Here is a 55,640-nt window from a genome sequence, read left to right as displayed (position 1 = left end):
GCCGAAGTCGCGGCGGGCCGATTTCTGCTTGCCCTGGGCGCGCGGGTGCAAGGGGATCTCGTGGTCCTGCAGGAAGGCCTGCACATCCGCCGGAGCCCAATCGGCCAGGGCGTCGACGCGGAAAAGGCGACCGTCCAGATCGACCCGCTGACGGCTGCGGGTCTGGTCCGGGCTGTCCGCATAAACGGCACTCAGCCAGCAGTCATAGGGGGCCAGCACCTCGTTCAGATGAACGCACTCGTGGATCAGACCGCCGCCATCCGGGTCTTCCGCCCACAGGCATTCGAAGTGATCGGAATCTTTGGCATCCGGCGCGCCACGGTCGCCATGGCTCTCACGCACGTTGGTCAGGCCCAGATGGGTGACCAGTTTGTCCCGATAGGCCCGGCTTTCCTCGTAAAGGTCCTGGGCATGGCAGAAAACGACCGGCGTATCGGGGGCGATTTCGGCGACCATCGCCAGCAGGACCACGCTTTTGGCCTTCAGAGAGGCGGTGATTACCGTCTTGCCGGGAAACTTCTCCTTGAGCAGGCATTCCAGAAGTTCGAAGGCATCCTTGCTTTCCGCATAGGCCCTGATGTCTTGCAGCGTGCTCATCGCGCGGGTCCTCCTCATAAGGGTCGTCCCTAAACGCCGACCCGCCCATGTGTGATTCAATGGTCTATAACACCTGCCGCCGGTGAACAAAAGGACTGCCTTGTTCAAAGCAGGTGTTTCCCTTCCGCCGCAAGGTTGTTAGACTCCGTTTGAAGGCGACAGGATGGAGCCGTGGAGAAAAAAGTAATCGCGCAATCGGCCGTGGTGCCTTTTCGCAAGGGGCAGAACGGGGCGGAAGTTTTGCTGGTGACCTCAAGGGACACCGGGCGCTGGGTGCTGCCCAAGGGCAATATCAAAAACGGCATGTCGCCAGCCCTTTCGGCAGCCGAAGAAGCCTTCGAGGAAGCCGGTGTGCTGGGCAAGGTCCATAGCCCCTCGGTCGGGACCTATAAATATGTCAAACAGGACGTGGGCGGCGGCACGCCTTGTTTGGTGAAGGTCTTTCTGATGACCGTCGAACAGATCAAGAGCAATTGGCCGGAAAAATCCCAGCGGCGGCGCAAATGGGTCTCCGCGTCCAAGGCGGCGCGTCTGGTCAACGAACGCAAGCTGGGTTTGTTGATTCGAAAAGTCTCGACCAAGTTCGTTTCCTAGCGCGGCGGGCGGCAATCGCCCTACAATGAACAGTGTCCCATGATCCTCAACGGAGACCGCTTTTCATGTCAGACGGGGATTTCGAAGATAAATTCAAGGGAATGTTCGACCGCTTCGGTCGGAAAGTGGCGGAGGGCGGTCTTGATGAGCGCATTCTTCAGGAACTGATGATTCCCGGCGGCTCCGATTACACTGAAAGCTGGATCGACGGCGGGGACAGCGCCGGAGGCGACAGGGGTGCCAGCCAGGGATTTGCCGATGAGGACTGGGTCCGCTTCGTCGAGCGCGAAGAAGCCGGTGAGGAAGACTCGCCGAGCGACAGCAAAAACAACGAACCCGATAACGTGACCGATGCGGTGGATGCCGCGCCGAAGAAAAAAGGCTGGCGGGCGCGACTGCGCGGCATGTGACATGCCCGATCCTTGGTCAGGAGGCCGGGCCGCGATTCGGCCATGGCAATCCCAGGTGGCGGCTCTTCGCCGTCCCGTATCCTGAATATACTCTCCTCCAAGCTTTCCTTGAAATTCCAAAACATAGACGTAAGTGCCAATTAATAGTGAATCGCAGGCACAAAACAAATACTTTGGTATTGATTTTTGTCATGGCACCAAGGTATGATTTTCACACTTAAGAATCGGAGATAGGGATCGGGGGGAAATGTCCAACCCAGCCTCCAGACGAGATTTGTTGTTCGGGCGTGCGCGGGGTCGGCATCGGCTGCCGATCCGCCCCCCCTGGGCCGTTCCCGAGGCGCGATTTACCGATCAGTGCGACCGTTGCGGCGACTGTTTGTCGGCATGCGATGAGGGTCTTCTTGTCCAGGGGAGTGGCGGCTTTCCGGTGGTCGATTTCAGGCGCGGCGAATGTACGTTCTGCGGCGACTGTCTCTCCGCTTGCAAGCCTCAGGCCCTGCTGCGCGCCGAAGGGAAGACCCCGTGGGAAGCTCATGGGGATCTGACCCTCCAGATCACCGAAAAATGTCTCTCGACCCGTGGCGTCACCTGTCGGGTCTGTGGCGATCAATGCGATACCCGCGCCCTGCGGTTTCGCTTGGTGGTCGGCGGTCATGCCCTGCCCGAAATCGACCAGAATGCCTGCACCGGATGCGGGGCCTGTATCGGGCCTTGTCCAGTTGGTGCCATCGAATTGATCCCCGACCAAGGGGCCGTGGAGAATAACGAACAGGGAGCGCAAGAACCATGAAGGTATCGCGATTCATTGACGAGGAGGTGGCCGCTCAGGCTCCTCACGTGACAGGCAGGGACTACGGCCCGGAGGGGCCGGTGGTCAATGTCTGTGGCGTGCTCCTCCACGCGGCAGCGGGACAATCCGTCGCCGTGACTCAGATGCTCAAAGACCTGCCGGGGGTGGAGATTCATGTGGCCAGCCCCGACGACCGTTTCGTTCTCACCGTCGAGGACACCGAAGACTGCATGGCCAGTGAATGTCTGGCCGCATTGGCGGAAATGCCCGGCGTGATGAACGCCTCACTCGTCTATCACCATTTTGAATCCAAAGACTCCATGGAACGGGAGGAGACCCCCTCATGAAACTGACCAGGCGTGATTTTGTTAAAGCCAATGCCGCCGCTGCGACCGCAGCCGTGGCCGGACTTACATTGAATTCTCAAGCTGTCGAAGCGGCCATGCAAAAGCGTGCAAAAATCCGTTGGGACAAGGGCGTTTGCCGGTTCTGCGGCACCGGCTGCGGCGTGCTGGTGGGCACCGAGGATGGCCGTGTGGTGGCGACCCAGGGAGATCCGGACGCGCCGGTGAACAAGGGGCTCAACTGCATCAAGGGCTACTTCCTGTCCAAGATCATGTATGGCAAGGATCGCCTGACCACCCCGTTGCTGCGCAAGAAAAACGGCCAGTTCGACAAGAACGGCGATTTCGAGCCGGTGTCCTGGGATGAAGCCTTCGACGTCATGGCCGAAAAGTGGAAAGCGGCCCTGAAGGCGAAAGGCCCGACTGCGGTGTCCATGTTCGGGTCCGGCCAATGGACCATTTTCGAGGGCTATACGGCGGCCAAGTTCATGAAGGCCGGTCTGCGCTCCAACAACATCGACCCCAATGCCCGTCATTGCATGGCGTCCGCCGTGGGCGCGTTCATGCGCGCCTTTGGCATCGACGAACCGATGGGCTGCTACGACGATCTGGAACATGCCGATGTGTTCGTGCTCTGGGGCGCCAACATGGCCGAGATGCACCCGATCTTGTGGTCGCGTCTCACCGATACCCGGCTGACCAAGGAAGGCTGCGAAGTGCATGTGCTCTCGACGTTCGAGAACCGCTGCTTCGAACTGGCCGACAACGGCATGGTGTTCACACCGCAGACCGATCTGGCGATTCTCAACTACATCGCCAACTACATCATCGAAAACAAGGCCTACAACGAGGACTTCATCGGCAAGCACGTCAACTTCACCAAGACGGCGACCGATATCGGCTATGGCTTGCGTCCGGATCATCCGTTGGAAAAAGCGGCGGCCAATGCCGGCAAGGGTGCGTTGACCCCGATGACCTTCGAGGAATATGCGGCGGCGGTGAAACCCTACACCTTGGAATATACCTCCAAGCTCTCCGGGGTGCCGGAAGCCCAACTGCTCAAGCTGGCTCAGGCCTATGCCGATCCCAAGCGCAAGGTGGCATCTTACTGGACCATGGGGTTCAACCAGCATGTGCGCGGCGTCTGGGTCAATGGCCTGCTGTATAACGTGCATCTGTTGATGGGCAAAATCTCCGAACCGGGCAACAGCCCGTTCTCACTGACCGGTCAGCCGTCGGCTTGCGGCACGGCCCGCGAGGTCGGCACCTTCGCCCATCGTCTGCCGGCCGATCTGGTGGTGATGAACGACGATCACCGCAAGTTCGCCGAGCAGGTCTGGAAACTGCCCGAAGGCACCATTGCACCCAAGCCCGGTTTCCACGCCGTGCTGATGCATCGGATGTTGAAGGACAGTGTGTTGAATTGCCATTGGGTCCAATGCAACAACAACATGCAGGCCGCGGCCAACCTCAACGAGGAAAGCTATCCCGGCTATCGCAATCCGGACAACTTTATTACCGTGTCCGATCCTTATCCGACGGTAACCGCTCTGGCTGCCGATCTCATTCTGCCCACCGCCATGTGGATGGAAAAGGAAGGGGCCTACGGCAACGCCGAGCGGCGCACCCAGTTCTGGCGTCAGCAGGTGAAGGCCATCGACGGAGCCAAGTCGGATTCCTGGCAAGTGATGGAATTCGCCAAGCGCTTCACCATGGAAGAAGTCTGGCCCGCCGAGTTGCTGGACAAGATGCCCGAATACCGGGGCAAGACCGTCTATCAGGTGCTTTACGAAAACGGTCAGGTCAACAAGTTCCCGGTCGAGGAAGTCAAGGACGGCTCGGGCAATGTCTATGACAATGAAGACTCGGCGCATTTTGGCTACTACGTCCAAAAGGGGTTGTTCGAGGAATACCGGATGTTCAATTCAGCCTCCAACATCATCAAGAAGGGCCACGAACTGGCTACCTTCGAGGCCTATCACAAGGCCCGTGGGTTGCGCTGGCCGGTGATCGACGACAAGGAAACCCTGTGGCGCTTCCGCGAAGGATACGATCCGCATGTGAAAGAGGGTGAGGGCGTCAAATTCTACGGTCAGAAGGATGGTCGTGCGAAGATCATCTTTGCCCCCTACGAACCCGCGGCCGAAGTCCCCGATGCGGAATACGATCTGTGGCTGTCCACCGGTCGCGTGCTGGAGCACTGGCATTCCGGATCGATGACCCGCCGGGTACCGGAACTGCACAAGGCCTTCCCCAACGCAGTGGTCTTCATGCATCCCGAGGATGCGGCGAAGCGCGGTCTGCGGCGGGGCCAGGAGGTGAAGGTCCAGTCGCGGCGCGGCGAGATCGTCACCCGGGTTGAAACCCGGGGCCGCAACAAGCCGCCCTTGGGGTTGGTATTCGTGCCCTGGTTCGATGAAGGCCAGTTGGTCAACAAGCTGACCCTGGACGCCACCGACCCGCTGTCCAAGGAAACCGACTACAAGAAATGCGCGGTCAAGATCGTCAAGGTCTGACAGGCGTTCCACTCCCCCGTTGCCGCGTCTTTGGGCGTGGCAACGGGCTCTACCTCTAAACAATCGAGCGAATCATGGCGTCCAAGGCATCAGAAAACGGCACTCAGAAGTCACGTAGGGGGTTTCTCGGCAATACGCTGAAAGCCGTCTGTGGGACGGCCTTATTCGGGTTTGGGCTGACGGTCGCCAATCGTCAAGCGGCCTCATTGCCGACTGAAGCCTTGCGTCCACCCGGGGCGTTGCCGGAGGAGGACTTCCTGGCCGCCTGCACGCGCTGTGGACTCTGCGTTCGTGACTGTCCGTACCAAATTTTGGGGCTGGCCGATTTGGGTGAGCCGGTGCCGGTGGGCACACCCTATTTCACCGCGCGCACCGGGCCGTGCGAGATGTGCGACGACATTCCCTGCATCCCGGTCTGTCCGACCGGGGCTCTGAGCCATGACCTGACCGATATCACCAAGGCCCGGATGGGGGTCGCGGTATTGGTGGATCAGGAAAACTGCCTGAATTTTCTTGGCCTGCGCTGCGATGTCTGCCATCGGGTCTGCCCGATGATTGGCGAGGCCATCACCCTGGAGCGCCTGCACAACCCGCGCACCGGGAAACACGCCATTTTCATTCCGACCGTGCACGCCGACAAATGTACCGGCTGTGGCATTTGCGAACAGAAATGCATTCTGCCCGAGGCAGCGATCAAGGTGTTCCCTGAACGTCTGGCGCGCGGCAAGTTGGGCGAACATTATCGTCTGGGCTGGGAAGAAAAGCGGGCCCATGGCGAGGCGCTGATTCAGGGCATTGTCGATCTGCCTGATCGTGGCTATGCCCCGGCGACCACAGATGAGTTCAAGCCGACCTTTGATATGAAGGGGTTCAAGCCATGAGCGGGACTCCTCGCGATATCAAGCGTCTCGCCGGGCAGTCGGCGATTGAGCAAAACGGCTGGTGGACGGCCCACAAGTGGCTGGTCTGGCGGCGTCTGTCGCAATTCGGGGTGCTGGCGATTTTCCTGCTCGGACCACTGACCGGGTTCTGGTTGATCAAGGGGACCCTGGTGTCGAGTCTGATCCTGGATACGGTGCCGCTGGCCGATCCCCTGGTCACCTTGCAGGCGTTCGTGGCCGGTCATGCCCTGGAGATTGAGGCACTCATCGGCACCGCCATCGTGGTGGCGGTCTATGGGCTGATCGGCGGGCGCATGTATTGTTCCTGGGTCTGTCCTGTCAATATTCTCAGCGATGCCGCCCATTGGCTGCGGGTGCGGCTCAACTGGACCCGTTCCGGCGTCCATGTGGGACGTTCTGCGCGGCTGTGGATGTTGGGCGGTCTGCTGGTGGTGTCGGCCTTTAGCGGGGTCATCGCCTGGGAGGCGGTGAATCCGATCAGCCTGATTTTCCGTGGCATCGTTTTTGGGGGGTTGTTCACCGGTGGCTTGGTCTGGATGGTGGTGCTCGGGATCTTCCTGGTTGAACTGGTTGGCGGCAATCGACTTTGGTGCAGCCATCTGTGCCCGGTCGGGGCCTTTTATGGACTGATCGGATCAAAAAGTTTGCTGCGGGTCAGCGCCCCCCGCCGCGAGGCTTGCGACGACTGTTTGGATTGTTTTGCGGTCTGTCCAGAGGGACAGGTTATCACTCCGGCGCTCAAAGGTGCCAAGACCGGGGTCGGGCCGGTCATCCTATCCACCGATTGTACCAATTGCGGGCGCTGCATTGATGTCTGTCCGCAACAGGTTTTCGAATTTAGCAACCGGTTCAAAAACCGTCTTGAAGACGTGGTGTCCATTGAAACCACGCCGCCCAATCGAGAAGCGGCCTAAACCGCAAGGAGACTTCATCCATGATTACGATATCTAAAAGGGGAGATCTGGCAGTGAAAAAATTGATGACCATTGGCATGGTGGCCGGTGCCCTGATTCTGGGTCTGGTGACCGGAGTTCAGGCAGCCGACGTCAAGACCTTACGCGGTGAGCAGGTGGATACCCACAGCTTGTCTTCGCCCGTCCCAATGCTGGTGACCGGCCAAAAGTTCGAGCGCTCCTTCCGGCAGCAGCCGCCGCTGGTGTCCCATGAGGTGGACAAGTACCAAATCAACCTCAAGGCCAACGAATGCCTCAAGTGCCATGACTGGCGCTATGCGGCCAAGGAAAAGGCGCCCGAAATGACCAAGGCCCATTACAAGGACCGTAATGGTGAAGAATGGGACGAGGTGACCCGGGGGCGCTGGTTCTGCACCCAGTGTCATGCCCCGCAAACCAATGTGGCACCGCTGGTGGAAAACACGTTCTCGGCCAAGTGATGCGGCTGTTGAAGACTCAAGGATAAGGAACGCGGTATGTGGAAATTCCTGACCCGCCCCAGCGGGACGTTGTCGGCCGGTTTGTTGTTGTTGGTCGGCCTGATTCTGGGTGTGGTGTTCTGGGGCGGATTCAACTGGTCCCTGGAACTGACCAATACGGAGACCTTCTGTCTCACCTGCCATGAGATGGAACGGAATGTGTATCGGGAATATTCCGGCTCGGTGCATGATACCAATGCCAGCGGGGTTCGCGCGACCTGTCCCGACTGCCATGTGCCGCGTCCGTGGATTCACAAGATCGCCCGCAAGATCAAGGCGAGCAACGAGCTGTACCATCATTTCATGGGCACGGTGGATACGGCCGAGAAGTTCGATGCCAATCGCCTGACCATGGCCAAGCGGGTTTGGACGGTGATGAAGGAAACCGACTCGCGAGAGTGCCGTAACTGTCATGACTTCATGGCCATGGATGTGACCAAGCAGGAATCCCGGGGCCGTGCCCGCCACCTGGAAGCTCAGGATCAGGGTATGACCTGTATTGACTGTCACAAGGGGATCGCCCACGATCTGCCGCACGGTGCCCTGGAGGCGGCGGATCAGATGAACGAGACCTGGAATTCGGTGCAATCCAAAAAGGCCCAATAAGCCCGCGCCGGTCACTCATTTGGCCCGCCCCGGATCTTGCGGGGCGGGTTTTTCTTTTACATGGAGAGACGTCCATGGCGGATTCCTATTCTCCCCTGATACCCCTGGAAACGGCGTTGGCGCGGGTGCTGGGCGGACTGAAATGTGTCTGCCCGACAGAACTTGCCCCCATTTCCACGGCGTTGGGTCGGATACTGGCCAAAGACATGCGCGCCACCCGCGACGTCCCGCCCCAGGACAATTCGGCGATGGATGGATTCGCTTTCCGGAAAGCCGATTTTCCCGACGACCGGGACGTTACGGCCCCGGTGGTCGGCGAGTCCCTGGCCGGAAACCCCTTTGCCGGTGATATTCCATCCGGCGCGCTGGTCCGGATCGCCACCGGAGCCTTGATACCGGCAGGAGCCGATACGGTGCTCATGCAGGAATATTGCCGCTTCACCGAAGAGTCGGGAACCGTCGAGATTTCCGCCAAAGGGCTGAGTCAGAGCCCGCTTGCGGCCCATATCCGGCGGCGCGGCGAGGATGTAACGGCCGGGGATATCCTGTTGCAGGCCGGGACTCTGTTGCGACCGCAGGAACTGGGTGTGCTGGCCGCCCAGGGGGTGGCAGACGTGCCGGTGCGTCGGCGCTTGCGGGTCGCCGTTTTCAGTACTGGGGATGAACTTCACGAACCCTGGGCGCGTGATATCGGCGACGGCATTTACGATTCCAACCGCTTCATGTTGATGGGGTTGTTGACGGCCCTGGGTTGCGAGGTGCGGGATCTGGGCATTCTGGCCGATGATTTAACGCACATTTCAGCGGCGCTGGATGCCGCAGCGCCGCTCAACGACATGCTGATCACCACCGGCGGAGTCTCGGTGGGCAAGGCGGATTTCGTCAAACCGGCAGTGGAAGCCCTGGGTGAAATTGATCTTTGGCGGCTGGCCATGAAACCGGGCAAGCCGGTGATGAAGGGTCGAATCGGGGACTGTCTGGTGCTCGGGCTGCCCGGTAATCCGGTGGCGGTGATGGTCAGTTTTCTGCAATTTGCCCGGCCTTTGTTGCTGCATATGATGGGAGCTGTTGCCCGACCGACGGTATCGCTCAAGGTCACGGCGGGGTTCAGCTTTCAGCGCAAACCGGGGCGGCGGGAATGGTTGCGCGCCCGGTTGATCCAGGAAACCGGTGGGATAGGCAAGGCAGAAATCTATCCGATCAACAGTTCCGGTGCCCTGACCTCCCTGTCCTGGGCCGAGGGGCTGGTGGAACTGCCAGAGGACTGCTCTGAAGTCATTGAGGGGGAGTCTGTCTTGTATCTTCCCTTGACCGGTTTCGCGCTGTTCTAATAATTGCAGGCTTCGGCGATTCACGATTTTCTGATACTAAGAGAGTCTTGGAGCGGAAGGGAGTCCTGGAAATATGATGGAGAATTGGAGCCTCGGCCCCCTCGAAGTCGAGGCCCTTCGTCTCAGCGTCAAAGTTGCCGGGGTGGCGGTGGTGATGAGCCTGATCCCGGCTATGCTCTGCGCCTGGATTCTGTCGCGGCGTGATTTTTGGGGCAAGTCCCTGCTGGATAGTTTCATTCACCTGCCTTTGGTGTTGCCGCCGGTGGTGGTCGGCTATGGCCTGTGGTTGCTGTTGGGGCCGCAAGGGAGCATCGGGAGCTGGCTGCAAAACAGCTTCGGGATTCAGGTACCGTTCAGTTGGCTGGGGGCCGCCCTGGCCTCGGCGGTGATGGCCTTTCCCCTGTTCGTGCGCGCCCTGCGATCCTCCATGGAAGCCCTAGATCCGCAGTTGGAGGGCGTGGCCCGCACTCTGGGAGCGACCCGCTGGCGGGTCTTCTGGCGGGTCACCCTGCCCTTGATATCCCCCGGAATCTGGGCCGGAATGCTGCTCGCATTCGCCCGGGCGGTGGGCGAGTTCGGGGCCACCCTGACTTTTGTCACCGCCCTGCAAGGCGCGACTCTGACCCTGCCTTTGGCACTGCGCCAATTGATCGGCACGGCGGAAGGGGCCTCGGCCGCCGGGCATCTGTGTCTGCTCTATGTGGGGCTGGCTCTGGGGGCTTTGCTGCTCTCCGAGGTCCTGGCTCGGCGCGTCCGACGTCATCGGGAGGCTGAGTCATGATATCGGTCGAGCTGCATCTGAGCCGGGGCGTTGGCGACATCGAAGCCGATTTTCGGGTGCCGGAAACGGGACTGACTGCGCTTGTCGGTCCAGACGACTCCGATAACCTATTGCTTCTTAAAATGATCGCCGGGTTGGTGCGACCGGATCACGGGCGGATATCCATCGGCGAGCGCGTATTGTTCGATTCGAAGGTGCCCATAAACTTGAGCCCGGAGCAGCGACGGCTCGCGTTTGTGCCCAGGGGTGGGGCGCTGTTTCCCCACCTTTCGGTGCGCGGAAACCTGCTGTTCGGTCGGGATATGGGACGTCACGTCGTCACTGACTATGGCCTCGGCTATGCCGACGTGATCGAGATTCTGGCCCTTGATCAAATTCTTGATCATCGAGTCCATAAATTAACTTCGGCTCAGAAAGCCGCTGTTTCCTTGGGCCGAGCCTTGTTGATGCAGCCGCAAGGGCTGCTGTTGGATCATCCGAGTGAGGAGATTCTTGAAAAGGTCCGAAAAATTATCCAATCGTTCAATATTCCGGTGTTGTTTCATGCGCCGAATGCCGAGGCGGCCCGCGCCCGGGCCAGTTTGCTGATTGGCGGGTCGGCGGGGCGGTTTGCGCCATTGCCGCCTCCGAAGCCTGCGGTTCCGAAACCGGTTGTTGAGCCGAAACCCCTGCCCAAAAAGGCACCGCCTGCATATAAGTCTGCTCCGTCCGAACGCCATTCATTGTTGACCGGGCGGGTCTGGGGGTACGATTCCAATTTGCGCCTGACCCGATTGGAATATGCGCCGGGTCGGGTGGTCAGCGTGGCGCGGGAGGATCTGATGCCGGGCGAAGAGCTGCTGATCCGCATTCCGGCCAGCGAGGTGGGGCTGTCCCTGACGGTTCCCGAACAGACCAGCTATCAGAACATCCTGGAAGCCCAGGTGGTCGAGATCGCCCCGCGCAAGGGCGTCGTCGTCGAGGTGCTGCTTGATGTGGGCGCGCCGCTACGGGCCACGGTGACCAAGGCGGCGGTGCGGCAGATGGGGCTGACCGAAGGCAAGGCGGTCTATGCCCTGTTCAATGTCGGCCATTTAGACTGACAGGTCAACAACCGTACAGAGTCTCTTCAATCAGAAAATCGACCACCTGATTGAGGGCGTCTTGTTTCTCCGCGCCGTCGTCGAGCGCCTGTTGATAGACCGCCAACTGCCGGTCGGCGCTGGTTCCTTCACTGACGATGCGGCGCACATGCTCCAGTTCTCTTTGGCAGCCCAGGGCTGCGGCGTCCTCGGCGGTCAGCTCGAACAGTTCCTCCATCAATTGTTGAGAGGCGACCAGTCGGCCGCGTCCGAAATCCACCAGCCCCTGATCGAAGCCGTAGCGTTGCGCCCGCCAGCGGTTTTCCTGGATCAGCATGTCGGCATAGATGCGCCAACGCTGGTTGTTGCGCGCCAGCCGAAAGAGCATGCGCAGCACGCAGCTATAGAGCGCGGCGATGGCGAGGGTATCGTCGAGCCGGGTGCAGACATCGGTGATGCGCATTTCCAGAGTCGGGAACTTGTGCGACGGTCGCACGTCCCACCAGATCATGGTCGGGTCCTCGAACAGCCCGGCCTTGGCCAGCACCTGCCAATGGCGCTGGTATTCGGCCCAGGAATCGAAGCGTTCCGGCAGCCCGGTGCGCGGCAGTTCGTCGAACACCGCCAGCCGATAGGATTTAAGCCCGGTGCGATGACCGCGCCAGAACGGCGAGGAGGTGCTCAGCGCCAACAGGTGCGGCAGGAAGTAGGACACCTGATTCATCAAGTCGATTCGCAGTTCGTCGTCCTCGATTCCCACATGCACATGCATGCCGCAGATCAGCAGCCGTTGCGCCACCGTCTGCATGTCCTCGGCCAGGATGTGGTAGCGCGCCTTGTCGGTGTGTTTCTGCTCCATCCACTGGGCGAAGGGGTGGGTGGAGGCGGCGATCATCCGGTAGCCATGGCGCTGCGTCACCTCGGCCAAACGCGAGCGCAGCCGCTTGAGATCGGCGCGGGCGGCGGTGATGTCGCCACAGACCGAGGTACCCACCTCGATTTGCGAGCGCATGAATTCGGGCCGTACCAGATTCCCGACCGCTTGTTCACAATCTGTGAACAGGGCATCGGGCGGGTCGCTGACCAGATCCCGGGTCTGCGGGTCGATCAGCAGGTATTCTTCCTCGATGCCGATGGTGAAGCTGGGTTCCGCGTAGGGCATCGTCCGACTCCCCTAGAAATGTTCGACCCGGTGCAGACCGTCGCGGGCCAGGATGGGTCCAAGCGCTGTAGCCAGCCGGTCCGCCCAACGGGCTGCGCCTTCGGCGGTTTCCACCAGATCCTGCCGAATCTCCACCGCTACATTGGGCAACCCGGCTGACCCGGCGTGCAAGTCGATGGTATAGGCACTTTCGGTCCCTGAATAGGGCTCGTTGTCCCCCACATGCAGGCCCGATTCCTGGCGCAGGGCGGCGATTAACGGCATGGCCAAACGCGGATCGCGATTCCATAACACCCCGATGTGCCAATAGCGATCCTGGCCGTTAAGCGACGGGGTGAAGGTATGGATGGACAACAGGGCCGGGGGCTGTTCGGTGCTGCGCCACAGATGGGCGACGGCGTTGGCGATGGCGTGGTGATAGGGGTGATAGAAGGTCTCGGCACGGCGCAGCATGTCGGACTCGCTGAGTCCCTGGTTGCCGGGAATGGGGGTGCGGTCGCTGATCTCGGGGATGCAGGTCGGATCGCCGAACGGGCGGTTGTTGTCGATCAACAGCCGCGAATATCCGGCCAGCACGGCCACGGCATCAAGCCGTTCGGCCAGCCCTCGCGCCACCCCGTCGGCCCCGATATCGTACGCGATATGGCGCTGAAGGTCGGTGGGTGACAGTCCCAACTGACCGAAGGCGGCGGGAATGGCATTGGAATTGTGGTCGCTGACCAGCAACAGCGGCGCGCGTCCCTTTGGGTTCACCACATGAAACAGCGGCGGGTCGCCGGGACCGAGCCGGTCGAGGGCGTCGGGGTAGGGGGAGGGGTTTCGCAGGGCGTCGTTCATGCTATCACTATAGCGCGACTCAACGGGCGAGGGACAGTATGCGCGGGATCATTTTGGGGATTGCTCTGTGTGTATGTCTCGGGGCGACCGCCGCCCGGGCCGCCGACAGTCGCGCCTGGGTGGTGCGGGCGCTGAATGCCGAACTGGACAAGCCGGGGCCGGACTTTAACCGTCTGGCCTCGCTGACCTTTCCTCTGGCGGAAGGCTTTCAACCCGAACAGGCGGCGGTGGCACGGGTGCTCGACCGGGTGATGGCATTCCTACAGCGGCAGGAGCCCGCCTGCGGCCAATTGCCCGATGTGTTGCTGATGGCCGGGTTCCTGGCCCCAACGGGGCGGACCCTGGAGATCGGCCCGCTCGAAGCGGCGTTCCGCGATTGCGGCACCGGCACCGCCCCCTTTGATACCGCCAACGCCCTGCTTTTTTTCTGTCGTTATACCTCGGAGGATCATCGTCAGCGGGTGCCCGACGGGGTGGCGCGGCTGTTGAAACGGCAACGGCAAGACGGAGCCTTCACCGGCGAAAACGGCAAGCTGGATTTCTATCTGACCACCCATGCGGTGCTGGCCTTACACGACTGCGACGCGGCCCCCGAGGCCCTGCAACGGGGGCAACACTGGATGGTCCAGGCACTTCCCCATTTGGCGCGGGTGGGATTCCTCGACGGTCTGGCCGAAAACCTGATTTTCCTCGATTGGATGCAGGTGCAGGTCCGCGACCGACGGCAAATCCTCGGCTGGCTGGCCCGTCAGGCCAACCCCGACGGCGGCCTGTGCTTCGAGCTTGCAAAGGACTGCCCCTCCCACTGGCACGCCACCAGCCTGTGGCTGTATCTGCGGGATCGCTCGGCGGCTCCCCCTCGATAGTCCCCGGCAGCCAAGGCAGGCGCATTCTCATTAAGCCAGACAGCGGCTCCCAGGGGAAAAAAGGATGCACATCATCCCGGGTCCGTCGCGTGCGGATCCAGCCTTATGTGGAGGTCGTCCCATCGGTCAGACCGAAACCCGGGTCAGCGTTGCTGCCACATGATATCCGGCCTCAATCAGTGCCGTGATCGGGCGATTGGCAGCCTTCGGGACATAGCCCGGTTTCAGCTCTTCCAAATTCAGAGCATCCGTAGAAAAGAAAATGACGAAGGATACTGGGTCAGAGGAATCACGCCCGGTTGACGAACGTCAAAGACCAAGCAGAGGTCCACTCCCCAAACTCCTCCCTGGACAAGCCAAACCATGTTTAACTCAGGGGAGATTTTCTATGAAGTTGCTTAATTCCATATCAGGTCTGGTGGGGGTGATGACCATCGCTGCCGCCGCCTTGTCCGGGGGCGTTGCCCTGGCCGAGGATTTACCGAAACTCACCGATGCCCAACTCAAGCAGGCCAACACCATTTTTTTCCAACGTTGCGCGGGCTGTCACGGCGTATTGCGCAAGGGGGCGACCGGCAAGCCGCTGACCACCGATATTACCCGCGAGCGCGGCGTGGAGGCCTTGGCGGATTTCATTACCTACGGTTCTCCGGCGGGCATGCCCAACTGGGGCACCTCCGGGGAATTGTCTGAAGAGCAGATCAAGTTGATGGCCAACTATCTGCAACTGGAGCCGCAGGTTCCGCCCGAATGGGGCGAAAAGGAAATGCGCGAGAGCTGGAAGCTCCTGGTGGCTCCCAAGGACCGTCCGACCAAACAGATGAATGCGCTCAACCTCAAAAACCTGTTCTCGGTCACCCTGCGCGATTCCGGCCAGGTGGCCCTGATCGACGGCGACACCCATGAAATCGTCACCACCATCAAGACCGGCTATGCGGTACATATCTCCCGCCTGTCGGCTTCTGGGCGCTATCTGTTCGTCATCGGTCGCGATGCCCAGGTCAACATGATCGACCTTTGGATGAAGACTCCGGCCAACGTGGCGCAGATCAAGTTGGGCCTGGAAGCCCGCTCGGTCGAAACATCGAAGATGAAAGGCTGGGAAGACAAATACGCCATCGCGGGGACCTATTGGCCGCCGCAATTCACCCTCATGGATGGCGATACGCTTGAACCGCTGAAGATCGTCTCCACCCGTGGCTACACCGTTGACAGCCCTTCAGAATACCACCCGGAACCGCGTGTGGCGGCCATCGTGGCGTCGCACCACCATCCGGAATTCATCGTCAACGTCAAGGAAACCGGCAAGGTTCTGTTCGTCAACTATGAAGACATCAACAACCTCAAGGTGACGACCGTTTCCACCGAACGCTTCCTTCATGACGGCGGATTCGACTCCACGAAGCGGTATTTCCTGACTGCCGCCAACGCCCGCAACACCATCGTCGTGCTCGATACCCAGGAAGACAAACTGGTCACCATGATCACCGAAGGCGTCGGCGCGACCCCCCATCCGGGACGCGGGGCCAATCTGGTGCACCCGAAATTCGGGCCGGTTTGGGTGACCTCACACCTGGGCGATGAATCTGTGATCCTGATTGGTACGGACCCGGTGAACCATCCGGAATATGCCTGGAAGGTCGTGCAGAAGCTGGAAGGGGCTGGTGGCGGCTCACTGTTCGTCAAGAGCCACCCCAAGTCAAAGAACCTCTGGGTTGATGCGCCGCTGAACTCGGACGAGGAGATCTATCATTCCATCGCCGTCTTCGACACCGACAACCTGGATAAGGGTTTCGTTTCGTTGCCCATCGCTGAATGGGCCGATCTTGGCGAAGGTGCCAAGCGCGTCGTGCAAGGGGAATACAACATGGCCGGTGACGAAGTCTGGTTCTCCGTCTGGAATGGCAAGGAACAGACATCGGCCGTGGTCGTCATCGACGACAAGACCCGCAAGCTGAAAAAGGTGATCAAGGACAAACGTCTGATCACCCCGACCGGCAAGTTCAATGTCTACAACACCATGAATGATATCTACTAAGCAGGCAATTCGGGCGGGGGGCTCCGGTGTCCCCCGCCCTTTCTTCCCCTGTCCAATACGGAGACGATGCCATGAACAGTCTCGGCAAGGTATATCTGGTGGGTGGTGGACCGGGTGACCCGGAACTGTTGACCCGCAAGGCTTACCGCTTGTTGAGCGAAGCAGACGCTGTGGTTTATGATCGCTTGGTCTCGCCGGTGATCGTCGATCTCGTCCCGGAGGGCTGCACCCGGATCTTCGTTGGCAAGGCGTCGGGCCAACACACGTTACAGCAGGACAAAATCAACGAATTATTGGTCACACTGGCGCAGAGCAATCGTCGGGTGGTCCGGCTCAAGGGCGGCGATCCATATATATTTGGGCGCGGCAGTGAAGAGGCGCTGCATCTGGCGCGCCACGGCATTCCCTTCGAAATCGTTCCCGGCATTACCGCCGCTGCCGGAATCAGCGCCGCCACTGGTATTCCGTTGACCCATCGGCGTCTGGCCAGCGGTGTCAAATTCGTCACCGGTCACTGCCGGGATGACGAGGAACTGGATCTGGACTGGAAGTCCCTGGCCGATCCGCAAACCACCATCGTCATCTACATGGGTCTGAGCAAACTCGAAACCCTGAGCCGCGAACTCATCGCTGCCGGGTTGTCGCCCCGAACCCCGGCCGTCGCCGTCGCCAATGGCACCCTGAGGGATCAACGCCAATGTGTTTCAACGCTTGAGGACCTGCCCAACGCCGTAACGGCTGTCGGTCTGATATCGCCGGTGCTCTGTTTGATCGGAGATGTGGTCTCCCTGGCTCATGAATTGAACTGGCAGGGATTGTTTTATGAAACCCGTGACATGCTCAAGGTCAGCGCCTGAAATGCGGACCCTGGTCATTCTTTTGTTGATCCTTGCGGCGGTTCCGGCCCGGGCGGAAATGGTGACGCCACGTCAAGGCGAACTGCTCTATGTGCTGGAACAGGACTGCGGCTCCTGCCATGGCTTGACTCTGCGCGGCGGCCTGGGACCGGCCCTGATGCCGGAACGCTTGCAAGACCGCAGCGCCGGGGATCTGGCCGAAGTGATTTTGGAGGGCGTCCCCGGTACCCCCATGCCGCCTTGGCGACCTTTCTTCAGCCAGCAGGAAGCCCTGTGGCTGGCCCACGTCCTAAAATCAGGAGACATGGTGAAATGAAACCTTGGGCACGTTGGGGCGCGACACTGGTGATGATCGGGCTGGCCTGGACGGCCCAGGCGGACGATTTGCGCGGCACCGGTGATATGGGTCTGATCATTGAGCGGGCAGCGGGTTCGGTGCTGGTGGTCGAAAACACCCACATGACGCAGTTGGGTCGCGTCGAGGGGCTGGGCGACCTCAGCCATGCCTCGGCTGTCTATTCCCGAGACGCCCGTTATGCCTACATTTTCGGGCGTGACGGTGGGCTATCCAAAGTCGATCTTTTGACCCGCACTTTGGTGAATCGGGTGGTGCAGGCGGGCAATGCCATCGGCGGGGCCATTTCCCAGGACGGACGGCTGGTCGCCGTCTCCAACTACGAGCCGGGCGGCGTCAAGGTGTTCGACGCCGACACCTTGGCCCTGGTCGCCGATATCCCGACCGGCTCCAAGGTGGTTGGTCTGGTCGACGCGCCGGGTCAACGCTTCGTCTTTTCGCTGTATAACGAGGGGGCGATCTGGGTCGCCGATCTGAGCGATCCGGCCCAGCCCATTCTGACCAAATTTGAAGATATTGGCGTCCAGCCCTATGACGCGCTGATCACTCCTGATGGGCGCACGTACATCGCCGGCCTGTTCGGTGAAGACGGCATGGCCATGCTTGATCTGTGGCACCTGGAGCAGGGCGTGACGCGCATTCTCGACGGCTATGGCCGGGGCGAGGAACCGCTGCCGGTTTACAAGATGCCGCATTTGGAAGGCTGGGCCATTGCCGGTCGCCGGGCTTTCGTGCCCGCTGTTGGCCGCCACGAGGTCCTGGTCATCGACACGGACACCTGGAAAGAAGTCGGCCGCCTTCCCGTGCATGGTCAACCGGTGTTCGTCATGGCGCAACCCGATGGCCGTCAGGTCTGGGTGAATTTCGCCATGCCCCTGAACGATACGGTCCAGGTTATCGACACGGAGAGTCTGGACATCGTCAAGACCCTCACCCCGGGCAAGGGTGTGCTGCATATGGAATTCACCCCTCGCGGCGAGGCCGTATGGATGAGTGTCCGTGACATGGATCTGGTGCGCGTGCTGGATACGCAGACATTTGACGAATTGAAGCAACTTCCGGCGCAAAAGCCGAGCGGCATCTTCTTCACCTGGCGCGCCGGGCGCATCGGATTGTGAGGGAGCGGCGGCCATGAACGAGAGCGACAAAAGATTGCTTGATGCATTCCAGCACGGCTTTCCGCTCAGCCCACGTCCCTATGCCGTGGTGGCCGAGCAACTGGGGATGAGTGAAGATGATGTGCTCGCCGCATACCGGCGACTGTGCGACGACGGCTATATCAGCCGCATCGGCGCGGTCATTAAGCCCCATACGGTAGGGGCCAGCACCCTGGCCGCCATGTATGTCCCCGAAGATCGCCTCGCCGAAGTCGCGGCCTATGTTTCGGCATTGGATGAGGTCAATCACAATTACCAGCGGGAACATACGTTCAATCTGTGGTTCGTCATCACCGCGCCGAACGAACGGCGAATGGCCCAGGTGCTGACCAGCATTGCCCAGGAAACCGGGCTTTCCGTCATGAGCCTGCCGATGATTGAGGATTATCACTTGGACCTGGGATTTCCCATCATATGGAACTGAACGACACCGATTTGGCGCTCATCGAAGCGCTTTCCGACGGGTTGGAGCTTATCCCCCAACCCTACCGGGCATTGGGAGCACGGGTGGGATTGTCGGAAGCTGAAACCTTGCGGCGGATCGAATCCCTGATCACAAGCGGGGTGATTCGTCGGTTCGGAGTCGTGGTGCACCATCATCGCTTGGGATTGCGGGCCAACGGCATGAGCGTCTGGGACATCGACGATACGGAGGTCGCCGAGATCGGACGGCGCATGGGGGCCTTTCCCTTCGTCACCCTGTGTTACCGGCGTCCACGCCGATTGCCCGACTGGCCCTATAACCTGTTCGCCATGGTCCATGGCTCGAAACGTCAGACGGTCCTGGATCAGGTTGAACAGATGGCCGGGCAATTGGGTCTGAGCGCCCATCCCCATGAGGTTCTATTCAGTGGCCGTCAGTTCAAGCAGCGGGGGGCTCATTACAATTGCCGCCCTCGATCTGGGATGAACCGGGAGGCCGCCGATTGAGCCGCCCACCGCCGCCCCCCTTGGATGCCACTGACCGGGCCATCATCAATGCCCTGCAAGGCGGCTTTCCGCTTTCGGAAACGCCCTATGCCGATGCGGCCCAGGACCTTGGTTTGACGGAAGAAGATCTGATTCGTCGCCTGCGCCATCTTTTGGACAATGGAGCCTTGTCGAGGTTCGGACCCCTCTACCATGCCGAACGACTGGGGGGCGGACTGACCCTTGCGGCCATGCAGGTGCCGCCCGAAGATTTCGACCGGGTCGCGGAACTGGTCAACGCCCGGCCTGAGGTGGCCCACAACTATGCCCGCCACCATGCTTTTAACATGTGGTTCGTGCTGGCCACCGAGACCCCTGAACGGATCGGGGAAGTTTGCCGGGAGATTGAGGCCGCCACCGGATTGGCGGTCCGCAACATGCCCAAGCAGCGCGAATTTTTTATCGGCCTGAGGCTCGACCTGTGAGCGCCCCTCTCGACGATTTGGACCGGGCCATCATCCACGCCACCCAGGACGGCCTGCCGCTGGTCTCGCGCCCCTATGATCGAGTGGGAGCGAGTGTCGGCACGACGGGGGCGGAGGTGCGTGCCCGCCTGACCCGAATGCTCGAAAGCGGCATCATCCGCCGTATCGGGGCTGTCCCCAATCACTATGCCCTTGGCTTCACTGCCAATGGTATGACCGTCTGGGATGTGGACGATGCCCGGGTGCAGGACTTGGGCGAACGGGTCGGGGCGTTGGATTTCGTCTCACACGCCTACCTGCGTCCGCGTCATTTGCCCGACTGGCCGTACAACCTGTTCGCCATGGCCCACGGTCGCGACAAGGCAGAGGTGGAGGACAAGGCGGCCCTGATCCGTAAGCTGCTCGGCGCGGCCTGCCGGGGCGGCGAGGTGCTCTATAGCACCAAAATCCTCAAAAAAACCGGCCTCCGGTTGGTCTCGTAGGGGAACGACGATGTTTCGTATCACCAACATGCTCAAGGAACTCCAAGCCCCGACGGCGGTCGGGCCGCGCCGCGACCCACCGGGGCCGGTGGTGATCTGGAACCTGACCCGGCGCTGCAACCTGACCTGCAAGCACTGCTATGCCCTGGCGGTAGACAAGGATTTTCCGGGCGAATTGACGACCGAGGAGGCCCTGCGCCTGCTCGATGATTTCAAGGCGTTTCGGGTCCCGGCGGTCATCCTGTCCGGCGGCGAACCTTTGCTGCGTCCCGATATTCATCTGATCGCCCGCCGGGCAAAGGCGTTGGGGCTGTATTGCGCGCTGTCCACCAACGGCACCCTGATCGGGCCGGCGGAGATGGACGAGATCGCCGATGTGGGCTACGACTATATCGGTATTTCAATCGACGGCTCACAGGAAACCCACGACAGATTCCGCCGCCTGGATGGGGCTTATGAGTCCTCCATGCAGGCGGTGCGGCAAAGTGTGGCGCGGGGGCTCAAGGTCGGCCTGCGCTTCACCCTGACCCGCGACAATGCCCACGAACTGGATGACATGCTGGCCCTGATGGATGCCGAAGGAATCGAGCGGTTCTATCTATCGCACCTCAATTACGCCGGACGCGGCAACACCAACCGCCGCGACGATGCGGTCTTCAAGATGACCCGCAGCGCCATGGACCGACTGTTCCAATACGGCTGGGACAAACTGCAAGCCGGGACGCCGAAGGAAATCGTCACCGGCAACAACGATGCGGACGGAGTCTACCTGCTGCATTGGGTGGCGCAACGGTTTCCCGAGCGGTTGGACCATCTCAGGCAAAAGCTGGTGCAATGGGGCGGCAATGCTTCCGGTGTCAATGTGGCCAACGTGGACAATGAGGGCAATGTTCATCCAGATACCATGTGGTGGCACAAAACCCTCGGCAACGTGAAAAAGCGTTCGTTTGGGGACATATGGCGTGACACCTCGGACCCCCTGATGGCCGGTCTCAAGGCGCGTCCCCGCAAGGTGCACGGACGCTGTGCCGCCTGCATCCATTTTGACATTTGCGGTGGCAATACCCGGGTGCGGGCCGAGCAGGTGACCGGCGACCCGTGGGCAGAAGATCCCGGATGTTATTTGACCGACGGGGAAATCGGTATCGAAGATAGCACCAGGGAGCGGGTGGCGCTCACACCCTATTCCGCCAGACGCAAGGCAATCGCATGAAAAACATCTCCTGGATTTTAGGTCTTCTTCTCCTTTCAACGGCGGCGCAAGCCGAAGACGCCCCGGCGTTGTTTCAGCAGCATTGCTCCGAATGCCATGGCCCGGGTCGGCTGGGGGCCATCGGCCCGGCCCTGTTGCCGGAAAACCTGGGTCGTTTGAAAAAAGGCGAGGCCGTGCAAGTGATCACGTCCGGGAGGCCCTCAACCCAGATGGCGGGGTTTGGCGACAAGCTGACGTCCGAGGACATCGCTGCCCTCGCCGAGTGGATCTTCACCCCGCTGCCTGAAATGCCCGCCTGGGGATTGGCCGAAATTACCGCCAGCCGAGTGCAGCATGCCGACCCCGCCACTCTGCCCGACAAACCGCAATATCAGGCCGATCCGCTGAACCTGTTCACGGTGGTGGAAGCGGGTGACCATCATGTCACCATCCTCGACGGCGACTCATTCGAACCGCTGTGGCGTTTTCAGAGCCGCTTCGCCCTGCATGGGGGAGCCAAATATTCGCCCGACGGCCGGTTTGTCTATTTGGGATCACGCGACGGCTGGGTCAGCAAATACGACTTGTACAGCCTGCAACCGGTGGCCGAAATCCGCGCCGGGATCAATATGCGCAACATCGCGGTTTCGGCGGATGGACGCTATATTATGGCGGCCAATTACCTGCCCCATTCCCTGGTGCTGCTGAAGGCAGAGGGCCTGACGCCAATCAAGCTGTTTGACGTCAAATCCATGGCCGGGATCAGTTCCCGGGCCAGTGCCGTTTACACCGCCCCGCCGCGTGAGAGTTTCGTCATCGCCCTGAAGGACATCCCCGAAATCTGGGAAATCCAGTATTCCGACCACCCGGAGCCGGTGCCGCTGGGCCTGATTCATAACTACATGCCGCACATGACCGAGGGCGAATTCGATCATGGGCCGTTTCCGGTGCGCCACATTCTGTTGGACGACTACCTGGACGACTTCTTTTTCGATCAGAGTTACCGCCTTCTGGTGGGGGCCGCGCGCAACGGCAAGAATGGGCAGGTGGTGCATCTGGGTGTGGGACGAAAGATTGCCGACATTGATCTTTCCGGCCTGCCGCACCTGGGATCGGGTATCACCTTCGACTATGAAGGGCGCACCGTGCTGGCCACGCCGCATTTGAACGCCGGGACGGTCAGCGTCATCGACATGAAGACCTGGAAGACTCTCAAGCAGATCGAGACCCTCGGCCCCGGCTTCTTCATGCGCAGCCACAAGAATACGCCCTTTGCCTGGGTCGATGTCTTCTTTGGCCCACACAAGGACGTGCTGCATGTGATTGACAAACGGACCCTGGAAATCGTCAAGACCCTGCGCCCCGCACCCGGAAAGACGGCGGCCCATGTGGAGTTTGACCGTAGCGGCACCCATGCGCTGGTGAGCATCTGGGAGACCGACGGCGCCCTGGTCGTCTATGACGCCCAAACCCTCGAGGAGGTCAAGCGCATCCCCATGAACAAGCCGGTGGGCAAGTACAACGTCTTCAACAAGATCACCTACGAAGAAGGCACCAGTCATTGAACGAAAGTCACATTGCGAGAGCAAATTCCGTTGTGGCGACACATGCTTCGACAAGTTCGGTATGAGGACATTCAATTTTTCAATGAGTTAGCCTCACCCTGAGCCTGTCGAAGGGCGAGGCGGGACACTGAAAAACGGCTGTTTCAGCAAGCTGCTAGAGCTTGAAGCCGATCACCGACACGTCGTCGCGGCGGATCTGCGTTCCCTGATAGTCGGCCAGGGCTTGCATCATCGGTTCCATTTGCTGATGGACGGGGCGATCCTGGAGATCCAGCAGCAATTGCTTGAACCGCCGTTTGCCGAACATCTGGTTCTTTTCCCCGCCGACCTGATCCAGGAAGCCGTCGGAGGTCATGTAATAGGTGGCCTCGTCTTCCAGTGACAACTCGATCTGGTCGTAGGTCTGTTGATGCGGGATCTGGCGATATCCGATGCCTTTTTTTGTGCCCTTGTATTCCACTACTTCGCCGTCGCGGACCACGAACAACGGGAAGCGCGCGCCGGAAAAGCTCATCTGGGAGAGTGATTCATTGATATAGCAGGCTCCCAATTCGAGACCGTCGTCGCTGTCGCCTTGGGCACCGTGCTGGCCCAGGGTGACCTGGATGATTTGGTGCATGCGCTGAATCAGGGTGGCGACTTGTCCCGGCGGCACATCGCCCATGGCCTGATCGAGCGCGCCTGAGGCAATAAGCGTCATGAACGCGCCGGGGACGCCATGTCCGGTGCAATCGCCAAGGATGACCAACAGTCCGTTGCCCCAGATATGGCACCAATAGATGTCGCCCCCCACCACGTCGCGCGGTTTCCAGAGCACCAGATGCTCTCGCGTGGTTGCCGCCAGAAGCTCGTCGCCGGTCAGCACGGCCCGTTGAATGTTGGCCGCATAGTCGATGGAACTGGAAATGATGGCGTAGGCCTCGGCCAGTTTGGCCTGGGCCTCCTTGCGTTCGCTGATGTCGCGGAAGGCGACCACCGAGCCGATGGTCTCACCTTCCCGCATCATCGGCGAGGCACTGTATTCGACGGCGAAGGAGGAGCCGTCCTTGCGCCACAGCACCTCATCGTCGATATGCGAGGCCTCGCCTTTGGAATAGGCATGCCACATGGGGCATTCCTCCACCGGATAGGGGCTCCCGTCGAGGTGGCTGTGATGGATGATTTCATGCACCCGGTGGCCCATCAGGGATTCGCGGTCATAGCCCAAAAGATCGAGCGCCCGACCATTGACGAAGATGACTTTGCCGTTCTCGTCGGTCCCGAAAATGCCGTCGCCCACGGATTCCAGCAGCAGGCGGTTTTGCTCCTCGGTCCGCGCCAGTTCCGCCTCGGCCCGCTTGCGTTTGGTGATGTCCAGCAGCCACCCCAGGATGCCCTCTTCACCCCCGAAGGTGATCGGCTGATAGGTGATCAGCAGATCGCGGATCTGTTTGTGGCGGTCATACATGCGAATTTCGCGGTTGCTGACGATGCCGTCGCGGGTCAGCGCTTCCACGAGTCCTTCGCGCACGCCCGGGTCCACATAAAGGTTGGGGGACTCGTCGCCGGGACCGGCCCCGAAGGTTTCAATAAACAGCGGGTTGGCAAAATGGACACGGCCCTTTGTCGAAAAGGCGATGCTCACCGGGCTTTGATCGAGGATATTCTGCAAACGCGCCTTTTCCTCGGCCAGTTCCTGCTCGGCCCGCTTGCGTTCGGTGATGTCGCGCACCATGCCGGTGAAGATCCACTCATCGGCCAGTTGCGCTTCGCCGATTGCCAGATCAATGGGGAAAGTCGAGCCATCCTTGCGCTGTCCGATGACTTCGCGGTTGCTGCCGACGATGCCCGCGGATTTGCCGCTCATGTAGCGCTGCAAATAGCTGTCGTGTTCACCCTTGAACGGTTCCGGCATAAGCATCGTGACGTTCTGCCCCATGACTTCGTCCGCCGTATAGCCAAACATCTTCTCGGCGGCGGGGCTGAAGCTTTCGATGAGGCCCGTCTGGTTGATCACAATGACGCCGTCGACCGCCGTGTCGATGATGCTGCGCAGGCGCGACGTGCGTTCCTCCACCAGATCTTCCAGTTGGTCTTTGTATTCCGCCAACTCCGCCCGGGCGAACTCGGCATCCTCGGCAAGATTCATCGCGGCGACCCGTTCCCGGCGGATGACCTCGCCGGATTTCTCGGCCTTCAGGCGTTCGATGGAGAGCGAGCCGATGAGCCGCGAGAACCCGGCCAGAAAGCCCAGAATGTTCGGCAGCTTTGCCTCCGTCACCACCGGCACGTCCCCGATGGCGGAGAGATAGTCCTGCTCATCAAAGCCGAAGGTTCGCGCCTGTTCGGCAAAAAAGCTCCGGTCCGGCTCCTGGAGCAGGAATTGCCCAATGAACACGTTCGCCACGTGCTCGCCTTCAATGATGATCGGTGAGGCCGCGTCGGTCAGCCCGTTCTTGCAGCGATAGACGGCGAAATCCTTTCCCTTCTGCAGATGGAGCGCCAGATCAGTGTCGCTTTCGATGCAGCGGGCACAGGACTCCTCATGGACCCGATGGAAATCCGTGCAGGCCCGTTGCCAACGGGCGGCGGCCAGCACGTTCCCTTTCAGGTCGATAATCGCCGAGGCGATACCGACGGCGGCGCAAAAGTTCTCCAGCAACTCCTGAAGATGCTTCAGATCCATGATTTCGGCGATGGAAAGCGCTGTTTCAGGGGACTCGTCCTCTTCAAGCGGCGGCTCATCCGAGCCATCCAGAACCTGGAACGGGGTCTCCTGACCCGCCACGAGGCTCAATTGATTGATCTGCCCCTTGAGTTCGATGATCCGCTGTTCCCGCCCCATGGCCAATCGGTTGAAGCGTTCGATTTCCGCCACGTTTTTGCGCAGCAGTTCCTCCGCCGCCTCGGCCTCGGCGCGCGCCTCTTCGGCCCGCAGTCGGGCCTCGTTGGCGGCGTCCCGGGACTTGGTTAGAGAGCGGGTGGCGCTTTGCCCGATCCATACGGACAGCCCGCCCAGACCCAGCGCAGTCAAAACGGTCGCCGCCAGAACAATCATCATGGTGCGGCGCAGATTCCAGAAGGAACCCAGGGCTTCCGCTTCGTCGATTTCAGTCGCCAGCCCGATCCTTAAATCGGCATCCCAGACCCACGCGCCGAGCACCCGGACGCCGCGATAATCCCGATAGCCCTCTATATTCAGTCCCGCACGACCCTCCTTGATGCCCTGTGCCGCGAGGGTCGGCGGCAAGGAGTCCGGATCCATATGGCCCTCTTGGCCCCCTGTCAGATCCCGCCCCGGATCGCGTATCTTGACATGCAACAAAGCCGCTTCCTGTTCCCCGATGAGGCCGATTTTCTGTAAATCCGCGTCAAACCGGCTGGCCGAATTCAGAATGCCATCCTGGTCGAGGGCGTAGGTTTCTCCGGTGAGCCCCAACCGCCCCAGCCGGGTGATGCGGGTGAAATCCTCGGCCGGGTCCCGGGCCACCGCCAGAACGGCAATCACCGATCCTGTGTCGTCGCGGATGGGTGCGGCAAAGAACAACAACGCCTTTTCACCGGCTTTCGGACTGTTCGAGGGGATGAGAAGCGGCGGAATGAATTTGGTTTGGCCCTTGAATACCTGATCAAGCAGGGCCTTATGCCGTGCCGCGATGGGGTTGCCGGTCGCCAGTTCGAAATCCTGGAGGCTGCCAATGCTTATGCCGTCCGGGGCAATGACATGGAATCCCTTGCCGCTGTCCTTGAAGAAACGTCTTTCCATCCACAGACGCAAAAAATTCAGTTCCATGCTGTTTCTCAGAGCCTTGGCGTCCCGGGGCACGAGAAGCAGTTCCTCGGTCATGCGGACCAGTTCCGGGTCCTGGACCATCTTGTCAATGGCGTTCATTTCGCCCGCGGCCCAGATTTTCAGAGCCTCATGGCTCATTTGCAGAACAGTTTTGAGGTTGCTTCCCATTTCCCGGCGGACGTCGCGCTCTGAACTGGCCGTCATCAGCCAGGCCGCCACCACTACGGCCAGCAGATAGATGCCGACCAGCAGCGCACCGGTCCGCTTGATCTCCTCGCCTTCGAAAAACTTCGAGGCGTCCTTGGTCACCCAGCGCCGGATCACCCACTGCAACAGGGCCAACAGCAAAATGAGGCCGACCACGGCGGCCAGGGTGACAAACACCAGCTTGGAGGTTTCGGTTTGCTGATCTTCCGCCGGCTGGGTGACGGCTTCGGCGGACATCCATCGTTCCCGCAGCGGGCGCAGATCATCCTCGCTCACCGAAGCAATGGCTTTTTCCAGGATGTCGCGAAGCTCCGGCCAGTCTTGGCGCACCCCGATGCGCAATTGGTTGAACAAGTCGGGATCGTCAATCCCTCCGGCGACCTTGAGATTACTGAGGAACAACTTGGCGATCAGGTGGGCCTGAATGGCGACACCGGCGATGGTCGCTTCGGCCCGTCCGTCCGACACCATGCGCAGGCAGGCCACCTGATCGGTCGCCAGAACCAGAGGAATTTCCTGGTACTTGCGCTGTAGGATTTCCTGATAGAAGAAACCTTCCGGGATACATACGGACTGACCGTTCAAGTCTTCCAAGGCAGCCAGATCGCTGCTCAGGCGGGTAATGATGACTGGCGGGTTGTCCACGTAAGGGGGTGTGAACAGGATAAATTTCTCCCGGTCCTCGGTCTTCACGATATTGAGCATGACATCGAGGCGCTTGCCGCGAATCATGTCCATGAACTCGTTCCATGTGGGGCCGGTGACGTATTCGACCTTGATCCCCAGGCGTTCGGCCAGCAGGTTCATATAGTCGATGGAATAGCCCTTGGGGGTCCCATTCTCACTGAAATTGAACGGCGCCCAGGTGGTTTCGTTATGGACCCGGACCACCGGATGGGCTTTCAGCCATTGCCGTTCTTCGTTCGTCAGGGGCAGGGTGCTTTGCTTCTCGCTCTCGCTTTGCATGAGAGCGGCCCGCAAAATGGCCCGGCGCTCGGTTTCAGTCAGGGCGTTCAGGGCCTTTTGCAGGATGTCGCGCAAAATCGGCCAGTCCTTGCGCACCCCGATGGTCAGCACCGACGCCGGTTTATCGACCCGTCCGTGAACGGCCAGATTGCCGATCAGTTCCTCCTCGATGATATGCATCGCCACCGCCCGGTTGCCGGCGTAGGCGACGGCCTCGCCGCGCGACACCGCGCCGAGGGCGGTGCTGGTATCGTCATATTCCTGGACGATGATCTCGGGATGGTTCTCGCGGAACCATTTGACATTGCCGAAGCCGCGTTCCAGGGCCAGGATCTTGCCGTTCAGGCTCCCTTCGTCGGCGATATACTCGACATCCTTTCTGGCCACGAATACGTGCGGAATGGAAAGATAGGGTGTAGTAAAATTGTAGGACGCCTCGCGGGCCGGATTGGGGGTGATGTCGAGGAGAGCGGGAAGTCGTTTTTCAGCCACCGCCGCCAGATTTTCCTTCCATGGCCCGGGGCGCAGGCGCAGCACGCCGCCCAGTTTGGTGTTGAGGGCTTCGACCAGGGCAACGCTGACCCCCTGCGGCCGTCCCAGGGAATCCACGTAGCTGACCGGCGGCCAGGAATCCATCATGGCCAGATCGACCACCGGATGGGTCCGCAGCCAGTCGGTTTCCGCGTCGCTCAATAAAACGGCACCCGGATCGCCTTTCGGAGCCAGCCACCTGTCGCGCAATGTCCTGAGTTCGTCCTCGGTCAGCGCATTCAGAGCCTTTTCGAGAATGTTAAACAGCAGGGGCTTGCTGTTATGGACGGCAAGGCGGAGCGATCCGCCCTCTGTGTTGCGGCTCCCGGCCACTTTCAATCCTGGGACAAACTGCCTTTTCTGGGCGCTATTGAACAAGATCAGTGACGTAACATGAGCATCCACGTCCTCCGCCGCCACCTTGGCCAGACCCTCCCCATCGTCGGCGACGATGACCAATTCGCCGTCCCCGATATCCGCCTTGATCTCATCAATCCAGGCCAGCCCTTCAACCGCAGTCACCCGCTTGCCGCGCAGGTCGTTGCGGGCCGAGATGTCCTCCCGACTGTTGCGCGTAATGATGACCACCGGGTCATAGGCGTAGGGTTTGGTGAACTGCACATGCGCCTGGCGTTCCGGGGTGATGGAAAAGCTCAGCGCGCCATCCACCTTCCCCGTCAGCGTGCTGTCGACCAAGTCCGACCATTTGGAAAAAAACTCTGGTTTGATTTCAAGGCCGGTCTTTTGTCCAAGCAGCACCATCAATTGGGGGTTCAGGCCCGAGTATCCGCCGTTCTGATCGAAGATATCCACCGGCTCGATGAAGGTGGTGACGGCCAGCCGGATCGAGGGATTGGCGGAGATCCAGGCCTGTTCCTCGGTGCTGAGAGCAATACGGTTTTTGTCCTGAACATAGAAGTGATCGGCCGGATTGGGCAGCCAGCGGCTTTCAATTTCCGCCATGGTGGCGACCGGGATGGACTGTAGCCCTTCGTTGATCTGTTTGAGCAGGGCCTGATTGCCCTTGGCGACACCTGCATGGACGGCTTTTGCATACAACACCACATCCGAGCGCTGCAAAGCCCCTCCCAGTCCCAAGCGGGCCAGCGACGACTGAATGGAAACGCTTTCGCTTAGAATGGCATCGACTTTCCCCAGCAGCAGGGCATTGATCGTCTGTTGATTATCGTCAAAGGCCTGACGCAGGATGGTCGGATGCTGCTCGGTCAGGAAGCGGTCGTGGACGGTGTCCTTGACCACGCCAACTTTCTTACCGACCAGATTTTCCAGTGTCACCGGCGCGTCCGTGTTGAAGGTAAAGAGCGTGGAACGGGATTCATAGATGGGTTCGGAAAAATCCAGAAACGTCGCGCGCTCCTCGGTCCAATTGAGGCCCGAATGAATATCCGCTTCGCCGTTCTTGAGGGCCTCCAGGGTCCAACTCCAGCCCCCCGAGACGAAGGTGATGGGCCGTCCCGTCGCTTTGCTCCAGGCCCGCCAGATATCGACAAGCAGACCAAACGGCCCGCCGCTCTGATTGACGATGGAAAAGGGAGGATAGTCGTCGGAGATGGCGATGCGCAGGGGCACCGGATCATCGGCAGCCCGAACGACCGGTGCCAGGAGGGCCATCCCGAGCAGGCACCCCACCAGCAATGAAAGAATCCCCCGCACTCTGCCACACCTCGCGCATCAAAATCATGGGGCATTGTGGAGTCCAATATACGCCCGCAAGGGGGCCGTCGTTCAAGGATTATCGTCCCTTCTTCATATTTTTCGGCTGGTTAATCCGGCTAAATTTGCATAATACTGGGGCAGGCATATGATTCATGAGTCTGAATGAGGCGACGTTTATGCTGGCACAAGACATGATCAACCTGCGGAACACCCTGGATGCCAATGACGTCCTGTTTTGCTACAGCGGGCTGGTGACGGAGGATGTGCTGACCGGTATCGGCCTGGGACTCAAGCTGAAGCTGGAGCGCGAGGATACATCGAAGAAAGTGGCCCGTGCCCTGTTTTCCATTTTTGTCGAACAGGTACAGAATATCATCCGCTATTCCATTGAGCGCGACGAGCCGCCGCCCGAATCCGACAAGGAAATCGGTTATGGTGTGCTGGCCGTAGGCAACCGGGAGGATCGATATTTTGTTTCCTGCGCCAACATGATCGCTTTACAAGACGTGCAACGCCTGAGCAGAGCCCTGAAAAACATCCAGTCCATGAGTCACGATGAAATCAAGGCGGCCTATAAAAAAACCCTCAAGGGGGAAGTTCCTGAGGGGTCCAAGGGGGCCGGGGTCGGATTTCTGGACATTGCCATGCGGGCCACTCACGGCTTCGAGTTCGATTTCCTCGACGTCAATGACCAACACGCCTATTTCTGTCTCAAGGCCTACGCATAGGATACAAAAGCAATATGGAAAATATATCCCTCCCCGCCGGCCAACGCACTCCGGGTATTGAATTCGATTTTGCGGCCAACCGTTTCCTCATCTCCGGTGAGTCCTACCCGGAGAACGTCACCGAATTTTTCGGATCGCTGATCGGTGATTTCCAGCAGCATTTGGAGAGTCAGTCTGGGGCGGATATTTTTTTCACCTTTCGGCTCAAGTATTTCAATTCATCGACCGCCAAAGTCCTGATGCTCATTTTGGAATCGTTGGACGAGACCGCCTCGCGAGGCAACAAGGTCACCGTCATCTGGTGCTACGAAGCCGATGACGACAACATGATGGAAATGGGTGAGGAATTCGGCGAGGACCTGGAAAACGCGGACTTCCAACTCCAGGAAATCGACGAATAACACCGTTCTTTCTGGTTTCGACGGAGGAGGGCGTTTTGACCCCGGACTTGAAAAGCCTGACCGTTCTTGTCATCGAGGACGAGGCCTTCATGCGCCGACTGATCGCCCGCATGTTGCGCGATGTGGGGGTCGGCGAGGTGCTTGAGGAATCCGATGGGGCGGCGGGCCTGAAAACCCTGTTGGAGAAGAAGAGTCAAATCGACCTTTTGTTTCTCGATTTGATGATGCCCAAGCTGGACGGTTTCGGTGTCTTGAAGTTCATACGCAATGCCGAGGAAGTGAACGAAAAGGCATTGCCCGTTGTCGTGCTCACCGGCCATGCCGAAGCCGATAAGGTCAAAGAGGCGGCGACCCTTGGAATCAATGGCTATCTGGTCAAGCCGGTCTCCAAGAAAGCCCTCGTGGAGGCCACGGTTCGGGCACTTAAGCGTGCGCCAACACATGGCTGAGGGTGTGCCGGGCGAGGGCGATCTTACATTCGAGGCAGAGACCCATATCCTGCGGCAGGCGGAGGCACGTTGTGCCGAGGAGGCATCGCCGCCGTTCCGCGACTTGACCGACCAATACCGCAAGCTGTTGCGCACGGCGCGCATGCTGGTCCGAATTGCCGACCGCAATGAGCAGGAACTCAAGGCGGCGCAGGCACAAGCCGACGCCGCCAATCGGGCCAAATCCGCTTTCCTGTCGGCCATGAGTCACGAAATCCGCACCCCCATGAACGGCATCGTGGGCCTGGTCGACCTGTTGAGCGAGACCCGGCTGGACGACGACCAGCAGAGCATGTTGCGTACGGTCCGCCAATCCACCCACACCCTATTGCAGATCATCAATGATATTCTCGATGTGTCGAAGATCGAGAGTGGGCGCATGACGCTCGAATCGTTGCCGTTCAATCTCGTGGAAACGACTGAAGGGGTGGCCGAAATTCTGGAAGCCACTGTGCGGGCGAAAAACCTGCACTTGCGCATTGACTACGCCTTGGATTTGCCGCACTGGGTCCTCGGCGATCCGGTCCGGTGGCGGCAGATCCTGTTCAACTTGATCGGCAATGCCCTCAAATTCACCGACCTCGGAGGCATCGTCTCTGTCCATTGGGATACGATCGCGGACTCAAAGCAGTTGCGGTTGCAGGTCACGGATACCGGCATTGGCATGGATCAGGAAACCTGTACCCAACTGTTCCGCCCCTTTGTTCAGGCGGATATTTCGACCACCCGGAAATACGGTGGCACGGGACTTGGTCTGTCCATCGTTCGTCATCTGGCAACCCTCATGGGCGGCGACGTGTCGGTGCAAAGCGCGCCGGGAGTTGGCTCGACCTTTACCGTTGTCGTGCCGTTCATGCCCGCCGCCGCGCCCGATGAGGCGGCAAGCCGCCGGGTGGATCGACGCCTGCTCGACCTGCCGCAACGCCCGGTGCCGAGTCTGGAGGAGGCTCTGGCGAAGGGTCAATTGGTGTTGGTGGCCGAAGACAACCCGACGAACCAGGAGGTGATCCGCCGTCAAATGACTCGTCTCGGTCTGGCGGTGGTCATTGTCGACAACGGGCGTCTGGCCTTGGAGGAACTCCGGCGGCGGTCCTTCGCCGTCCTGCTGACCGACATTCACATGCCGGAAATGGACGGCCTCGAACTGACCCGCCGGATCAAGTCCGGGGAGGCCGGGCACATCCCCCCGATCATCGCCATCACCGCCAATGCGGTGGAGGGCGAGGCGCAAAAGGGACTCGATCTGGGGATGGACGCCTACCTGACCAAACCGCTCGATATCCGGGCTCTCTGGCAGACCCTGTGCCACTTCATACCCCATTTGGAAGGGCCCAAGCCGACCGAAGCCGTGGCGGAAACCCCGCCCCCATCCGGCGGTCTGGACCTGACGTTCCTGATTGAGAATTTCGGCGACGATACGGAGATGCTGGACGAGATCCTTGACGGGTTCGTCGAAACGGCGGCCGAGGATATGGCATTGTTGGCCCAGGCCGTTTCCCAGGGCGAAGAAGAGCAGGTCCGACTGCTCGCCCATCGCCTCAAGTCGGCGGCCCGCACGGTGGGCGCGCATGCCCTCGCCGAGAGCTGCGCCATCCTGGAAAAAGTGAAAAGCGATGGCGAATGGACCATCCTGCCGAGGCAATTCCAGACCCTCAAGGACCATTGGCAAACCACCCGTCAGGCCATCACCGCCCGTTCCTGGCACCCATAGGGTCAAGCGCGTCCCGGCACTTCCTGAAGACCGTAACGTCACGATTGCGACTTGTTGGGTTGGAGGAATAAACGTGTCGATGGCGAAATTTTCTGCTAGAATGCTAGGTCAGGACTCAGAAGGAGCCTCGTGCCACACCAGAAGGAGACGCACACCATGGCCGTCTTTATCCCCGGAAAAACCTCCAACACCGTTAGTTCGTATGCGTCGAACCTGCTGCTGTCGCAAATGCAGAACGCGCAGTCGAAGAAAGTTCAGGAGGAATCCAACAAGATTTCCAACGAGTTTCAGACCGATATCAACGCCAAGAAGGCCGAGGTCGATGCCTACAAGGAACTGGCCGCCAGTATTGGCGAGGTGACCACCTTCCTGTCGAAAACCACCGGGCAGGCCAAAAGTATCCTGTCCAATATTGATGCCATGATTCGGCTTGTGGTCTCCTCCGAACAGACCGATAGCGGCTATGGGAACTATGGCAAGACCTTCGATAATTTTCTCAAACGTATCGACGCGGCCACCGAAAGTGGCGGGGTGACCAAGAATCCTCTCAGTCGCGTAGAGCCGGATGTTTTCTACAAAACCAGTCGCTATGGCGGATCGCAGCGGGTGCAGGGCAACTATCTGGGCGACAGCTATCGGATCGTCGATCAGAATGGCAAGGTCTGGGTGCCGGATCATACTTCAAAGCTGTTGAAGCAATATGATTCATATCCCGACGATCCGACCAAGGTGAACTATTCCATGGAACACGGCGTGCGCTTCGATAGCGTGAGCGGGAGTACGGTTACTTTCACCCTCAATCCAGATTCCGGGACCCCGGAAGTCATGACCGGCACCTTCACTGGCAAGGGGCTTTCGGTGGGCAATGCCTGGTACTATGAGCATCTCAATACAACGGATGGCCGCACCCGTGCCAAGGAGGATTTGTACGACGCCAAGGCAGCGGCCAAGGTCGAGGTGGCACGCTATGAAAGCGCCTTCGCCATCGCCAAATTCTACGAAGAGGAAGCGAAGTCCAAGGCTCAAGGATTGACCGAGGATGTCAACAATCTGTTGGTCGAGAAAGCCAAGGCGGTGCAGGAGAAGCAATACAAGCTGGCCCAGGAATACGAGGCGGCCCAGGGCCGGGTCATTTCCGCCATGTCCTTGAAGGTGGACTATAATTTCATGTTCCGCGGACTGACGGGCAGGAACAAGGTGGCGCAGATGTTGCTCAATATCAACGTCTAGCCGCTTGCTGAAAACGCCGTTTTTCAGTGTCCCGCCTCGCCCTTCGACAGGCTCAGGGTGAGGCTAACTCATTGAGTATTAAAGTCCTCATGCTGAGCTTGTCGAAGTATGAGCTTGTCGAAGCATGTGTCGCCACATCCGCCAAATCTGACTTTTTCAGCAAGCTGTTAAAGCAAATTTTGGTAACTGGGGCAAAAGTCCGGGCGGTGGTGGCCGACGGACTCACAATTGGTTGAATCGGCCACTGTTTCATGATTCTGTGGGGCATGGTCAAGCCACGCCCAGATATTGATGCGTTTTCGCCGTTGGTGCTCAAGCCGCTGGCGCTGGGGCTGCTGGAAGAGAATGCCCGGCTGTCGTCGGAGAATGCGGCGTTGCGCGAGGAGATCGCGCGCTTGAAACCCGGATCCGTCACCAGGAATTTTCCCGCATCCAAATTGCCACGACTTTGACCTTCCGGGGGTCGATTTCGGCGACACGTTTTCCGATTGGCGGAGGGATCTGGATTTTCGGGAGGACATAGTCGCGCAAATACAATCTTAGCGTTATTTTATTTGGTTTTGGGCGCGTTTTGACGCCGCCCGGTCACGGGGCGGTCCGACTTTGGGGCGGATGTTGGGTGCCGCGATTACGTCGGCGCGAGGTTTCGCCAGGCGGTGAAGAAGGCGTCTTTGTAAGGATAGGCGTCGGGCATGGCGATCTTGATGCGGCGTACCGAGGTGATGACGCGGGCGCCGATTTTGAGCAGTTTTTGGCGAAGGGTGTCGGGCGCGGCCTTGGCCAAATCGGTGCCTTTCAGTCCGCGCAGGCGAAGGTGCGTCAGCAGCACGTAAGCGAAGCCGGCGAGGATCAGGCGCAACTGATTGGGCTTGAACCCGTGGGCCGAGGTCTGGTGGCCGAACAGGTCGAGTTGGCAGTCTTTGATGCGGTTTTCCATGTCACCGCGCGGGCAGTAGATGTTCTGGTAGATGGCGCGGGGCATGGCGTCGCGGTCGTTGAAGAATTTCTTCGCCTCCGGGATGACCCAGTCGCTGTTCCAGTCCAGGGAGGTCACCAGGAAACGCACGCGCTGTTCGTGGCCGGGCCGGTGCAGAACCTTGGCAATAACGTGGCGGGGCCGCGGCCAGCTTTTGGATTTGGGGCGGTGGGAGAAGTGGCCGAACATCTCGACGGGCGCGTTGGTATCGATCATGGCCACGGCGGCGCGGCTTCGGGTCATGCGGGCCTTGTGCAGAAGATAGCTGTTGCGGGCCAGCCCGAAAATATAATCGACACCATTGGCCTCGCACCAGTTCATCAGGTTGTTGCGGGCGAAGCCGGAGTCGCCCCGGACCAGAATCTTCACCGCAGGCCAGTGCTTGCGGATCAGCCCGACGATGCGCCGGATTGCCTTCTTTGCGTCACGGGCCCCATCCACATTGCCTTCGCGCAGCTTGGACAACAGCAGGTGCGGGCCGCAGGTGATGTAGAGCGGCAGGAAGCACCGGTGCTCATAGTATCCGTTGAAGAACCCGCCGTCCTGATGGCCGTGGGTCTCGATGTCGGTGGCGTCGATGTCGAGTGTGATGCGCTCGGGCGGCGCATCATGGCTTTCGACGAACAGGTTGACGTAGAGGTCCTGGAGTTGCGCCGGCTTGGCGGAAAACTTGTGATAGCGCTGATCGCCGTCGGCGAAGCTCTGTTCCAGCCGTCCGATGGTGGAAGCGGCGGCTAGGCGCGAGGGGGCGTATCCGCGCGTTTTCTTTGGCGTGGCGATCAGCTTCAGCAAAGGATCAAAGCGCAGACTGTCATGATCGCTGACATCCTCGTAGCCCAAGGCGATGGCCATGACCCGTTGGGCCAGCAGGTCGGGCAGAGCGTGGGCCACCCTGGCAGGGTCGCGGAAATCGTCGAAATGCTCGGCCATGCGCGACCACAAATCCAGTCGCGTCGCGGTTTCGCGCAACAGCAACCCGCCCGCGTCGGAGGTGATCTTCCCGCCGTCGAAGGCGGCCAGGACGGTGCGGGGTCCGAAGTCGGAGAACTGCATGGCGTATCCTCACTATCGTATTGATAACACGATGAATTGTAGCGAATTCGGCCGCGCCGGTGGATCAAAAAGCGCGGGTGTCGGCATTGTTTTTTTGTTAGGCTGGCGATCCGTTTCACCCCCTGCCGGAGAGGTCCCGTGCCCGTCAGCAAGAACCGCCGCAAGGACGGCAAGAAAGCCGCCAAACCCAACAGCCCGAAAGTCCAGCCGGAGCCGCGCGATCCCTTGGTGGATTTGGTGAGCGATCCGGCTTTGTCGCGGGATGCGTCCATGGCGGGGCGCGCGGCCATGGAGGCGATGATGGCGTGATTGCAGCGTGGGATGTACATGGATGCCCCCGGCGGTGAGGCGGGTGACAATCCGCTCGACCGGGCGCAGGAACTGATGTTCGATGCCTGGGAATGCGCGGCCAAACGGGACCGGGTCGCGCTGGCGAAGCAGGCTCTGAAACTCTCGGAATTGTGCGCCGACGCGTGGAGCTTGTTGGCCCAAGAGGCGGCGAAAACCATAATCGAAGCGCACGGCTATCTGGAAAAAGCCGTGGCCGCCGGCGAAGCGGCGGTGCGCCAGGAGCTAGGTCCAGACGCCTTCGAGGAGGAGGAAGGGCACTTCTGGGGAATTCTGGAAACCCGCCCCTACATGCGCGCCCGCGCCGCCCTGGCCGAGTGCCTGTGGGACATGGGCGCGCGCGACGACGCCGTCGCCCACTGGCGCGACATGCTGCGGCTGTGCCCGGGCGACAACCTCGGCATCCGCCATATCCTGGGCCCGAAACTGCTCGATCTCAACCAACTCGCCACCGCCCGCGCCTTGCTCGAAGAGTACGAAGAGCCGGACTTCGCCGAATGGGGCTATAGCTATGCGTTGCTCCAGTTCAAACAAGGCGGCACCACTTCCGGTGCGACCAAGGCCCTGAAGGCGGCCATCAAAAACAACCCCCATGTGCCCGCCTACCTGCTCGGTGCCAAGCGCCTGCCCAAAACCATGCCCGCCGGATACGCCCTGGGCTCCAAAGAAGAAGCCGTCCTTTACGTCATCAACGCCGTCGAAACCTGGACATCGACCAAGGGTGCCCTCATCTGGCTCGACGACATCGCCAAAAACACACTGTAAATTTTGAAGGGATCAGATCCACAAATATCTTCTTGTTATCACATCATAAAACGGATCATCCGCAATTCCTGGTGACGGATCCGGGTTGAAAGGACTGAAGGGCAAGCCGGACATCAAGCCACCATCGACGCCGTCCGGGATGGACAAGGCGACGGACAAGCGGTCGCGGCGAGAGAAGCGGCGGCGCGGGCCGAAGGCGCCGTCGGCGCCGGTCGAGGAGCGGATCGTCGTCGCCACCGCCATTCCGCCGGGGTCGCGGTTCAAGGGCTACGAAGACTTCACCATCCAGGACCTGAAGATCGAGCCGCGGGTCGTGCGCTATCGCCGCGAGCGCTGGCTGACGCCGGACGGGCGCACGGTGCTGGCGCCGCTGCCGGCCGGGATCGGCGACCACTTCGGCCCCGAGATCAAGCGCTTCATCCTCGCCCAATACCACCAGGGTCAGACCACGGTGCCGCGCCTGGTCGAGTTGTTGCGGATGCTCGGTGTGGACATCTCCAAGCGGCAGGTGGTGCGCATCCTGACCGATGCCAACGACGCCTTCGTCGCCGAGGCCCGCGACGTACTGCGGGCGGGGCTCACGCACGGCGGCTGGATCTCGGTGGACGACACCGGCGCCCGTCACCAGGGCAAGAACGGCGTCTGCACCCAGATCGGCAACGACGCCTTCACCTTCTTCGCCACCACCGGATCGAAGAGCCGGGCCAACTTCCTCGGCCTGCTGCGTGCCGGCCACGGCGACTATGTCCTCAACGACCAGACTTTCGCCTACATGCGCCATCGTCGCCTTGCCGGTTCGGTCATCGCCACCCTGGCGGGGCACCCGGTGCGCCGCTTCGCCGACCACGCCGCGTGGCAGGCCCACCTCGGTGCGCTGGGCATCGCTGCCCTCAAGGTCCATCCCGCCCCGGTGACGATCGCCACCGAGGGTGCCTTGTGGGGCGCCGTCACCGCCCACGGCTTCCTCGACGGCACTGTGATCGTCTCCGACGATGCCGGCCAGTTCAATGTCGGCGAGCACGCCCTGTGCTGGGTCCACGCCGAACGGCTGGTCCACAAGCTCGACACCTTCACCGAGGCGGCCCGCGCCGCCAAGGAGAAGGTTCGTGGCCTGATCTGGTGGTTCTACGCCGACCTCAAAGCCTACCGCGCCGCCCCGGCCCCGCGCCGCAAGGCCGAACTGAAGACCCGCTTCGACCGCCTCTTCCGACGGCGCACCGGCTTCGCCACGCTGGACCGCCTGCTCGCTCGCCTTCACGCTAACAAGGCCGAACTGCTGCGCGTCCTCGACCGGCCGGAAATCCCGCTCCACACCAACGGATCGGAAAACGACATCCGCTGCCAAGTCATCCGCCGCAAGGTCAGCGGCACCACCCGCAGCGACCCAGGACGTGACTGCCGCGACGCCTTCCTCGGCCTTGCCAAGACCTGCCGCAAACTCGGTATTTCGTTCTGGGACTTCCTCGGAACCCGCCTCGGCGCGGCCGTCGCTACGCCGGTGCCGCTCCTCCCGGAATTGGTCGCTGCCCGCTGCGAAACCTGACCGCCCGGACTTTTGCCCCAGTTACAAATTTTGTTTAATATGGATCAACATGATCCAAATTGAAGCGGTAAGATCGCTCTAGCGTTGAACGGATTCTGTCAGGTCGAGGAGTTCCTGGTAGGTTTCGGCTGATTTTTCGCAGATGGCGTCGCACATGGGGGCGAAGTGATCGAGGAAAAAGCCCAGGAATTCGACTCTCAAATCGTCGTCGTCAATGCGTCCGGCCATGTAGGCCCCGACCCGGATGGCCGACATGATGCTTTCCTGGCCCAGCACCAATACGCCTTTCAAATCCTCCGCGTGGTCGATCGCGACCTGGCGGAGGCGCGCTTCCAACTGGGAGAACAGGCGATCCTCCTGCCGCGATTGCTGTAAAATCGGCGGCAATATGCGGCCCAGGTTTCCGGCGGCTTCCAGGTAGCCGCGCAGGTCCTGCGGCTTGAGATCCGCACCCGGGGCGTAGTTCGGCAACTGCTCCCGCACCGAACGAATCAACCTTTCCCGAGGCAGGGCCATCGGTTCCAGTTTCAACGCCGCCGAGGCCTGCGGGCGGGCACCGGAGATGGCGGCCCCATCGCTGCAATTGAAGACGTCCAAGTCCTTCAGGCCTGGGATGCGCGAGAACTGGGTGCGCGAATATTCCAGCTTCCAGGAGGAGATGATCTTGCCCCCGAAGTTGCCTTCGACAACCCGGTCGAAGGAACTCTCCAGGCTTTTCAGGCTCGAACCGGCCAGCCAGTTGTCGTAGTCGTCTTCGAGATAGACGGCATCCTTGGAATGATGCTGGGCATCCGGACGACGACCGCAATCGACGCCGAACAGATAGACGCGACGGAACCCAAGGGCGGTGGCGGCGGCGAACCCGGCATTGGCGACCAGTGGACCGGCCGCGATGAGTGAGCGATGACCCGGATTGAGCAATTGATCGCAGCTCAAACCGGAGCGGTAATAGAACCAGACCTCGTCGAACTGTGCCGTTGCTTCCGGATGGATCGAGGTGGAGCCGAGCAGGATGATATCCTGCAAACCGTACTTCTCCTTGAACTTGATCAGGTTTTTGACCAGCGGATAGGTATTCTCGTTTTCGATGTGAAAATCCGGTCGAATGCCGTTTTTCAACAGAATGCCCAGGGCCGTGCCGCAACTGACTATCAGCGCCTGTTCCCGCAGACGGGCGATCTGGGTGATATCCTTGTCCAGGGAGGGGCCGGACCCGACGACCAAAATCGGAGTTTGTTGATGCAGGCGGGGTTCCCAGGGGATGATGCGATGAGGGAAGCGGGCGAAATTTTTCGCCGTGTTGGTCATCATCAACTGCTCGTCTTCGAAATATCCCTTGGACCAGTGGAAAGAATCCATTTTCGAGTTGAGCAACTCCCGGGTCCGCTTCAGGGCCCAGGAATAGTAGTGATGATAGGCATAGGAGCCATTGAGAAAGGTCCGCCCGCATTTGTCCTGGACGGCAAACATGGCCTCCGAGAGCTGCTCCGGGGTGGATCGCAGGACGATGTAGATCTCCTGACCGTTGACGGCGGCTTTTTCCCACAGGGCAACCCAGTCGATGGCCCGCAGGGAATGCAGCAGCAGTTCCGGGGTTGGCTCGGCGATGATCATGGTATGGCAGCGGGTGCGGTCGAGCAGTTCTTCCAGGTGGTAGCCCAGACCGACCCCGAAGACGTAGCAATAGCCGATATCCACCACCGGCAGAGGGGCGAAATCCTCGGGGGAAACCCGCGTCTCGATAAACGGCCGCACGGACTGGAACAGGTCCATGGAGACGCCGATCAGATTGCAATGCGAGACGGTGCCGAAGCGAAGCCGGTCGGGATTTTCGAAATAGCTGTCCAGTTGCTGGCGGGTGACCTGGCGGGCGTCTGAATCATAGAGGCAGACAGTGCCCAGGTCGATGTTGCTCGGGCCATCCCCGGCGTCCACCAGTTTGGAGGCAGGCACCGTGATGCGTTCCAGCATTTGCCAGACCGAGGGCATATGTTTCTTAAACGCCGCCTTATTGCGCTCGAACAGGATGTCTGGCTGGAGGTGCGTCATGGTTAGCCAGCGTTGGCTTCCGCCTCCTGCCACAGGGCCGTGAACGTCGCTTCAAGAGACTGAGCCCGGTGCTTGGCGCTGAACGGCGGTGCCTGCCGGATACGGTCCCGGATGGATTGCCGAAAAGCGCTGCGGCGCGCATTGTCCGTCGCCCAACGGGTCACCATCGCCACATAGTCGGCCGAGGTCTCGGCGATCATCTCATCAAGTCCTAACTGATGCAGCAGGCTGACCACTTCCCGGTGCCGACGGTCGGGGCCATTGAGCGCCACCACCGGCAGTCCCTGCCACAGCGCCTGGGCGGCATCGCCCGGATGGGAGACAATCAACGGGCTCAGGCAAACGTCGCCCATCTGGTACAGCGCCTCGGTCTGATGGGGGGCTGCCAGATCAATGCGATGCGCCAGGCCGTAGTTACCGAACATGTCGATCAGATGGCTGATCACCGGCGGATGTCCGAAGGCGTAGTCTTGAAGCACCAGCGTGGCTTGCGGCAGAGCAAAAAGCACCTCGGCCCACAGCGCCAGCAGTTCGTCAGACAGAAATTCCATGGGCACATTGGCGACCAGGGTCAGGGAGTCCGCCTGTGGTTCGTCGGTTTTCAGGGGCAGGTTCGCATCGGGAATCTGCATCGGGGCAAGCCCGGAGTCCAGCCGCCACAGTCGCTCGGACAGCGGCGAGGGCGCCTCCTCTGGATCGAGGGTTGCGTCGGTCAGCAGCACATCCATGGTCGCCATGCCGGTGCCGACCGGAGCACCAAGCCAGGAGATCTGCACCGGGGCCAGACGGGTCCCGAAGGCGGCCAGCAGGTCTGGCGCGCCATAACCGCAAGCATCAATCAGCACATCCACCGCCTCGGCGGCTACCATGGTGCCAAAGGTAATGGGGTCGAGATTGCGCACATCGTGCCAGGTATCGAAACATTTCTGGAATTTGAGATTCTGTTCCAGGGTTTGCGGTCCCCAGCCAAAACCCACCAACCGGAATTTCGACGTATCATGGGCGGCGATGGTATCGGCCAGCGCATCGCCAGAACTGTTCTGCCCGGCCGCCCCGAGGACATAACCCACCGTCAGGCGCCCTCGCGGTCCGGCCACAGGATCGACGGTCCAGGGCTCCGGCTTGGTGCCAAAGCTCGCCCCCCAGTCCTTGACCGATTGGGACAGGGCGTCGAGGGTCTCGGCGGTATCGGTCAGACGGGATTCCAGTGCATTGATTTGTAGAATACCGTTTTCCGGCGCAATGGCGCAGGCCGCTTGCCACACGGAACGGGCTGCCGAGCGCTGTCCGCTGTAGGCCAGATTGGTGGCCAGTTGGCCCAGGATCGCGGCGTCGCGTGGCAGAACGTGGGCCGCGGCACGCAGGGAACTGATGGCCTCGTGATAGAGACCGGCGCTGGTCAGCAGGTGACCCAGCATCTGATGGGCCTTGCGCGACTGGGGATTGAAGGCGATATGTTCGCGCAGCCAATACACGGCCTTGTTGCGGTCCTCGGCGACCGTGGAAGCAATCGCCTTGTTGAACAGCGGATTTTCACGCACCGTTCCCAAAGCCGGACCAAAAGTTGCCAGATTGGCCGGGACCCAGGCGCTGAAAACCGGATCGGAGGTGGTGGTCAGGGCGACCTTGCCATGGAAAAGGCCCTGGGACAGATCACCGGCAAACACATACAGGGAAGCTAGAAGTTCAACGATTTCAAGAACGTTGTGATTCTTGGACAGGGCGATTTCAGCCTTATCCACCGCATCCCGAATATTATCTTGTTGAAAGGCAGACACGGCGGCCAGGAACCAGGCCTCGGCACTTTGCGGGTTGTGATCCAGATGGTCCTGTGCCAGACGCGCCACCTCGGGCCAGTTTTCGAGTTTCACCAGTTCATTGGCCCGTGAAATGAATGAGGCTTTGTCGCCCCCGTCCAAAGTCATCATGCGGTGACCCCTCCGTCCGACGGAGTGGAGGTCGGCTCGCTGCTATCTGTTGTCGGAGCGGATGCCTCCTCCGGTGCCGTGGCGAGGCCACCGGAAAGTTCCCGGTTGATGTTGATCAGAACATCAATTTTCTCCGCCGAGGGGTTCGGCATGATTTCAAGAGTATGTTTATCCACGAAGTTGGCCAGCGACAGAACATTGCTGCGCACATCGTCGGGAACCGTGCAATTGGGCGACAGCAGCTCCGACTGAAAAATGGTCCAGAGCTGCCAGTTGAGGCGCAAGGCGGCCTGCATCTCTTCGATGTTGCTGCTCTCCTTGGCCCGCAGCAGGCGGACGGCCGCTTGGGTCAGGGCCCAGGCTTCGGTTGCCTGGGGATTGCCCGGTGCCGGAGCCTTGTCATAACTAGCGACTAAGTTTTTCTTGTACATTTGCCAATAATTCCTTCTCGTGGAAGATCAGTTCCTGGCATTTCTTGACCGCATGATAAAGGTCGCCCTGTTCGACCATGTTGCGGATGGCACCGGTAATCGACGCACTACTGGGGGCGGCCTGTTCGTAGTGATCCATGAATTTTATGAATTGTTTATGATGGGAGCCTTGGGCGTCCTCAGGAAACACATACATGCATTGCAAGGCGTAGTAGACCCGACTGGCCGGTGTGACTGCGTCGTCAGGGGTCAATATATCCGAATCTCGGAGAATGGCGGCATCATTGGCGATCAGGAGCGAAACGCTACGCTGCGAGGCGTTTTCCAAAACGGCGCCGTTGATGATGATTTTCTGGCTCTTCTTGAGCTGAATTTTCAGGGGCATGGGTACTCTGCCGGGCGCGGGCCTAAGGAAACGACCGGGGGAGCGCGAGGCTCCCCCGAGCCAGTTCGAGACGACGTTCCTTAACGGAACAAGCCCAGGATGGACTGCTCAGCCTGACCGGCAAAGGCCAGGGACTGAATGCCCAACTGCTGGCGGGTTTGCAGGGCCAGCAGGTTGGCGCCTTCAGAGTTGAGATCGGCCACCGTCAGCTTGCCGGCACCGGTATCCAAAACGTCCACATACTCCTGCGTGAAGTCGGAACGCACTTGAAGGATGGCGATGTTGTTGGCCATGGAGCCAGCTTTCGCTTGCAGGTAGCTGATGGTCGCATCCATGCGGGCGATGGCGATGTCCGCATGGGCGTTAAAGGAGGCCAACTCGGTGGCGTCCGTCAGATCGTAGCCCTCGAAGGACTGTCCGAAGCCGAGGAACGATTCAACAAAGTTAACCTGACTGGCATCCAGGGTCTGTCCCACGAAGCCGGTCCCCAAAGAGTTCCGGTACAGGGCGCTGTTGTTGATGTCGATGCCCGTCACCTCAAGCTTGGAGTCCGACTTGTCGGAGAAACGAACCGACAATTTGGAGGACGACGAGTTGAGGAGGTTCAAGCCCTGATAGGTGGCGTCGGCGATCAGCTTTTCGATCTGCTTGGCCAGTTCCTGGACCTGGGTCTGCAATTCCGCACGCTGCGAGGCATCGGCGGACCGGGCACTGTCAACCAGACCCTTCATCTGGTTGGAGAAGTCCTCGACGGCCTTGAGGGCCTTGAGGGTGGCGTCCAGGGCCTGCACGCCCTGATCAACGGCGGACTTGCGTTCCAGCAAGGTCTGGGACCGGTTGCTCAGAGATTGGGCCTGGAAGTATTTCACCGCATCGTCGGTCGGTGCGGCGACTTTAAGACCGGTGGACAAACGACCCTGGGTACGGTCAATCAGTCCTTGGGTGCTTTGGAGAGAGAGCAAGTTCGAGCGAACTGCATCAGATAGTGTTACGTCAGCCATTTCATAATCTCCCATTCTTGGGGTGCTGTGATGCTACATGTGCGTTTCTCACACACAGAATAGACTACCACGGGTCAGGTTTCTCGCCAACGAATTTTTTTTCGATAACGAAACTAAATCCAATTGACGAGGCATTCCGGGCCGTAATTATTACAATATACGTCTTGGAAAACAGCCCTTTCTCGAAGTCCACGTACCGTCTGAGCTTACCTGAGATCGCCAGCTTTTCAAGCCTCAATCCAACGTCATGAGATCTTTGAGCAGCCGCTCGAAATCCCGGGCATAGGCCTTGGAGTCGGTCATCGGAGAGGCCGCCATCCGGGGGCGCAATGTCGCGTGCCACCGGGTCAATTGATCCGGGTCCCTGGCCAGGGCGACGGCGAGGCCGACAAAATGATCGGCATCCCCCGCGACCAGTTCCTGCAGGCCGATGGTCCGCAGGTGCGCCGCCGAATGATTGGCCGCCATGCGGTCGCCGGGCAGGGTGATCACCGGCACGCCCATCCACAGGGCCTCCAGGGTCGTCAGCCCGCCGGAATAGGGCTGGCTGTCGAGCACCATGTCCAGGTCCGCATAGGCGGCAAGGACCTCCCGGTTGCTGGCCGGGCCATGAAATTCCAACCGTTCCTCGGAGATTCCCTGGGCGGCGAACAGGGTCTGAAATCGGCTCACAATCTCCGGATATTGGAATGGCGGCGAGCGCAGCACGAAGCGGGCATCAGGCACGTCGCGCAGCACCCGGCTCCACAGGGCGATGGTCGCGGGGGTGATCTTGAAGGCGGCGTTGAAACAGCCGAAGGTGATCCGGCCCCGTTGCAGAACCGGCGGCGGGGCAGGGTCCGGGGCGTGGTCGGGCGGTTCGTAGCAATAGAGGTTTTCGGAAAAGCGAAGCACTTTTTCCCGGTATTGATGGTCCTGGGACGGGGGCACATGGCGCCCATCGACCAGCACCGCATCCACCTGCGCCAAACCGCTGCTGCCCACATAATCCAGCCATGTGGCCTGGATCGGGGCCGGACGGCGGGCCAGCACCGGCAGTCGATTGCCCCAGGTATGGCCGTTGAGGTCGATCAAAATATCCATCCGGTCGGCGCGGATGCGGTCCGCCGCGGCCTCGTCGCTCAGCCGACTGATATCAACGAAATCATCGGCCAACTGCCGAAACACCTCGGTCTGGCTGTCCGGGGTCTGGGTGTTGGAATAGAGATGGGCGGTCCATTGGGAGCGGTCCCGCTGGCGTAGCAGGGGCGGCAGAAAAAAGCCCGTGGCGTGCCGACGGTAATCCCCCGAAACCAGCCCGACCCGCAACGGCGAGCCGGGTTCCAGGGCGCGGCGCGGGGGGCGCGGGGGATCGGGGAAGGGGTCTCCATAGGCTCGATGGGCGGCGGCAATCTCGCGTGCCGTCACCCCGTCCTTGTAATGCAGGCCCATCAGGTAGGCCGAACGTTGCGGAGAATCGAACGGGCTGGCCTCGGCGGCCTGTTTGAGCACGGGCAGGGCGGCATCGGCATCGGCACAGGACAGCAGCAGCATGGTGCCCAACTGGCTGGCGGCGGCAAGCAGATCCGGCTGCCGGGCCAGGGCCGCCCGATAGGCCGTCTCGGCCTTGGCGAAGGCTCCCAGAGCGCGATGGCTGTTGCCCAGATTGACCCAGGCTTCGACGGCATCGGGATCGACCCGGGTGGCGGCCTCGAAGCAGGCCATGGCCTGACCGTTCAGGGAAAGGCCGTGGAGCAGCAGTCCCAGGTCATTGTGATGACGGGCCACGCCGGGGGCGAAGCGGACGGCCAGACTCAAATGTTTGATCGCCGTGCCCTGGTCGCCCCGGCGGGCCAGCAGATGGCCCAGGGCGGCATGAAACTCGGCCTCTTCAGGGCGCTGTGCCAGGCCTTGTTGCAATACCTTGAGGGCTTCGTCCGAGGCACCGCCGCCTTCCAGCATGTCTGCCAGATTGAGCAGCGCCTGCGCCGCTTCGGGTTCGGGCGCGATTTTCAGATGGTCCATGGCCGCCGCCGCCGCGTCCTGCCACTGGCCCATGTCCCGGAACACCCGGCTCAGGTTGAACCGGAAGGCCGGGTTGAGAGGTTCCAGGTCAATGGCCCGCATCAGGCTTTCTGCCGCGTCTTGCAGGCGGTTCATATCTTTCAGTGCATTGCCCAGGTTGCCGTGCGCCGCCGCGAAATCGGGGGCCAGCCGGGTAGCCTTGCCGATCAGGGCCACGGCCGCAGCGGGGTCTCCAGACTGGTGAACCAGCACCCCCAACAAATGCAATGTATCCGGTTGGTCGGGAAAGCGGGCGAGGACCGTTTCGTAGGCCGCCCGCGCCTCGGTCAGTCGCCCCGCCTGATGCAGCGCCAGGGCCTCGTTGACTATGCGGGATAAAAGGTCCGCAGAAGAAGCAGAGGGAGTCATGGAACAAGCCTGGGAAGTCGGGGGAGCCGGTTTCTCCGGCAATAACCCCGATTCCGAATCAGGCCTTGCCGCTTTCGAGGAAGCCCTCGGAGATTTGCAGGTTAATGTTGATCAGCGTGTCGATGACTTCGCTGGGAATCTCGGAGCCGTACTTCATGGTGGTCTCGGCGACGAACTGGCTCAGGCGGATCAGGTTGTCCTTGGTTTCCTGTTGCAGGGCGGCACCGGCGCGCGAAACCATGATGCGCATGGCGACCCAGACTTCCATGTTCCGTTCAAGGGCGCTGGCCAGCAGGCTCGCATCCTGGCGGGCCTGATCAAGTTGGATGGCGACCTGAGAAAGGTTGAAGGCATTTTCTTCGGTGAAGCTCAATTGTTCCGTTTCGGTCATGGACCCGCTCTCCCTGATAGTCTAACAGATTGAAATACATCGTAACAAAACGATGTAATGAAGCCGATTGTGATTCCCTGGGCCCTCTTCTCCAAACAAGTACGCCGGAGGGCACGGAGGCATGATATCGTGAGGTGTGACGGGTTGCAAACCCAAGATGTGGTGTATAACCAAAAAGTCATCCGATTCAGTGGAAAATCTTGTAAATCTTCGTCATTCTTGCATTGGATGCGGTCAGAGTGCAGGATCGCCCAACTTTTTTAGGTCCAGACCGTCCAAGCGGAGTACATAATGTCGAATATTCTCAGGCTCGGAATCCCCAAAGGCAGCCTGGAGGCGGCCACAATTGAGCTGTTCGGTCAGGCCGGATGGACGATCCGGACCAGTTCACGCAATTATTTCCCGAGCATCGACGACGACGAGATCAATTGCGCCCTGGTGCGGTCGCAGGAAATGGGGCCTTACGTGGCTGGCGGGACTCTGGATGCCGGGTTGACCGGCATCGACTGGGTGATGGAAACCCAGGCCGATGTGGAGGTGATCTGCCCGCTGATCTATTCCAAGACCTCCGACAAGGCCGCCCGTTGGGTATTGGTGGTGACCCAGGATTCGCCGATCCAGAAAGTCGAGGATCTGCAAGGCAAAGTGATTTCCACCGAGTTGGTCGGCTTCACCGGGCGCTATTTGCGGGCCCGCGGGATCGAGGCCCGGGTCGATTTTTCATGGGGGGCGACCGAGGCCAAGGTGGTTGAGGGATTGGCCGACGCGGCGGTGGAAATCACCGAGACCGGCTCGACCATTCGTGCCCACGGCCTACGCATGGTCTGCGACATGCTGCATACCCACACGGTTTTCATCGCCAACAAGGAAGCGCTGAAAAATCCGGCCAAAAAGGCCAAGATCGACCAGATCGCTTTGATGCTGAAATCCGCCCTGGCCGCCCGCAACAAGGTCTTGTTGAAACTTGATGTATCGAAAAAGCACCTGGAGCGGGTCCTGGATATTCTGCCCAGCCTCCATTCGCCGACGGTGTCGCCGCTGTCCGAGCCCGACTGGTTCGCCGTGGAGACAGTGGTCGATCGCAGTTCGGTCCGCGACCTGATTCCGGAACTCAAGAGCGCCGGAGCCGAAGGCATTCTGGAGTTGGAGATTCGAAAGGTCTGTTGACGGCACCCGCTTTCACGCCTATCTCCCTGCCATGTTGATACAACGTCGTTTCAAAATGCCGCAACAACGCCGCCATCGGCTGCTCCTGGGCTGGAGTCTGATGTTTGGCGGCATTTTCGGTTTTCTGCCCATTGCCGGATTCTGGATGTTGCCCCTGGGGCTGATGGTGCTCTCGGTGGATCTGCCCCGTGTGCGCCGTTGGCGGCGGCGCGGTCAGGTCTGGTGGGGACGCCGCCGTCTCGCCACCGCATGATCGCGGATCGGTCAGTCAGGCCAGCAGGCTTTATTTTAGAATAATAATAATTCGCTTGCCATTTGGCCATCGCCCCCATACCCTACTAAATTAGTAATGTACTGGTGACAGCGAAAGGGACTCTCATGGGAAACCCAACTGGACATCGAATGGATCGCCGGGGTCAGATTTTTTTGCGTTATGTGGGCGGTTTTGAGCGCCCGGCCACGCGGGACGAAATCCTGCACATCCTCACCCAGCGGCCCGACCTGACCGCCGCCATGGCCGCGCAGGACTGATCCAGGCCCGCCTCAGGCGTTCAGGCGCTGTTGGTCGTGGGCGATGGTGCGCAGGCCGTCGAGAGCCCGCCTGAAACGTTTATCGGCGCGGTCGGCCAGATAGGCCAGGTGAACGGGCCGGGTGAACGCTTCGGCGGTGTCGATTCGAAACAGCGTCTCGGAGCGCAGATAGGGATATACGACGCGCAACGGGAAATAGCCGGAACCGCCGTGCGACAGGATATGTTGCAAGGCCAGCGGCCCATGGCTGACGGTCAGGGCGGCCATTTCCGCTTCAAGATGAGCCGCGCCGAACGCATCGGCGAATTCCGGTCCCCAGTCCACATGGACGTAATCCGGATCGCTCACGCAGGCCGCTGGACGGTTGCCGACGAACACCAGTTGATCTTCCAGCAGCAATTCGACGGTGACTCCGGAACGGGCGCGCGGCATGTATAGAACCGCCATGTCCAGGCGGCTGTCCATGACTCCCAGCATGAGGGCTTCCGAGGACCCCACCTCGGCCCGCAAGGCCACGTCCGGATGTTCCCTGCGCATCCAGGGGAGCCATTGCAGCAGCAGGTGATCCCACAAGGTGAACTGTCCGCCGACGGCGATGACGCCCTTGAACCGCTCCGGCAACAGAACTTCCTGGCAGCCGCGCCGCCAGGCCCAGACCATGGATTCGGCGAACGGGCGGAATTGCTGACCGGCCCGTGTCGGCAGCACACCGGCCTTGGAGCGGGACAGCAGGCGGCGCCCCAATTGCTCTTCCAGCACGCGAATGCGGGTGCTGACGGTGGATTGGGTGACGTTCAATACATCGGCCGCACGGCTGAAGCTGCCCACGTCGAGCACGGTCAGAAAGGTTTCGGCGGTCAGAACGTCCATGAAAATAGTATTAATTTTTTCAATGTTATTTATCAATAAGTTTCGGTATCTAGATTTAAAAAAAAGTCGCATACATGTGCGGCGCCTGGATGGACCGGGCGATAGATATCAATGGAGACTCTCTACTATGAACGTTAAGGTTCTTGCGCTGGCCGGTGCCGTCGCGCTGCTCGCTTCCCCCGCCCTGGCGATTGACATCATCAATGAGGACGCCGTTCCCTATGAAGTGATGCTGGACAACGGCACCGAAGTCAAAACGGTGACCATCAACGCCGGCGAAACCCTCGCCAATGCCTGCGAAAGCTGCAGCGTTACCGTTGGCGAATCCTCCCTCGATGCCCAGGGCGTCGCGGTTGTGGTGATCAAAGACGGTGTCGTCAACGCGCAGTAATAATCGCGACTGACTGAAGGCTGGGGCGCGTTGCGATTGAGTTCGCAGCGCGCCCGGTCTTTTTTTATTTCCGAGGCAGTCGGCCGGTGATCCAATGGCGCAGGCCGTCGGGCAGGGCCATCATCAGCCAGGCAATCGAGGCGGTGGGCCAGGGAAAGGCGATGCGGCCCCGGTTGCGTGCCAGACCGCGCCTGATGATTTCCGCCGCCCGATCCGCCGACATGAAAAACGGCATGGGGAAACGATTGGCGCGGGTGATGCGGCTATCGACCCAACCCGGGTTGATCACCGATACCCCAATGCCGTCGTCGGACAGTTCCCCTCGCAGAGCTTCTCCCCAGACCTTGACTGCGGCTTTGGAGGCGCAATAGGCGCTCGCCCCGGGCATCCCAAAATAGCCCGCCAGCGAGGCCATTAAGGCAATTTGGCCATGCTTTCGAGCCTTCATCATCGGCAAGGCGGGCAGCACGGTATTCATCACCCCATCCAGATTGATCGCCAGAATCTGCCGGGTCAGCGCCTCATCCGCCAGCGGGCTATCGGGACCGGAGGCGATCCCGGCATTGGCGATGATCAGATCCAGCGGCGCGGCGGCATCGCATTCGGCGATCCATTGAGCCATGGCCGGACGATCCCCAACGTCGATGATTCGCCCCAGTGTCTCGGCCCCCTTTGCCCGGCAGGCGGCGACCACTTGTTGCAGCCGCGCCGGGTCGCGACCGCTGAGAAACAGCCGGATGCCACCGGCGGCGTAGACCTGGGCCAGAGCCTCGCCAATACCGCTGGAGGCCCCGGTGATCAGAATCGTGCGCGGCGGAAACGATTTCATGGGCTGCTGCCTTGTTGCCGGACCGACCCAAGGCTATAAACGGATTTCTCGTCAATGCAAGGGGATGCCCGTGACCGTTTTCTCGATGACCGGATTTGCCCGAGTCCAAGGCGATGCGCCCCCCTATGCCTGGACCTGGGAGGCGAAAAGCGTCAATGGCAAGGGCCTCGATGTGCGCCTGCGTCTGCCCGTCGGCTTCGAGAACCTGGAGCAGCCTGCGCGCCAGTCGGCCACCCAGAGATTGGGCCGGGGCAATATCTATCTGACTCTCGATTTGCGGAAAAGCGGTGCGGCCACCGGGGTGCGGATCAATCGGGAGGTGCTGGAGCAACTGCTGGCCACCGCCGCCGAACTGCGGCAGCGGGTGCCGGATCTTCAGCCGCCGACCCTGGACGGTCTGCTCGGCCTGCGCGGCGTGCTGGAGGTGGACGAGGACCCGGCCCAGGACGAAGAGTCCCGCAAGGCCACCGAGGCCGCCCTGCTGGCGAGCCTGGACCGGACGCTCGAGGCGCTGGTTGAAATGCGCGCCGTCGAGGGCGAGCACCTGGATCGGCATTTGACGAGTCATCTGGACCGTATTGCGGATCTCTGTACCCAGGCCGAGAATCTCGCCGCCTGCCAGCCCGAGGCCATCCGCGCCCGTCTGGCCCGACAAGTCAGCGACCTGTTGGATGCGGTCCCGGCGCTGCCCGAGGAACGGTTGGCCCAGGAAGCCGCCCTGCTGATGACCAAGGCCGATATCCGCGAGGAACTGGACCGGTTGCAGGCTCATATTGCGGCGGCGCGGGATCTGTTGGCGGTCTCGGGGCCGGTCGGTCGCAAGCTGGATTTCCTGTGCCAGGAATTCAACCGCGAGGCCAATACCCTCTGTTCCAAATCGGCCGATACGGAACTGACCCAGGTCGGTTTGGAACTGAAGGCGGTGGTGGAACAATTGCGCGAACAGGTGCAAAACGTCGAATAAGTGAGCGGGGATATTCATGGAAACAAAAATCGAAATCCACCGGCGCGGGCTGATGCTGGTGTTGTCCTCGCCCTCGGGGGCCGGTAAATCCACCATTTCGCGGCAAATCCTGCAAGACGATCCGGCGCTGGTGATGTCGGTCTCGGTGACCACCCGCGCCCCACGCCCCGGCGAGCGCGACGGCATCGACTACCATTTCATTTCCGAAGAGAAGTACCACCAGATGGTCCGCGACAACGGCCTTTTGGAGCATGCCCGGGTGTTTGACAATTTCTACGGCACACCCCGGGACTTGGTGGAAAAGGAACTCCGCGCGGGCAAGGACGTATTGTTTGATGTGGATTGGCAGGGCACCCAGCAACTGGGCGAAAACGCCCGTGGCGATCTGGTGACGATCTTCATCCTGCCGCCGTCCCATGACGAACTGGCGGTGCGCCTGCGCAAGCGGGCTCAAGACGCTGAAGAGGTCATTGCCAAGCGCATGTCCAAGGCCGCCGATGAGATGAAACATTGGAACGAATACGATTACATCGTCGTCAACGACGATCTGGATAAAGCCATTGCCGAGGTCAAGGCGATTCTCGCCGCCGAGCGTTTGCGCAAGAAACGTCAGGTCGGTCTGTCGGCTTTCGTTGCCGAGCTTTGTGGCTAATTCAGACCGTTGCCGGACGCTGACTGGCTCGCCACCATCCGAAGGCGACCCGGAAAGGGATCAGCAGGATCAGGGCCAGAGCCATCTTGACGCCGAAGTCGCCGATGGCCCAGGTCACCCAGGGCAATCCGGTGGCGGCAAAGGCGATGGAAAAAAACAATACCGTATCAAGGGCCGAGCCCAGCGAGGAGGAGACCAACGGCGGCAGCCACCAGGTTTTGTCCCGCAGCCGATTGAACACCTGCACATCAAGCATTTGGGCGATCAGGAATGCGGTGCCCGAGGCCAGGGCAATGCGCGGCGTAGCCAGCCAGAACGACATCAATACCGCCATCATGAAGCCGACGATGACCACCCGACGGGCCATCGCCGGTCCCTGAAAACGGTTGGTCAGGTCGGTGACCAGGAAGGCAATCGGATAGCTCAAGGCTCCCCAGGTCAGCCAATCGTTGATGGCATATTGCACCAGGATGTTGGAGGCGGTGACAATGACCGTCATGGCAACGACTAGGCCGATAAAGAGCTTATCCATTCGTATAGGTCTCCTGTTTTCCCCCCCAATATCTGCGAGCCTTTCGGGACTGTCAAGAACCCTCAAGCGCCCGGGCCAGACGGCAGAAGGCTTCGACAGGCAGTTCCTCGGCCCGCGCGGTGGGCAAAATGTCCAGGGCTTCCAGGTCCAGATTGAGTGGCTTGAGACTGGCCCGCAACATCTTGCGGCGCTGGCCGAAGGCTGCTGCAGTGACCTTTTCCAGCAGGTCCCAGCGGGCCGGAGCCAATGGCGCGGCGTGGGGGGTGAGGGTGACAACGCTGGACATGATCTTTGGCGGCGGGGTGAAGGCGGCGCGATCCACGTTGAACTCCCGCCGCACCTCGCACAGCCACTGGGTGATGATCGCCAATCGTCCATAGGCTTTGCTGCTCGGGGACGCCAACAGGCGGTCGGCGACCTCCTTTTGGAACATCAAGGTCAGGCTTTCGTATTCCCCGATCTGTTTCAGCCATCCCAATAGCAGCGGCGTCGCCACGTTGTAGGGCAGGTTGGCGACTATGCGGCGTGGGGCCGGACAGAGGGCGGGCAAATCCACCTTGAGGGCGTCGCCTTCGTGCAGGGTCAGTCGGCCGGGATAGGACAAGCCCAGTTCAGCCAGGGCCTCCAGGCATCGGTGATCCATTTCGATGGCCTGCACATCGGCCCCCGCCGCCAACAGGGCGCGGGTCAGCCCCCCCGGACCGGGGCCGACTTCGATCACCCGGGTCCCCGGCCCGACCCCGGCGGCGCGGGCGATGCGGGCGGTCAGATTGAGGTCGAGCAGGAAGTTTTGGCCGAGGGATTTGCGCGCCCGCAGATCGTATTTGGCGATGGTGTCGCGCAGCGGGGGCAGGTCAGGCACCGGTGGCACCCTGCCGGTGGGCGGCCATTGCTCCGGCCAGACGCAGCGCCGCCAGCAGACTGGACTCGTTGGCTTGTCCGCTGCCCGCCAGATCCAGCGCCGTGCCGTGGTCTGGCGAGGTGCGGACGAAGGGCAGGCCGAGGGTCACGTTCACCCCGCCGTCGAAATCAATGGTCTTGATGGGGATCAACGCCTGATCATGGTACATGCACAGGGCGACGTCATAGGTGGCGCGGGCGCGGGCATGGAACATCGTGTCGGCGGGCAGCGGGCCGCGGGCGTCGATCCCGGCCCGGCGCAGGGCGGCCACGGCGGGGGCGACCACCTGCGCTTCTTCCGATCCCATGGCACCACCTTCCCCGGCATGGGGATTGAGCCCGGCGATGGCCAGTCGGGGACGGTCGATGCCGAAATCCCGGCGCAGGGCGTCATGGGTGATGGTCGCGGTCTCAATGATCGCCTCGGTGGTCAAGCCGCGCGCCGCCTCGGCCAGACTGACATGGATGGTCACCGGAATGACCCGCAACTCGGGACAGGCCAGCATCATCACCGGGCGTGTGGACTGGGACGCCAAATG

At 60.6% G+C, this 55,640-nt stretch carries 55 protein-coding genes (2 of these 55 only partly in view); 38 read left to right on the top strand and 17 right to left on the bottom strand.

All coding sequences use genetic code 11. The features are described from left to right. Window positions 1-597 carry the 5' portion of a phosphoadenosine phosphosulfate reductase domain-containing protein gene (locus ACYQ1P_RS16615; RefSeq protein ID WP_460021464.1) on the bottom strand. Its footprint begins 30 nt before the window's first position, so only the first 597 of its 627 coding nucleotides appear in the window; the start codon lies at window positions 595-597; its stop codon lies off the left edge, out of view. A 171-nt stretch (window positions 598-768) separates the two neighbouring features. On the opposite strand from ACYQ1P_RS16615, the gene ACYQ1P_RS16610 reads away from it, so the two are divergent. The 12 genes from ACYQ1P_RS16610 to ACYQ1P_RS16555 all read left to right on the top strand — a co-directional run bounded on the left by ACYQ1P_RS16610 (window position 769) and on the right by ACYQ1P_RS16555 (window position 11,388). Continuing rightward, window positions 769-1,191: an NUDIX hydrolase gene (locus ACYQ1P_RS16610; protein ID WP_460021463.1), complete on the top strand. Its 423-nt coding sequence runs from the start codon at window positions 769-771 to the stop codon at window positions 1,189-1,191. Between the two features lie 65 nt (window positions 1,192-1,256). Beyond that, a complete protein-coding gene (locus ACYQ1P_RS16605; protein ID WP_460021462.1) occupies window positions 1,257-1,601 on the top strand; it encodes a hypothetical protein in 345 nt (114 codons plus the stop codon). Between the two features lie 247 nt (window positions 1,602-1,848). After that, window positions 1,849-2,394 (top strand): ferredoxin-type protein NapF, encoded by a 546-nt coding sequence (gene napF, locus ACYQ1P_RS16600; RefSeq protein WP_460021461.1) that lies wholly within the window; start codon window positions 1,849-1,851, stop codon window positions 2,392-2,394. Beyond that, window positions 2,391-2,741 carry a chaperone NapD gene (locus tag ACYQ1P_RS16595; RefSeq protein ID WP_460021460.1) on the top strand — a complete coding sequence of 117 codons (351 nt, stop codon included), beginning with the start codon at window positions 2,391-2,393 and terminating at the stop codon, window positions 2,739-2,741. The genes napF and ACYQ1P_RS16595 overlap by 4 nt, the downstream gene beginning before the upstream one ends. After that, a complete protein-coding gene (napA, locus tag ACYQ1P_RS16590; RefSeq protein ID WP_460021459.1) occupies window positions 2,738-5,254 on the top strand; it encodes a nitrate reductase catalytic subunit NapA in 2,517 nt (838 codons plus the stop codon). Before ACYQ1P_RS16595 ends, napA begins: the two co-directional genes overlap by 4 nt. A gap of 74 nt (window positions 5,255-5,328) precedes the next feature. After that, entirely contained in the window at window positions 5,329-6,135 is an 807-nt protein-coding gene (gene napG, locus ACYQ1P_RS16585) for a ferredoxin-type protein NapG (protein WP_460021458.1), read from the top strand. Further along, entirely contained in the window at window positions 6,132-7,070 is a 939-nt protein-coding gene (napH, locus tag ACYQ1P_RS16580; protein WP_460021457.1) for a quinol dehydrogenase ferredoxin subunit NapH, read from the top strand. The genes napG and napH overlap by 4 nt, the downstream gene beginning before the upstream one ends. Window positions 7,071-7,090: 20 nt before the next feature. Continuing rightward, entirely contained in the window at window positions 7,091-7,549 is a 459-nt protein-coding gene (locus ACYQ1P_RS16575) for a nitrate reductase cytochrome c-type subunit (protein WP_460021456.1), read from the top strand. 36 nt (window positions 7,550-7,585) lie between these two features. After that, window positions 7,586-8,194 carry a NapC/NirT family cytochrome c gene (locus ACYQ1P_RS16570; RefSeq protein WP_460021455.1) on the top strand — a complete coding sequence of 203 codons (609 nt, stop codon included), beginning with the start codon at window positions 7,586-7,588 and terminating at the stop codon, window positions 8,192-8,194. A gap of 74 nt (window positions 8,195-8,268) precedes the next feature. Beyond that, window positions 8,269-9,525 carry a molybdopterin molybdotransferase MoeA gene (locus ACYQ1P_RS16565; protein WP_460021454.1) on the top strand — a complete coding sequence of 419 codons (1,257 nt, stop codon included), beginning with the start codon at window positions 8,269-8,271 and terminating at the stop codon, window positions 9,523-9,525. Window positions 9,526-9,598: 73 nt separating this feature from the next. Beyond that, complete coding sequence (gene modB / locus ACYQ1P_RS16560; RefSeq protein ID WP_460021453.1) at window positions 9,599-10,306, top strand: molybdate ABC transporter permease subunit; 708 nt, start codon at window positions 9,599-9,601, stop codon at window positions 10,304-10,306. Continuing rightward, window positions 10,303-11,388, top strand: coding sequence for an ATP-binding cassette domain-containing protein (locus ACYQ1P_RS16555; protein ID WP_460021452.1), 1,086 nt, complete (start codon window positions 10,303-10,305; stop codon window positions 11,386-11,388). The genes modB and ACYQ1P_RS16555 overlap by 4 nt, the downstream gene beginning before the upstream one ends. A 4-nt stretch (window positions 11,389-11,392) precedes the next feature. Here the strand turns inward: ACYQ1P_RS16555 and ACYQ1P_RS16550 are convergent, their stop codons facing one another. Next, complete coding sequence (locus ACYQ1P_RS16550) at window positions 11,393-12,529, bottom strand: carboxylate-amine ligase (RefSeq protein WP_460021451.1); 1,137 nt, start codon at window positions 12,527-12,529, stop codon at window positions 11,393-11,395. Between the two features lie 12 nt (window positions 12,530-12,541). Further along, window positions 12,542-13,366, bottom strand: a complete 825-nt coding sequence (locus tag ACYQ1P_RS16545) for an N-formylglutamate amidohydrolase (protein WP_460021450.1) — start codon at window positions 13,364-13,366, stop codon at window positions 12,542-12,544. A gap of 38 nt (window positions 13,367-13,404) precedes the next feature. Between ACYQ1P_RS16545 and ACYQ1P_RS16540 the strand changes: the two genes are divergently transcribed. The 11 genes from ACYQ1P_RS16540 (at window position 13,405) to ACYQ1P_RS16490 (ending at window position 23,272) form a co-directional block, all read left to right on the top strand. After that, window positions 13,405-14,232: a hypothetical protein gene (locus ACYQ1P_RS16540; protein ID WP_460021449.1), complete on the top strand. Its 828-nt coding sequence runs from the start codon at window positions 13,405-13,407 to the stop codon at window positions 14,230-14,232. 388 nt (window positions 14,233-14,620) lie between these two features. Next, on the top strand, window positions 14,621-16,270 hold the full coding sequence (locus ACYQ1P_RS16535; RefSeq protein ID WP_460021448.1) for a cytochrome D1 domain-containing protein: 1,650 nt from the start codon (window positions 14,621-14,623) through the stop codon (window positions 16,268-16,270). A 71-nt stretch (window positions 16,271-16,341) separates the two neighbouring features. Then, the gene (cobA, locus tag ACYQ1P_RS16530; RefSeq protein WP_460021447.1) at window positions 16,342-17,127 is read left to right on the top strand and encodes a uroporphyrinogen-III C-methyltransferase; all 786 of its coding nucleotides are present in this window, start codon (window positions 16,342-16,344) and stop codon (window positions 17,125-17,127) included. A gap of 1 nt (window position 17,128) precedes the next feature. After that, window positions 17,129-17,443: a c-type cytochrome gene (locus ACYQ1P_RS16525; protein ID WP_460021446.1), complete on the top strand. Its 315-nt coding sequence runs from the start codon at window positions 17,129-17,131 to the stop codon at window positions 17,441-17,443. After that, window positions 17,440-18,600 carry a cytochrome D1 domain-containing protein gene (locus ACYQ1P_RS16520; protein ID WP_460021445.1) on the top strand — a complete coding sequence of 387 codons (1,161 nt, stop codon included), beginning with the start codon at window positions 17,440-17,442 and terminating at the stop codon, window positions 18,598-18,600. The genes ACYQ1P_RS16525 and ACYQ1P_RS16520 overlap by 4 nt, the downstream gene beginning before the upstream one ends. Window positions 18,601-18,613: 13 nt before the next feature. Then, a complete protein-coding gene (locus ACYQ1P_RS16515; RefSeq protein ID WP_460021444.1) occupies window positions 18,614-19,063 on the top strand; it encodes an Lrp/AsnC family transcriptional regulator in 450 nt (149 codons plus the stop codon). Beyond that, on the top strand, window positions 19,054-19,569 hold the full coding sequence (gene ahbB, locus ACYQ1P_RS16510) for a siroheme decarboxylase subunit beta (RefSeq protein ID WP_460021443.1): 516 nt from the start codon (window positions 19,054-19,056) through the stop codon (window positions 19,567-19,569). The genes ACYQ1P_RS16515 and ahbB (ACYQ1P_RS16510) overlap by 10 nt, the downstream gene beginning before the upstream one ends. Further along, complete coding sequence (locus ACYQ1P_RS16505; RefSeq protein ID WP_460021442.1) at window positions 19,566-20,033, top strand: Lrp/AsnC family transcriptional regulator; 468 nt, start codon at window positions 19,566-19,568, stop codon at window positions 20,031-20,033. The genes ahbB (ACYQ1P_RS16510) and ACYQ1P_RS16505 overlap by 4 nt, the downstream gene beginning before the upstream one ends. Next, a complete protein-coding gene (gene ahbB / locus ACYQ1P_RS16500) occupies window positions 20,030-20,515 on the top strand; it encodes a siroheme decarboxylase subunit beta (RefSeq protein ID WP_460021441.1) in 486 nt (161 codons plus the stop codon). Before ACYQ1P_RS16505 ends, ahbB (ACYQ1P_RS16500) begins: the two co-directional genes overlap by 4 nt. 10 nt (window positions 20,516-20,525) lie before the next feature. Then, window positions 20,526-21,728: a heme d1 biosynthesis radical SAM protein NirJ gene (gene nirJ, locus ACYQ1P_RS16495; protein WP_460021440.1), complete on the top strand. Its 1,203-nt coding sequence runs from the start codon at window positions 20,526-20,528 to the stop codon at window positions 21,726-21,728. Continuing rightward, the gene (locus ACYQ1P_RS16490) at window positions 21,725-23,272 is read left to right on the top strand and encodes a cytochrome D1 domain-containing protein (protein ID WP_460021439.1); all 1,548 of its coding nucleotides are present in this window, start codon (window positions 21,725-21,727) and stop codon (window positions 23,270-23,272) included. The genes nirJ and ACYQ1P_RS16490 overlap by 4 nt, the downstream gene beginning before the upstream one ends. Window positions 23,273-23,426: 154 nt before the next feature. Here ACYQ1P_RS16490 and ACYQ1P_RS16485 read toward each other — a convergent pair whose 3' ends face one another. Then, window positions 23,427-30,380, bottom strand: a complete 6,954-nt coding sequence (locus tag ACYQ1P_RS16485) for a transporter substrate-binding domain-containing protein (RefSeq protein ID WP_460021438.1) — start codon at window positions 30,378-30,380, stop codon at window positions 23,427-23,429. Window positions 30,381-30,601: 221 nt separating this feature from the next. Here ACYQ1P_RS16485 and ACYQ1P_RS16480 point away from each other — a divergent pair, with 221 nt between their 5' ends. The 6 genes from ACYQ1P_RS16480 to ACYQ1P_RS16455 all read left to right on the top strand — a co-directional run bounded on the left by ACYQ1P_RS16480 (window position 30,602) and on the right by ACYQ1P_RS16455 (window position 35,435). Further along, a complete protein-coding gene (locus ACYQ1P_RS16480) occupies window positions 30,602-31,153 on the top strand; it encodes a SiaB family protein kinase (protein ID WP_460021437.1) in 552 nt (183 codons plus the stop codon). A 14-nt stretch (window positions 31,154-31,167) separates the two neighbouring features. Beyond that, on the top strand, window positions 31,168-31,554 hold the full coding sequence (locus tag ACYQ1P_RS16475; RefSeq protein WP_460021436.1) for a DUF1987 domain-containing protein: 387 nt from the start codon (window positions 31,168-31,170) through the stop codon (window positions 31,552-31,554). A gap of 35 nt (window positions 31,555-31,589) precedes the next feature. Then, window positions 31,590-32,003: a response regulator gene (locus ACYQ1P_RS16470; protein ID WP_460021435.1), complete on the top strand. Its 414-nt coding sequence runs from the start codon at window positions 31,590-31,592 to the stop codon at window positions 32,001-32,003. Next, the gene (locus tag ACYQ1P_RS16465) at window positions 31,996-33,753 is read left to right on the top strand and encodes an ATP-binding protein (protein WP_460021434.1); all 1,758 of its coding nucleotides are present in this window, start codon (window positions 31,996-31,998) and stop codon (window positions 33,751-33,753) included. The genes ACYQ1P_RS16470 and ACYQ1P_RS16465 overlap by 8 nt, the downstream gene beginning before the upstream one ends. Before the next feature lie 156 nt (window positions 33,754-33,909). Then, a complete protein-coding gene (locus ACYQ1P_RS16460; RefSeq protein ID WP_460021433.1) occupies window positions 33,910-34,983 on the top strand; it encodes a hypothetical protein in 1,074 nt (357 codons plus the stop codon). Window positions 34,984-35,234: 251 nt separating this feature from the next. After that, the gene (locus tag ACYQ1P_RS16455; RefSeq protein WP_460021432.1) at window positions 35,235-35,435 is read left to right on the top strand and encodes a hypothetical protein; all 201 of its coding nucleotides are present in this window, start codon (window positions 35,235-35,237) and stop codon (window positions 35,433-35,435) included. A gap of 176 nt (window positions 35,436-35,611) precedes the next feature. Here the strand turns inward: ACYQ1P_RS16455 and ACYQ1P_RS16450 are convergent, their stop codons facing one another. Next, window positions 35,612-37,012, bottom strand: coding sequence for an IS1380 family transposase (locus tag ACYQ1P_RS16450; RefSeq protein ID WP_460021431.1), 1,401 nt, complete (start codon window positions 37,010-37,012; stop codon window positions 35,612-35,614). Window positions 37,013-37,150: 138 nt separating this feature from the next. Between ACYQ1P_RS16450 and ACYQ1P_RS16445 the strand changes: the two genes are divergently transcribed. The 3 genes from ACYQ1P_RS16445 to ACYQ1P_RS16435 all read left to right on the top strand — a co-directional run bounded on the left by ACYQ1P_RS16445 (window position 37,151) and on the right by ACYQ1P_RS16435 (window position 39,668). Beyond that, window positions 37,151-37,321: a hypothetical protein gene (locus ACYQ1P_RS16445; protein ID WP_460021430.1), complete on the top strand. Its 171-nt coding sequence runs from the start codon at window positions 37,151-37,153 to the stop codon at window positions 37,319-37,321. An 18-nt stretch (window positions 37,322-37,339) separates the two neighbouring features. Beyond that, on the top strand, window positions 37,340-38,125 hold the full coding sequence (locus ACYQ1P_RS16440) for a hypothetical protein (protein ID WP_460021429.1): 786 nt from the start codon (window positions 37,340-37,342) through the stop codon (window positions 38,123-38,125). Between the two features lie 85 nt (window positions 38,126-38,210). Next, window positions 38,211-39,668 (top strand): IS66 family transposase, encoded by a 1,458-nt coding sequence (locus tag ACYQ1P_RS16435; RefSeq protein WP_460021428.1) that lies wholly within the window; start codon window positions 38,211-38,213, stop codon window positions 39,666-39,668. A 78-nt stretch (window positions 39,669-39,746) separates the two neighbouring features. On the opposite strand, the gene ACYQ1P_RS16430 is transcribed toward ACYQ1P_RS16435, so the two are convergent. The 7 genes from ACYQ1P_RS16430 to ACYQ1P_RS16400 all read right to left on the bottom strand — a co-directional run bounded on the left by ACYQ1P_RS16430 (window position 39,747) and on the right by ACYQ1P_RS16400 (window position 48,265). After that, entirely contained in the window at window positions 39,747-41,717 is a 1,971-nt protein-coding gene (locus ACYQ1P_RS16430; protein ID WP_460021427.1) for a motility associated factor glycosyltransferase family protein, read from the bottom strand. A 2-nt stretch (window positions 41,718-41,719) separates the two neighbouring features. Then, window positions 41,720-43,645: an O-linked N-acetylglucosamine transferase family protein gene (locus tag ACYQ1P_RS16425; RefSeq protein WP_460021426.1), complete on the bottom strand. Its 1,926-nt coding sequence runs from the start codon at window positions 43,643-43,645 to the stop codon at window positions 41,720-41,722. Further along, a complete protein-coding gene (locus ACYQ1P_RS16420; protein ID WP_460021425.1) occupies window positions 43,642-44,076 on the bottom strand; it encodes a flagellar biosynthesis regulator FlaF in 435 nt (144 codons plus the stop codon). Before ACYQ1P_RS16420 ends, ACYQ1P_RS16425 begins: the two co-directional genes overlap by 4 nt. Then, on the bottom strand, window positions 44,051-44,461 hold the full coding sequence (locus ACYQ1P_RS16415; protein ID WP_460021424.1) for a flagellar biosynthesis repressor FlbT: 411 nt from the start codon (window positions 44,459-44,461) through the stop codon (window positions 44,051-44,053). The genes ACYQ1P_RS16420 and ACYQ1P_RS16415 overlap by 26 nt, the downstream gene beginning before the upstream one ends. Window positions 44,462-44,541: 80 nt before the next feature. Then, window positions 44,542-45,462, bottom strand: a complete 921-nt coding sequence (locus ACYQ1P_RS16410) for a flagellin N-terminal helical domain-containing protein (protein WP_460021423.1) — start codon at window positions 45,460-45,462, stop codon at window positions 44,542-44,544. 234 nt (window positions 45,463-45,696) lie between these two features. Beyond that, a complete protein-coding gene (locus ACYQ1P_RS16405) occupies window positions 45,697-47,874 on the bottom strand; it encodes a tetratricopeptide repeat protein (RefSeq protein ID WP_460021422.1) in 2,178 nt (725 codons plus the stop codon). Between the two features lie 58 nt (window positions 47,875-47,932). Beyond that, window positions 47,933-48,265, bottom strand: coding sequence for a flagellar biosynthesis regulator FlaF (locus ACYQ1P_RS16400; protein ID WP_460021421.1), 333 nt, complete (start codon window positions 48,263-48,265; stop codon window positions 47,933-47,935). Window positions 48,266-48,556: 291 nt separating this feature from the next. Here ACYQ1P_RS16400 and hisG point away from each other — a divergent pair, with 291 nt between their 5' ends. From hisG to ACYQ1P_RS16385, 3 genes are all read left to right on the top strand, one after another. Further along, complete coding sequence (hisG, locus tag ACYQ1P_RS16395; protein WP_460021420.1) at window positions 48,557-49,432, top strand: ATP phosphoribosyltransferase; 876 nt, start codon at window positions 48,557-48,559, stop codon at window positions 49,430-49,432. A gap of 55 nt (window positions 49,433-49,487) precedes the next feature. After that, window positions 49,488-49,685: a hypothetical protein gene (locus ACYQ1P_RS16390; RefSeq protein ID WP_460021419.1), complete on the top strand. Its 198-nt coding sequence runs from the start codon at window positions 49,488-49,490 to the stop codon at window positions 49,683-49,685. 149 nt (window positions 49,686-49,834) lie between these two features. Next, the gene (locus tag ACYQ1P_RS16385) at window positions 49,835-49,963 is read left to right on the top strand and encodes a hypothetical protein (RefSeq protein ID WP_460021418.1); all 129 of its coding nucleotides are present in this window, start codon (window positions 49,835-49,837) and stop codon (window positions 49,961-49,963) included. Window positions 49,964-49,975: 12 nt separating this feature from the next. Here the strand turns inward: ACYQ1P_RS16385 and ACYQ1P_RS16380 are convergent, their stop codons facing one another. Next, window positions 49,976-50,833: a LysR family transcriptional regulator gene (locus ACYQ1P_RS16380; RefSeq protein WP_460021417.1), complete on the bottom strand. Its 858-nt coding sequence runs from the start codon at window positions 50,831-50,833 to the stop codon at window positions 49,976-49,978. Window positions 50,834-50,960: 127 nt separating this feature from the next. Here ACYQ1P_RS16380 and ACYQ1P_RS16375 point away from each other — a divergent pair, with 127 nt between their 5' ends. Beyond that, the gene (locus ACYQ1P_RS16375) at window positions 50,961-51,224 is read left to right on the top strand and encodes a hypothetical protein (protein ID WP_460021416.1); all 264 of its coding nucleotides are present in this window, start codon (window positions 50,961-50,963) and stop codon (window positions 51,222-51,224) included. Window positions 51,225-51,288: 64 nt separating this feature from the next. On the opposite strand, the gene ACYQ1P_RS16370 is transcribed toward ACYQ1P_RS16375, so the two are convergent. Beyond that, complete coding sequence (locus tag ACYQ1P_RS16370) at window positions 51,289-52,053, bottom strand: SDR family NAD(P)-dependent oxidoreductase (protein WP_460021415.1); 765 nt, start codon at window positions 52,051-52,053, stop codon at window positions 51,289-51,291. Between the two features lie 64 nt (window positions 52,054-52,117). Between ACYQ1P_RS16370 and ACYQ1P_RS16365 the strand changes: the two genes are divergently transcribed. Together ACYQ1P_RS16365 and gmk are read left to right on the top strand one after the other, a co-directional pair. Continuing rightward, window positions 52,118-53,017: a YicC/YloC family endoribonuclease gene (locus tag ACYQ1P_RS16365; RefSeq protein ID WP_460021414.1), complete on the top strand. Its 900-nt coding sequence runs from the start codon at window positions 52,118-52,120 to the stop codon at window positions 53,015-53,017. A 16-nt stretch (window positions 53,018-53,033) separates the two neighbouring features. After that, complete coding sequence (gene gmk / locus ACYQ1P_RS16360; protein ID WP_460021413.1) at window positions 53,034-53,669, top strand: guanylate kinase; 636 nt, start codon at window positions 53,034-53,036, stop codon at window positions 53,667-53,669. A 1-nt stretch (window position 53,670) separates the two neighbouring features. Here the strand turns inward: gmk and ACYQ1P_RS16355 are convergent, their stop codons facing one another. The 3 genes in view from ACYQ1P_RS16355 to pdxA are tightly spaced (at most 52 nt apart) and all read right to left on the bottom strand, a layout consistent with a single transcriptional unit that may run on beyond the window. Beyond that, on the bottom strand, window positions 53,671-54,201 hold the full coding sequence (locus tag ACYQ1P_RS16355; RefSeq protein ID WP_460021412.1) for a queuosine precursor transporter: 531 nt from the start codon (window positions 54,199-54,201) through the stop codon (window positions 53,671-53,673). 52 nt (window positions 54,202-54,253) lie between these two features. Next, entirely contained in the window at window positions 54,254-55,072 is an 819-nt protein-coding gene (gene rsmA / locus ACYQ1P_RS16350; protein WP_460021411.1) for a 16S rRNA (adenine(1518)-N(6)/adenine(1519)-N(6))-dimethyltransferase RsmA, read from the bottom strand. Further along, window positions 55,056-55,640 carry the 3' portion of a 4-hydroxythreonine-4-phosphate dehydrogenase PdxA gene (pdxA, locus tag ACYQ1P_RS16345; protein WP_460021410.1) on the bottom strand. 432 nt of this gene lie beyond the right edge of the window, so the window shows 585 of its 1,017 coding nt (coding positions 433-1,017); its start codon lies beyond the right edge, outside the window — the gene reads right to left on this strand; it ends in the stop codon at window positions 55,056-55,058. Before pdxA ends, rsmA begins: the two co-directional genes overlap by 17 nt.

This window comes from Magnetospira thiophila, assembly GCF_054657015.1.
Note: the sequence above shows the minus strand (reverse complement) of the source record. Positions and strands in the feature narration are given on the sequence as shown.

Bases quoted from the DNA above. Each gene is read 5' to 3' on its own strand.
- ACYQ1P_RS16605 (WP_460021462.1), top strand. From the start codon at position 1,257: ATGTCAGACGGGGATTTCGAAGATAAATTCAAGGGAATGTTCGACCGC.
- napF (WP_460021461.1), top strand. From the start codon at position 1,849: ATGTCCAACCCAGCCTCCAGACGAGATTTGTTGTTCGGGCGTGCGCGG.
- ACYQ1P_RS16595 (WP_460021460.1), top strand. From the start codon at position 2,391: ATGAAGGTATCGCGATTCATTGACGAGGAGGTGGCCGCTCAGGCTCCT.
- napA (WP_460021459.1), top strand. From the start codon at position 2,738: ATGAAACTGACCAGGCGTGATTTTGTTAAAGCCAATGCCGCCGCTGCG.
- napG (WP_460021458.1), top strand. From the start codon at position 5,329: ATGGCGTCCAAGGCATCAGAAAACGGCACTCAGAAGTCACGTAGGGGG.
- napH (WP_460021457.1), top strand. From the start codon at position 6,132: ATGAGCGGGACTCCTCGCGATATCAAGCGTCTCGCCGGGCAGTCGGCG.
- ACYQ1P_RS16575 (WP_460021456.1), top strand. From the start codon at position 7,091: ATGATTACGATATCTAAAAGGGGAGATCTGGCAGTGAAAAAATTGATG.
- ACYQ1P_RS16570 (WP_460021455.1), top strand. From the start codon at position 7,586: ATGTGGAAATTCCTGACCCGCCCCAGCGGGACGTTGTCGGCCGGTTTG.
- ACYQ1P_RS16565 (WP_460021454.1), top strand. From the start codon at position 8,269: ATGGCGGATTCCTATTCTCCCCTGATACCCCTGGAAACGGCGTTGGCG.
- modB (WP_460021453.1), top strand. From the start codon at position 9,599: ATGATGGAGAATTGGAGCCTCGGCCCCCTCGAAGTCGAGGCCCTTCGT.
- ACYQ1P_RS16555 (WP_460021452.1), top strand. From the start codon at position 10,303: ATGATATCGGTCGAGCTGCATCTGAGCCGGGGCGTTGGCGACATCGAA.
- ACYQ1P_RS16550 (WP_460021451.1), bottom strand. From the start codon at position 12,529: ATGCCCTACGCGGAACCCAGCTTCACCATCGGCATCGAGGAAGAATAC.
- ACYQ1P_RS16545 (WP_460021450.1), bottom strand. From the start codon at position 13,366: ATGAACGACGCCCTGCGAAACCCCTCCCCCTACCCCGACGCCCTCGAC.
- ACYQ1P_RS16540 (WP_460021449.1), top strand. From the start codon at position 13,405: ATGCGCGGGATCATTTTGGGGATTGCTCTGTGTGTATGTCTCGGGGCG.
- ACYQ1P_RS16535 (WP_460021448.1), top strand. From the start codon at position 14,621: ATGAAGTTGCTTAATTCCATATCAGGTCTGGTGGGGGTGATGACCATC.
- cobA (WP_460021447.1), top strand. From the start codon at position 16,342: ATGAACAGTCTCGGCAAGGTATATCTGGTGGGTGGTGGACCGGGTGAC.
- ACYQ1P_RS16525 (WP_460021446.1), top strand. From the start codon at position 17,129: ATGCGGACCCTGGTCATTCTTTTGTTGATCCTTGCGGCGGTTCCGGCC.
- ACYQ1P_RS16520 (WP_460021445.1), top strand. From the start codon at position 17,440: ATGAAACCTTGGGCACGTTGGGGCGCGACACTGGTGATGATCGGGCTG.
- ACYQ1P_RS16515 (WP_460021444.1), top strand. From the start codon at position 18,614: ATGAACGAGAGCGACAAAAGATTGCTTGATGCATTCCAGCACGGCTTT.
- ahbB (WP_460021443.1), top strand. From the start codon at position 19,054: ATGGAACTGAACGACACCGATTTGGCGCTCATCGAAGCGCTTTCCGAC.
- nirJ (WP_460021440.1), top strand. From the start codon at position 20,526: ATGTTTCGTATCACCAACATGCTCAAGGAACTCCAAGCCCCGACGGCG.
- ACYQ1P_RS16490 (WP_460021439.1), top strand. From the start codon at position 21,725: ATGAAAAACATCTCCTGGATTTTAGGTCTTCTTCTCCTTTCAACGGCG.
- ACYQ1P_RS16485 (WP_460021438.1), bottom strand. From the start codon at position 30,380: ATGGCCCTCCTGGCACCGGTCGTTCGGGCTGCCGATGATCCGGTGCCC.
- ACYQ1P_RS16480 (WP_460021437.1), top strand. From the start codon at position 30,602: ATGCTGGCACAAGACATGATCAACCTGCGGAACACCCTGGATGCCAAT.
- ACYQ1P_RS16475 (WP_460021436.1), top strand. From the start codon at position 31,168: ATGGAAAATATATCCCTCCCCGCCGGCCAACGCACTCCGGGTATTGAA.
- ACYQ1P_RS16465 (WP_460021434.1), top strand. From the start codon at position 31,996: ATGGCTGAGGGTGTGCCGGGCGAGGGCGATCTTACATTCGAGGCAGAG.
- ACYQ1P_RS16460 (WP_460021433.1), top strand. From the start codon at position 33,910: ATGGCCGTCTTTATCCCCGGAAAAACCTCCAACACCGTTAGTTCGTAT.
- ACYQ1P_RS16455 (WP_460021432.1), top strand. From the start codon at position 35,235: ATGATTCTGTGGGGCATGGTCAAGCCACGCCCAGATATTGATGCGTTT.
- ACYQ1P_RS16450 (WP_460021431.1), bottom strand. From the start codon at position 37,012: ATGCAGTTCTCCGACTTCGGACCCCGCACCGTCCTGGCCGCCTTCGAC.
- ACYQ1P_RS16440 (WP_460021429.1), top strand. From the start codon at position 37,340: ATGGATGCCCCCGGCGGTGAGGCGGGTGACAATCCGCTCGACCGGGCG.
- ACYQ1P_RS16430 (WP_460021427.1), bottom strand. From the start codon at position 41,717: ATGACGCACCTCCAGCCAGACATCCTGTTCGAGCGCAATAAGGCGGCG.
- ACYQ1P_RS16425 (WP_460021426.1), bottom strand. From the start codon at position 43,645: ATGATGACTTTGGACGGGGGCGACAAAGCCTCATTCATTTCACGGGCC.
- ACYQ1P_RS16420 (WP_460021425.1), bottom strand. From the start codon at position 44,076: ATGTACAAGAAAAACTTAGTCGCTAGTTATGACAAGGCTCCGGCACCG.
- ACYQ1P_RS16415 (WP_460021424.1), bottom strand. From the start codon at position 44,461: ATGCCCCTGAAAATTCAGCTCAAGAAGAGCCAGAAAATCATCATCAAC.
- ACYQ1P_RS16410 (WP_460021423.1), bottom strand. From the start codon at position 45,462: ATGGCTGACGTAACACTATCTGATGCAGTTCGCTCGAACTTGCTCTCT.
- ACYQ1P_RS16405 (WP_460021422.1), bottom strand. From the start codon at position 47,874: ATGACTCCCTCTGCTTCTTCTGCGGACCTTTTATCCCGCATAGTCAAC.
- ACYQ1P_RS16400 (WP_460021421.1), bottom strand. From the start codon at position 48,265: ATGACCGAAACGGAACAATTGAGCTTCACCGAAGAAAATGCCTTCAAC.
- hisG (WP_460021420.1), top strand. From the start codon at position 48,557: ATGTCGAATATTCTCAGGCTCGGAATCCCCAAAGGCAGCCTGGAGGCG.
- ACYQ1P_RS16390 (WP_460021419.1), top strand. From the start codon at position 49,488: ATGCCGCAACAACGCCGCCATCGGCTGCTCCTGGGCTGGAGTCTGATG.
- ACYQ1P_RS16385 (WP_460021418.1), top strand. From the start codon at position 49,835: ATGGATCGCCGGGGTCAGATTTTTTTGCGTTATGTGGGCGGTTTTGAG.
- ACYQ1P_RS16380 (WP_460021417.1), bottom strand. From the start codon at position 50,833: ATGGACGTTCTGACCGCCGAAACCTTTCTGACCGTGCTCGACGTGGGC.
- ACYQ1P_RS16375 (WP_460021416.1), top strand. From the start codon at position 50,961: ATGAACGTTAAGGTTCTTGCGCTGGCCGGTGCCGTCGCGCTGCTCGCT.
- ACYQ1P_RS16370 (WP_460021415.1), bottom strand. From the start codon at position 52,053: ATGAAATCGTTTCCGCCGCGCACGATTCTGATCACCGGGGCCTCCAGC.
- ACYQ1P_RS16365 (WP_460021414.1), top strand. From the start codon at position 52,118: ATGCCCGTGACCGTTTTCTCGATGACCGGATTTGCCCGAGTCCAAGGC.
- gmk (WP_460021413.1), top strand. From the start codon at position 53,034: ATGGAAACAAAAATCGAAATCCACCGGCGCGGGCTGATGCTGGTGTTG.
- ACYQ1P_RS16355 (WP_460021412.1), bottom strand. From the start codon at position 54,201: ATGGATAAGCTCTTTATCGGCCTAGTCGTTGCCATGACGGTCATTGTC.